Source organism: Herbiconiux sp. (assembly GCF_004297105.1).
Classification (GTDB): domain Bacteria; phylum Actinomycetota; class Actinomycetes; order Actinomycetales; family Microbacteriaceae; genus Herbiconiux.
Map to the genome: position 1 here is coordinate 226,694 of NZ_SCVE01000007.1, position 57,671 is coordinate 284,364.

Sequence of the window (57,671 nt, forward strand, 5' to 3'; positions counted from 1 at the left end):
TGCCGAGGCTGCCGGGGGCGATGACGGGCGACAGGGCGAAGAGCAGCACGGTGGCGACCGTGATGCCCACCCAGCTTCCGGAGAGCATCCGGCGCCACGCCGATTCGGCGGCGCCGATCGGCTTGGGGGCCGGCGCGCCCGAGGGGGCGGGTGCGGGTCGGTCGAGGGTGGCGGTCATGCTGCGCTCCCGTTCTGTGCGGACGACGTGCGTGCGGGCGAGGTCGGTGCGGGCGGAACCTGAGCGATGGGGGCGGCCGCTCGGCGTCGCCGCCGGGAGCGCCGCAGCTGTGCGTAGAGCACGGCCGCGGCCAGCGTGATGAGTCCGGGCAGCCAGTACGACCACGCCTGCGACAGCCCGAGGAAGGGCGACACATTGAGCACCTGCTGCACCAGGAACGCGGCGGCGAGGATGCCGATGAACGAGCCGCGGCCGCCGAAGATGGAGGCTCCCGCCAGCACGACGACGGTGACCGACGACAGTGTGTAGGAGAGCGAGGGCCGTCCGTCGCCGATACCGATCTGCGCCATCATGATCACGGCCGCCGGCAGCACCAGGAAGGAGCAGAGCACGTAGGAGAAGAACCGGGTGCGCTTCACCTTGATGCCCAGTCGGGCCGCCGCATCCACGCGCGAACCCACCCCGCGCAGCTCGACGCCCCAGCGGGTGCGCCGCAGCGCGAACTCGAGGAAGAGCAGCACGGCCACCGCGAGGATGGTGACGACCGGCACGATCCCGACGCGCGCCTGGATCTGGTCGGCGACATCGCCGAAGATGATGCCGCCCGGTGTCGACCGGAGGGTCAGATAGATGCCCTGCAGCGCCATGTACATCGCCAGGGTCACCACCACGGGATTGATGGCGAACCTCGTCACCAGGAAGCCGTTGATCACCCCGGTGCCGATGGCTCCCGCCACCATGAGGGCGACGCCCACGTAGAGGTTGCCCCCGTCGACGATCCAATAGGAGGCGAGCACCACGAGGAGCCCCATCAAGGGGCCCACCGAGAGGTCGAAGCCCGAGCCGAGCACCACCACCTGCTGAGCCGCGCCGACGAACAGCAGCGGGGCGGCCATGAAGAGCAGATTGTTGATGTTGAAGGCGCCGAGGTACGCGGGGTTCGTGGCCGCCACCACGATGCCGAGCACGAGGAAGATGGCCCCGAGCACGGCGGCGGGCGACTGGTCGCCGCGCAGGAACCGCCGCAGCTTCACGCCGCGGGCCGAGGTGTCGGCATCCGTTCTCGCACGCACCGTGGTCGAGGTGAGGGCGGCGCGGGCGATCGCGGCTTCGGAGACCTCGTCACCCGTCAGTTCCTGCACCACCGAGCCGCGCGACATGATGAGCACGCGATCGCAGAGACCCTCGAGTTCGACCCCGTCGGACGAGAGGATGACGACGGCGGCCCCGGCGTCCGCCGCATCGCGCAGGATGCGGTAGATGTCGACGCGGGCGCCGGCATCCACCCCCTGCGTCGGCTCCTCGGCGAGCAGCACCGTCGGCTCCGAGAGCAGGGTGCGGGCGAGAACCGCCTTCTGCTGGTTGCCTCCGGAGAGCGACTGGATGGGGGTGCGGGCCGAGGGCGTCTTGATGGCGAGCCGCTTGATCTGCTCGGCAGCCACGGCCAGCACGCGCCGCTCGCTCACCAGGCCGGCCGTCGAGACCTGCGAGAGCGTCTTCGACGAGATGTTGTCGCCGACGGAGAGCGGCAGGAACACGCCCTCGCCGTGCCGGTCGGCCGGCACGTACACGACGCCCGCCCCGGCCGCCGCGGCGTTCGAGCCGTTCGAGAGGGCGCGACCAGCCACCTCGATCGTTCCGGTGGTGGGCTCAAGGCCCGCGAGGGAACGGATGAGCGCTGCCTGCCCGTTGCCCTGCACTCCGGCGAGCCCGACGATCTCACCCGCCTTCACCGCGAAGGAGATGTCGTGGAACTCGTCGCCGGAGAGGGAGCGCACGGCGAGCTGGTCGGCCGCGCCGATGGCGCCCGAGACGCCGCCCTTCTCCGGGAACACCGTCTCGAGCTTGCGGCCGATGACGCGCTCCACGATCTGCTGCTCGTCGACCTCCGAGGCCTCGAAGGTGCCTCGCACCTGGCCGTCGCGCAGCACCGTGATGCGGTCGGCGATCTGCTTCACCTCGGGGATGCGGTGGGAGATGTACACGATCGCCGTGCCGCCCGCCGCAAGGGAGCGCACCGTGCGGAAGAGCTTCTGAACCTCTTCGAGCGAGAGGTGCTCGGTGGGCTCGTCGAGGATGAGCACCCGTGGTTCGAGCGCCAGGGCCTTCGCGATCTCCACGATGAAGCGCTGCTCCACCGAGAGATCCGCCACGCGGGTCTTGGCATCGATGCCCATCTGCCACGGATCGAGCTGCTTCTGCGACCAGGCGACGGCCCGGCCGAGGCCGCCGACGCGCTTGTAGCCCACACCCACGGCCATGTTCTCGGCCACGGTGAGGTCGGGCAGCAACGCCGGGTCCTGCCGCACGATGCCGAGCCCGAGCTCGCGCGCCGCCTCGGGGGAGGCGCTCGCGAGCACCGTGCCCCCGATCTCGACCGTGCCCTCGTTCGGAGCGAGAGCTCCGGATGCCACGGCCATCAGGGTCGACTTGCCGGCGCCGTTCTCGCCCACGAGCGCGTGCACCTCTCCCGACAGCACCTCGAGGGTGACGTCGGTGAGGGCGCGCACGCCCGGGAAGGTCTTGACGATGCCATCGAGCCTCAGTACCGCCGGCCCGAACCGGGCGGGGCCGGATGGCCCCGCCGGCTCGGGCTGGGTGGCGAGCGCGACATCGTAGATGTCGGAATTCGTCATCGATTTCGCTTCTTTCGTGTCAGCCGGAGATGTCTCGGCGGGCGGGGTGTCTCATTGGGCGAGGTAGCCGCCGTCGATCACGAGCTCGGATCCGGTCACGAAGCTCGCCTCGTCGGAGGCGAGGAACACGAGTCCGTTCGCGATCTCGCGCGGCGTGCCGGCCCGGCCCATCGGCGTCATCGACACCACGTACTCGTTGATCTCGGGTGCTTGCGCATCCGTCAACGGCGTCTCGATGAAGCCGGGGTGCACCGAGTTCACCCGCACGTTCTCTTTCGCGTAGGTGATGGCGGCGCTCTTCGACATGTTGCGCACCGCACCCTTGGTGGCGTGGTAGGCGTGGGCGCCGGCCACGGCGACCGAGCCCCAGATCGACGAGATGTTGATGATCGAGCCGCCGCCCTGAGCGATCATGTGCGGGATGACCTCGCGCATGCCGAGCCAGGTGCCGGTCTGATTCACGGCGACCACGCGGTTCCAGTCGTCGAGTGTCAGGTCGTGCAGCGTCTCGTAGGCGATGATGCCCGCGTTGTTGGCGAGCACGTCGACGTGACCGTGCCGCGCGATGACGTCGGCGACGACCTCCGCCCAGCCCTTCTCATCGGAGACGTCGAGCTGGTGGTACTCGACGCCCTCCGGGAAGGGGGCGGGGGAGGCGCCACGGCCGGTGGCGATCACCGTGGCGCCTTCCTCGGCGAAGACCTCGGCGATCGAGCGGCCGATTCCCCGCCCTGCCCCGGTCACGATCGCGACCTTGCCGTCGAGTCGGTTCACTGGAACAGCTGCTTCAGTGAGTCGACGCTGAGCCCCGAGGAGAGGATGGCGTCCGGCGGGAGGTCGGCCTCGCACTTGGGCTGCAGGTTCGGGTCGGTCGAGTCCTCGATGATCTCGAGGTTGTAGGTCGAGGGCTCGTCGTTCGGCAGGCCGTTCGCGGCGGCGAGACCCTTGTGCAGGGCGGCGGCCACGACCCAGTTGCGCGACGACTCCGTGGCGATCTGGTAGGTCGGCTGCGCGTCCTTGTACTGGTACCAGAGGCAGGCGAACTCGTTCGAGTCGTTCGCCGACCAGACGGGGAGCGGCTTGCCGGCGGCCTCGAAGGCGCGGATACCGCCCACCGAGCCTCCGCCGTAGTCGGCCACGATGCCGTTGATGTCGCCGTACTTGGTGATGAGGCCCGCGACGACCTGCTGTGTCTTGCCGGGCTCCCAGTCGGTGGCGACGGGACCGTCCTCGTTCAGCAGCGTGATGCCGGGGTTCGCCTTCACGGCCTCGAGCACGCCGTCGTAGACCGCCTGCGAGTACGAGTTGCCGGCGATGCCGCCGAGCATCACGAGGTTGCCGGTGCCGCCCATCTTCTCGATGGTCCACTCGGCGAGGTTCTTGCCGTAGGTGTTGATGTCCTCCGACACGAAGTCGACGTAGTCGACGCCGGGCGTGCCGCCGGGCGATCCGACGTAGGGAACGACCTTGACGCCGGCCTCGGTGGCCTTCTGGATGGTGGGCAGCAGCGCCTCACCGCCATCCACGAAGGTGACGATCACGTCGACCCCCTGGGCGACGAGCGAGTTGATGTCGCTGATGGCCTTCTGGGTGTCGCCCTGGGCGTCCGTGTAGAGCACCTTCGTGATGTTGGGGCACTTCGCGGCCTCCTCCTCGAAGATCGCGCGGGTGATCTTGCGCCAGGAGTTGCCGCCGAACCCGTCGGCGAGGGCGACCGTGATGTCCTTGTCGCCGCAGAAGTTGGAGATGTCCTGGATGTCGCCCTGCACGCCGACGGTGCCGACGGTGACGGCGGAGTCGGTGGCGGCGGCCGTCGAGTCGGCGTCACCTCCGCCGGAGGAGAGCGAACCCGTGGAACAACCGGCCAGGGCGAGTACCGCCACCGTGCCGATCGCCAGGAGCGATGCCTTCTTGGTGAACATGGGGAGTTCCTCGTTTCTCTTCGTTGAGCTGCGTGTCTAGAAGTCTGTGTTCCCCCGGATGCGCCCTGTCGCATCACCCTGAGACACGGGTGCGTCATTTTGCGACAAGCGTTCAAGCGGCCATTCCCCGCGGTCATCCTTGGTGTCATCCCCGACGATGAGGAGAGAGTTCAATGTCGACGAACAAGCCGACCGACCTTCTCGGCGAGATCTACGCACAGTGGACCGTCGAGTTCCTGGCCGCCCCCGAGATGTCGCTTCCCGTTCTGCGCTGGGTCTTCGAGGACTGGCAGCGCGCCACGACGGAGCCGGAGGACGTGACCTACGCCAGCACCGCGATCGGCGGTGTGCCCGGCATCGCGGTGCATCCGATCGGCGCCGACGAGTCGAGGATCCTGCTGTTCCTCCATGGCGGCGGCTTCGCCCTCGGGTCGGCTGCGAGCCACCGCAAGATGGCAGGGCACATCGCCAAAGCCTGTGGGGTGTCGGCTTTCGTGGTCGATTTCCGGCTGGCGCCGGAGCATCCGTACCCCGCCCAGCTCGACGATGCCACGGCGGTGTTCGAGGCCCTTCTCGCCGACGGCCGCTCCGCCGCCGACATCGGGTTCGTGGGTGACAGCGCAGGCGCCAGCATCGCGATCGCGACCACCCTGCGGCTGCGGGACACCGGGCGGCCGATGCCCGGCCAGGTGATCACCCTCTCGCCGTGGCTCGACATGGAGAACACCGGCGAGACGATCGAGACCAATGACGACACCGACTTCCTGATCGCCCGGGAGGGGCTGCAGGGCAACATCGACCGGTATCTCTCCGGTGGCGCCTCGCCCACCGACCCTCTCGTGAACCCGCTCTACGCCGACTTCACCGGCTTCCCGCCTCTCTTCATCGTGGCGTCGGCGCACGAGTCGCTCTTCCACGACGCCCAGCGGCTGGATGCTCTCGCCCGCTCCGCCGGTGTCGACGTCACCTTCCAGGCCGCTCAGGGCATGCAGCACGTCTTCCCGCTGCAGGCGGGCAACCTCCCCGAGGCCGACCAGGCCATCGCCGATATCGCGGCGTGGTACTCGGCGCACACGAACTGACACCTCTCATCACCGCGAAAGGACCATCACAATGACCGAAACCACTCCCCGTGACCACGACGCCGTGGTCATCGGCGCCGGCTTCTCCGGGCTCGCGCTTCTGCATCACCTCCGCGAGATCGGCCTCGACACCATCGTGGTCGACGGCGAGGACGGCATCGGCGGCACCTGGTGGGTGAACCGCTACCCCGGCGTGCGCACCGACAGCGAGTTCAGCTACTACTCCTTCTCCTTCTCGAAGGAGGTGCGCGAGGAGTGGACCTGGACCCAGCGCTACCCGGCGGGCGCCGAGGTTCTCGACTACCTCAACTTCGTGGCCGACCGCCTCGACCTGCGCAAGGACATCCGGCTCAACACCCGGGTCGACTCGGCCGTCTACGACGAGGACGCCAACCTCTGGACGGTGAACTTCGCCGACGGCACCTCCGTCACCACGAAGTACCTCATCAGCGGCATGGGAGTGCTGTCGCAGGCGATCTACCCCGACATCCCCGGTATCGACACGTTCACGGGGGAGAAGTACCACACCGCCCACTGGCCGCGCACGGGGGTCGACCTCACCGGCAAGAAGGTCGGCCTCATCGGGCTCGGTGCATCCGGCATCCAGATCGTTCCCGTGATCGCGCCCGAGGTCGACGAGTTCTTCGTGTTCCAGCGCACCCCGAACTTCATCGTGGAGACCAACAACGACGCGGTCTCCCCCGAGGAGATGCAGTACGTGCGCGAGAACTACGACGAGATCTACGCGAAGGCGGCCGCGCATCCGTTCGGTGTCGCGATGGAGCCCGCGGAGTTCTCGGCGCTCGAGGTGAGCCCGGAGAAGCGGCGCGCGATCTTCGAGTCGAAGTGGAACGAGGGCGGTTTCCACTTCGCCAACGAGTGCTTCAACGACCTGGCCACGAACCACGAGGCCTCCGAGCTCGGCTCGGAGTTCATCCGCTCGAAGATCCGCGAGATCGTGAAGGACCCCGCGACGGCCGAGCTGCTCTCGCCGACCACCTATTCGTTCAACGGCAAGCGCGTTCCCACGGGCCACGGCTACTACAACACCTTCAACCTGCCCCACGTGCACCTCGTCGACACCGAGGCCGAACCCATCACCGAGATCACCGAGAAGGGCCTGAAGGTGGGCGACACCGAGTACGAACTCGACGTGATCATCTTCGCCACCGGGTTCGACGCGATGACCGGCACCCTCACGAACATCGACATCCGGGGCCGTGGCGGGCGCACCCTGCGCGACAAGTGGCTCGAGGACGGCCTGAAGTCGAACCTCGGCATCAACGCCAACGGTTTCCCGAACTTCTTCATGTCGCTCGGTCCGCAGACGCCGTACTCCAACCTCGTGGTGCCGATCCAGCTCGGCGCGCAGTGGTTGCAGCGGGCGCTCAAGTGGGCGGAGGAGAACGGTGTCGAACGCTTCGAGGCCACCCCCGAGTCGGAGGACTGGTGGGCCGCCGAGACGGAGCGCACCGGGAAGTCGACGGTGATGTACAGCGAAGGCAAGAAGGCGAAGGCCTGGTTCCTCGGTGAGAACGTGCCCGGGAAGCCGGAGGAGTTCCAGGTGTACATGGGCGGCGGCCAGGTGTATCAGCAGCACTGCCGTGAGGTGGAGGAGAGCGGCTACCGCAGCCTCCTCGCCACCGACTCGGCCTCCGCACCCGAGCCGGCGCGCGCATGACGGGCCGGCTCGAGGGCAAGGTCGCGCTGATCACGGGTGGCGCCTCCGGCATGGGCCGCGCCACTGCGGAACTGTTCGCGGCGGAGGGCGCGTCCGTGGCCGTCACCGACTTCAACGCGTCGCTCGGTGCCACCGTGGTGGAGCAGATCACGGCGGATGGCGGCACCGCCCGGTTCTGGGAGATGGACGTGTCGAAGGAGGCCAGCGTCGCATCCGTCGTGACGGCGGCCGCCGCCGAGTTCGGCGGACTCGACATCCTCATCAACTGCGCCGGGATCATCGGCGTCGACAAGCCCACCCACGAGGTGACCGAGGCGGAGTGGGACGCGCTCTTCGCGGTCGACGTGAAGGGCGTGTTCTTCGCCACCAAGCATGCGGTGCCGCACCTCATCGAGCGCGGTGGAGGATCGATCGTGAACTTCTCGTCGATCTACGGACTCATCGGCAACGACGAGTTCACGCCCTACCACGTGGCCAAGGGCGCCGTGACGATGCAGACGAAGCAGGATGCGGCGAGCTACGGGCGGTACAACATCCGGGTGAACTCGGTGAACCCGTCGACCGTGCTCACCCCGCTCGTGGAGGGCATCGCCGCCGAGTACCCGGGCGGATTGCCGGCCTACGAGGAGATGATGACGGCGAACCAGTCGATCCGCCGACTCGGCCGGCCGCTGGATGTCGCGTACGGCGTGCTCTACCTCGCGTCGGATGAGGCGAGCTGGGTCACCGGGGTGAACCTCGCCCTCGACGGCGGGTACACGGCGCGCTGATGATCGACCGGGTGAGAGCGGACACGGCGGAGGCGGTGGCCGGCATCGAAGATGGTTCGACGGTGATGATCGGCGGCTTCGGCCGGGCCGGGCAGCCCGTGGAGCTGATCGATGCCCTTCTCGAGCAGGGCGCCACCGACCTGACCGTGGTGAGCAACAACGCCGGCAACGGGGACGTGGGCCTCGCCGCCCTGATCGGCTCGGGGCGGGTGCAGCGGATCGTGTGCTCCTTCCCGCGGCAGAGCGACTCGTACGTCTTCGATGCCCGCTACCGGGCCGGCGGGATCGAGCTCGAACTCGTGCCGCAGGGGAACCTCGCCGAGCGCATCCGGGCGGCCGGCGCGGGGATCGGTGGCTTCTACACGCCGACCGGGGTGGGAACCCTGGTGGCGGAGGGCAAGGAGGTGCGCACGATCGACGGGCGGGACCACCTGCTCGAGTTGCCGCTGCGCGCCGACTACGCACTGATCTCCGCCTTCAAGGCGGATCGCTGGGGCAACCTCGTGTACCGCAAGACCGCGCGCAACTTCGGACCCATCATGGCGGCGGCGGCCCGCACCACGATCGTGCAGGTCGACGAGGTCGTGGAGCTGGGGGCTCTCGACCCCGAGACGGTCGTGACCCCGGGGATCTTCGTCGACCGGGTCGTGGCGGTGGGGGAGCGCGCGTGGCTGGAGGCCGGCGAGTTCGTCGGGGCGGAGTCGGCGCTGTGAGCCCCGGGATCGACCGCCGCACGCTCGCCGCCCGCATCGCCCGCGACATCCCCGAGGGATCGGTCGTGAACCTCGGCATCGGTGCGCCCACCCTCATCGCCGACTATCTGCCGGAGGGGCTCGAGATCATCCTGCACACCGAGAACGGGATGCTCGGCATGGGGCCCGCGCCCCAGGCCGGCCGCGTCGACCCCGATCTGCTCAATGCCGGCAAGCAGCCGGTGACGGAGCTGCCGGGTGCCGCGTACTTCCACCACGCGGATTCGTTCGCGATGATGCGCGGGGGGCATCTCGACATCTGCGTGCTGGGTGCGTTCCAGGTCTCCGAGACCGGCGATCTCGCCAACTGGCACACCGGCGGCCCGGGGGCGATCCCGGCGGTCGGTGGCGCGATGGACCTCGCGATCGGAGCGAAGAACGTGTACGTGATGACCGACCTGCTCACGCGCGACGGGGTCTCGAAGCTCGTCGCCGAGTGCACCTATCCGCTCACCGGGGTGCGATGCGTGAGCCGCATCTACACCGATCGCGCCGTCTTCGACGTGGTCGATGGCGGGCTCGAGGTGAGCGAGGTCTTCGCGGGCTCCTCGCTGGAGGAGCTCCGTGACCTCACGGGGCTCGCGCTGCGCGACGCGACCGGAACCCCATCCGTCACCTCCGGGAGGACATCATGACCGCCAGTTTCATCTACGACGCCGTGCGCAGCCCTTTCGGGCGGTTCGGCAAGGCCTATGCCGACGTGCGACCTGACGACCTCGCCGCCGCCGCGCTGTCGGCCCTGCTCGAGCGTTCGCCCGTGCTCGACCCGGCGCGCATCGACGACGTGCTGCTGGGCGCGGCGAACCAGGCGGGCGAGGACAACCGCGACGTCGCCCGGATGGCGCTGCTGCTCGCGGGGCTGCCGACATCCGTTCCCGGTGCCACGGTCAACCGGCTCTGCGGCTCGAGCCTCGAGGCGGTCATCCAGGCGTCCCGGGCGATCGAGACCGGCGACGCCGCCGTGATGGTGGCGGGCGGCGTGGAATCCATGACGCGAGCGCCCTATGTGGTGCCGAAGGCCGCGCGGGCCTTCGCCGCGGGCGACGTGACCATGTCGTCGACCACGCTCGGCTGGCGTCTGGTGAACCCCGCGATGCGTGCCGAGTGGACGATCTCCAACGGTGCCTCGGCCGAACTGCTGGCGGAGCGGTTCTCGATCGGGCGCGAGGAGCAGGATGCATTCGCCGCCCGCTCGCACCGGCAGGCGGCAGCGGCCTGGGATGCCGGCGTCTACGACGCCGAGACCTTCGTGGTGCCGGGCACCGCACTGGCGCGCGACGAGGGCATCCGCGCCGACTCCACGGTGGAGTCGCTGGCGTCGCTGAAGCCCGCATTCCTGGCCGGGGGAAGCGTGACGGCGGGCAACTCCTCTCCGCTCTCGGACGGCACCTCGATGGTGCTGATGGGCGCGGAGGGGGCGCTCGACGGGGAGCCCCTGGCGCGGATCGCGGGCCGAGGGGTGGCGGGCATCGATCCCGAGATCTTCGGCATCGCCCCGGTCGAGGCCGCGAACCGGGCGCTCGCCCGTGCCGGCAGAACCTGGGGCGACGTCGACTTCGTGGAGCTCAATGAGGCCTTCGCCTCGCAGTCGCTCGCCTGTCTCGCACTGTGGCCCGAGCTCGATCCCGACCGCGTGAACATCCACGGCGGGGCGATCGCCCTCGGGCATCCGCTGGGAGCCTCAGGGGGCCGGATCATCGGGCACGCGGCCCACGAACTCGCCCGGCGCGGAGGAGGCGTGGCCGTGGCCGCGATCTGCATCGGAGTGGGTCAGGGTCTCGCCGTCGTTCTGGAGCGCTGAGGCGGCGGGCTCACGCAGCGGCGAGCCCGCCGCACGCGTCAGCTGACCGCCTTCGACTCCCGCAGGATCGAGGCCAGCTGCTCCATGTGGGCGGCCTGCGAGCGGTAGTCGAGCGCCGCCCCGTTCCAGGAGTGCACCTGGCCCGCGACGAGTGCAGGATGCGAGGCGAACGTGGGCTGGGCGGCCAGCTCGGCCGCTCCGTAGCCCTCCACGTTCACGAGCAGCACATCGCCCGTCATCATCTGGGCGGCGTTCTCCCAGCTGTAGATGTCCCAGTAGTAGTCGCCATCCGGATGCGCGTCGGTGAACGTCACCCCGAGGTCGGAGTAGAGCTGGGTCTCCGGCTCGTCGGCCGGCTTCACGACGTAGATGCCGTCGGCCGACGCGTACATCTGCGTCACCTCGAGGTCGCTCTCCGCGGCGGCGGCGGTGAGGTCGGCTGCCGCCGTGTCGTACTCGGCCTTGGCGGTGGCGATCGTGTCGTCGCTCACCCCGAGTGCGGAGGAGAGCCGGTTCAGGCTGTCGATCACGTCGCTGCCCGCCCCACCGACCTCGATGGCCACGACGGGCGCGATCTTCTCGAGCTGCGCCTGCTGCTCCATGTCGGCGAAGCCGTAGTAGGGCGCGGTGAGATCGAGGGTCCCCTCGCGATCGGTGGGGTAGATGCCGGTCACGATGAGGTCGGGCGCGGCCTCGGCGAGGGCCTCGAGGTCGATCTCCCCGTAGGTGTTGCCGACGACCGCGGTGTCGCCGAGGTCGTAGTCGGCGAAGCGATCGTCGCTCGCCACATCCACCCGGCCGAAGACGGCGACGGGATCGAGACCGTAGCTCAGCAGGCCGATGGCGTAGTCGGCGTAGCTCGCGACGCGCTCGGGTCGATGGTCGAGGGTGACGGTGGTGCCGGTGTCGTCGGTGAAGCTCCACGCGGCATCGGCGGATGCGGCGGGGTCTGCCTGAGGTGTGGATGAGCAGCCGGCGAGGAGTGCGATCGTGAGGACAGGGGCGATGAGGGCGGCGGCGAGCCGCGAACGAGATGTGGTCACGAAGTTAGGTTAGCCGATCCTAAGTTACAAGACGATATCGACCGCGGGAACGATCAGCGGCGTGCCGCTTGCGGGGTCGGGGATGACCGTGGCCTCGAGGTCGAACGCGTCGCGCAGGATCTCGGGAGTCAGGACCTCCCAGGGCGTCCCGTCCGCGATCACACGTCCGCCGCCCACGACCACGAGGCGGTCGGAGTACCGCCCTGCCAGCGACAGATCGTGCAGAACCATCACCACGGTGGCGCCCCGCTCGCGATTGATCGACCGCACGAGACGCAGCACGTCGAGCTGATGGCTGAGGTCGAGGAACGTGGTGGGCTCGTCGAGGAGGATGATCGGGGCCTCCTGCGCGAGCACGAGCGCGATCCAGGCGCGCTGCAGCTGCCCGCCCGAGAGGGCGCCCGCATCGCGCTCGGCGAGGTCGGTGATGCCCGTGGCCGCAAGGGCGGCGTCGACGATCGCCGAGTCACCGGGCGTCCAGGGCCGGAAGAGACTCTGATGCGGATGCCGGCCCCTCGAGACCAGCTCGCGCACCGTGGTGGCGGATGGGGTGATCGGCTTCTGCGGGAGGATCGCCAGCCGCTTCGCCACGCTGCGGGCCGACAGACCGCGCAGCGGGCTCCCCTCGAGCAGAACCGTGCCGGAGGTCGGCACCAGCAGCCGGCCGAACGCCTTGAGCAGTGTCGACTTGCCGCTGCCGTTCGCGCCGATGAGGGTGGTGATCCCGCCCTCGTCGATGCGCAGGTCGAGCTTGTCGAAGATGGGGGTGCGGTCGTAGGCGAGAGTGAGGTCGCGCACCTCGAGTGCAGGGGTCATGAGACGGTATCCCGTTCTGTGCGTCGGGTCAGGAGCCAGATGAGGTAGGGGGCGCCGATCACGGCGGTGACGATCCCGACCGGCACGCCGGGAGGCAGTACGCCCCGGGCGAACGCGTCACCCCCGGCCACGATCACCGCACCCATCAGGGCCGACGCCACGAGCGGCGGCCGGCCGGTGCGGGCGAGTCGTCGCACGATCTGGGGAGCCACGAAGGCGACGAACTCGATCGGTCCGCTCGCCGAGACCGCAGCGGCGGTGAGCAGCACGGCGCAGGCGATCACGATCACCTTGTGGCGCTGCACCGCCACTCCGAGCCCGGTCGACAGGTCGTCGCCGAGCTGCCCGATCGCCAGTGCCGACGACTGCAGGAGCGCGATCGGCAGGACCACGGCCAGGGTCAGCAGCACGGGCCACACGCTCGCCCACGACATCCCCGACAGGCTCCCGACGAGCCACTGCGATGCGGCCTGGGCGTCGGTGATCTGGGCGCGGGCGATGAGGTAGCTGGTGATCCCGGTGAGCGTCGCGGTGGCGCCGATGCCGATCAGGATGAGCCGGTAGCTGTCGACGCCGCCCCGCCAGGAGAGTCCGTAGACCACCGCTGCGGTGGCGAGGGCACCCAGGGCGGCCATCGCGGGGAGTCCGAGGCTGAGGAGCCCCGCCCCGACCGCGTAGCTGCCGCCTCCCACCACGATCGCGAGCACGGCGCCCAGCGCGGCACCGGAGGTGACACCGAGGATGTCGGGGGTGGCGAGCGGATTGCGGGCGAACGTCTGCGTGAGGGCGCCCGCGAGGCCGAGCGCCGCGCCGACGAGGAGGCCGCCGAGCACCCTCGGCATCCGGAGCTCGAACACCACCAGCTCCTGGCCCGGGGTTCCTCCTCCCAGCAGTGTGCGCACGAGGTCGGGAGCGGTGAGCGACGACGAGCCCACCAGGATGCCGATGAGACCCGCCAGCACGGCGGCCACGAGGCATCCGGTGGTCACGAGGGCCACGCGGGTGCGTCTGCGACTGCGGGCCGGGGTGTGGGCCGGGGTGCGGGTGAGGATGCTCACAGGGCAGCGATCCTGCCCCGGCGCACGATGCCGATGAACACGACGCCCCCCAGCACGGTGAGCACGACGCCGACCGGAACCTCCGCGGTTCCGCCGATGACCCGGCCGATCACGTCGCAGGCGAGCAGGACGCAGGCGCCGATCAGACCGGAGGCCGGCACCAGCCAGGAGTGGTCGCCGCGCACCAGCCGGCGCGCGATGTGGGGAGCGGTGAGCCCGATGAAGCCGATCGGGCCGGTGATGGCCACAGCGCTCGCGGTGAGCAGGGTGATGGCGGCGAGCCCCAGGATGCGGGCGCGCAGGAGGTTCTCGCCGAGTCCTCGGGCGAGCTCGGTGCCGAGTGCGAGGCTGTTGAGCGAGCGCACATTGGCCACCGCGAACACGAGGCCGGCCAGGGCGAACAGCGCCGCGATCCCGACCCCGTCGAGGGTGCGGCCGGAGAGCGAGCCCACCACCCAGATGCGATAAGCGGCCAGTGTGGTCTCGTCGGACAGCACCAGGTACGAGGTGAGCGCAACGAGGAGGGCCGAGACCGCCGTGCCGGCGATGGCGAGCGGCACGGGGCTCGAGAGCCCCCGGCCCAGTGCCGCGACGCCGAACACCACGATGCTGGCGACGATCGCGCCCGCCAGTGCCAGCCACAGCGTGGCGAGCACCGAGCTGGTGCCGACCACATAGACGCCGATCACCACGGCGAGACTCGCGCCGGCCGAGACGCCGAAGATACCCGGATCGGCCAGCGGATTGCGGGTCTGACCCTGCATCACGGCGCCGGCCACCCCCAGGCAGAGCCCCACCAGCAGTCCCAGCACGGTGCGTGGAACCCGCGATCCCCACACCACGGCACCCGGGTCGTTCGCCGGGTCGACCAGCGCGCCGACCACGGCGTACGGGCTGATCAGGTTGCTGCCGAGCAGAAGACTGAGAGCCGTCATCACCGCCACCAGCCCGACGAGCGCGATCATGACGGCGATGCGCCGCCGGATCGGGTTCGGAAGTCGATGCACCAGGTAAGCGTAGCCTCACCTAATAGGCTTGCGCACATGACCCGACATCCCCGCCTCATGCCCGAGCACCCGAGAATGTTCTCGGCCACGGTCGTGCGGTCGGTGCGCCTCGCGCCATCGTTCCAGCGCGTGACGGTGGCCGGCGCCGACCTGGCCGACTTCGAGTGGCGCGGATTCGACCACTGGTTCCGGCTGTTCCTCCCGCCCGCGCCCGGCGCGCCCCTCGTGCTGCCGCGCGTCAGCGGGCGGTCGTGGTGGAAGCCGTATCTCGCCATCGCCGAGCACGAACGGCCGCACTGCAGCAACTACACCGTGGCCGCGCTGCGCCGCACCGCAGAGGGCGGTGCCGAGATGGACATCGACGTCGTGCTGCATCACGACAGCGAGGGGGCGATCGCCGGTGGCGTCGCCATCTGGGCCTCCACCGCCACGGCGGGTTCGCCGCTGGCGATGCTCGATCAGGGACCCCTGTTCGACCCGCCCGCCGATACCCGCGCGGTGCACCTGGTCACCGACGAGAGCGGCCTGCCCGCGGTGCGCGGCATCCTGCGCGACCTGTCCGCGGATGCGGCGGGAACCGCGATCATCGAGGTGCCGAGCCCGGGCGACGTCGAGGAGCTGACCCGTCCCGCCGACGTCGACGTCACCTGGATCGTGCGCCACGACCAGACCGCCGTGCCCGGTGCGGCGGCGCTCGCCGCCGTGCAGACCTCGGTGGCCGCGGTCGGCCGGGTGGATCCGCTCGACTACGCCTTCGTCGTCGGCGAGTCGACCCTCGCGACGGAGGGCCGCCGCGCCGTGCACCGGGCGGGGCTGCCCAAGTCGCGCATCCTGTTCTCCGGCTTCTGGAAGCACGAGGGGCACTGATCGGCCGATCCTCTCGGGCCTCGAGGGGCTGGCCGACTCCAGGTCGGGCGGAGCATGATCGGAGCATGGCTCATCCACAACTCCCCGCCCCCATGCTCGCGAAGGCGCTCGACGTCGTACCCGAGCCGGATCGAGTTGACGGTGGGCTCTCCTACGAGCCGAAGTGGGACGGCTTCCGCGGCATCGTCTCGTTCGACGGCACCTCGGTCGAGATCGGCAGCCGCGGCGCCAAGCCGCTCACCCGGTACTTCCCCGAGCTCACGGAGGCGCTCGGCCGCCTGCTGCCCGGCCCCTGCGTGCTCGACGGCGAGATCGTGGTGCCGCAGGGCGCTCCCGGGAGCCAGCGGCTCGACTGGGAGGCGCTGTCGCAGCGCATCCACCCCGCGGAGTCGCGCATCCGCACCCTGGCGGCGGAGACACCCGCCCTGTTCGTGGCGTTCGACCTGCTGCGCCAGGGCGACGACGACCTGACGGGGGAGCCGTTCGGCGCGCGCCGGGCTGCTCTCGAGGGGTTCGCGGGCAGCCTCGGCACGCCGCTGCACGTCACGCGCACGACGACGGATGTCGCCCTCGCCCGCCGCTGGCTCGCCGAGTTCGAGGGCGCGGGGCTCGACGGCGTGGTGGCGAAGCCGCTCGCCGCGCCGTATGCGCCCGGCAAGCGCACGCTGTTCAAGATCAAGCACCATCGCACCGCCGACGTCGTGGTGCTGGGGTACCGGGTGCACAAGAGCGGAACGGGGGTCGGTTCGCTGCTGGTGGGGTTGTTCGGCGACGACGGCGAGCTGCGCGGAGTCGGCGGCATCTCGGCCTTCAGCGATGTGCGCCGGCGGGAGCTGGTCGACGAGCTCGCACCGCTGGTCGAGCACGATGCCGACGGCGGGATCGTGCGCGGAGAGGGGGAGCGCAATCGCTTCTCGGCGTCGAAGGACGTGTCGTTCGTGCGGCTGCGCCCCGAGCGAGTTGTGGAGGTGCGGTACGACCAGATGGAGGGATCGCGCTTCCGGCACACCGTGCAGTTCGAACGGTGGCGGCCCGATCGGGATGCACGGTCGTGCACGTTCGAGCAGCTCGACCTCCCGGCGGCCTACGACCTGGGAGACGTTCTGCTCTAGCGGCGCGGCCGCATCCGCTCGTCACCCCCGCGAGGATCAGAAGTCGTCGACGTGGAGGTGGTTGCAGGTGTCGGCGAACCCGACGAAGTTGATGTAGCTCGGCTCGTTACCGGCCGAGAGGCGGCAGTTCTGCTGGCCCACCCGTGACCCGTTCGGCATGATCGGGTCGAGCACCTTGATGAGGTTGAGCGAGGCGCTGTTCGCGCCCGTGGTCGGCACCCCGCCGACCGAGGTGAAGTCGACCGCGTGGCCGCCGCCCTGCTTGTAGTGGGCGGATGCCGTGCCCGCGCCCTCGATCTGGCCCGTGCAGCGCCGGCTGATGTCGCTCACGCCGGCGCTGCCGAAGGCGCGCACGGCGGCCACCATCGCCTGCAGGATCGTGACGTCGATGCCGCAGTTCTCCACGCTCTTGCCCTGAGCGATCCAGGCGATCTCGAAGATGTGGTCGGGGCTCGATCCGTGGAACTGACCGGATGCGACGTACCCCATGAGTTCCTCGGCGAGAGCCTGGGCATCCCCCGACACGGCACCCACGACGTTCCCGCCGCCGCGCGCGGCTGCGGCCGCGGCGGCTGCCGCGGCTGCAGCCGCAGCCGCAGCTGCTGCCGCCGCGGCCACGCCGGCCTGGTACTGCTGTTCGGTCGTGGCCACGTTCTGCTGAAGGCTCACGAGCTGTGCGTCGAGCTCGGCCTGGTGCGCCGACTGCTCCTGCAGAGCGGCCACCATGGCCTGCTGCGCGGCGGCGGCGTCCTCGAGGGCTTTCTGGGCGGCATCCGCCAACGTCGTGAGCTGGTCTTTCGCCACGGCGGCCTGTTCGGCCAGGGAGGTGGAGGTGTTGGCGTCCTGTTCGGCGCTGGCGTAGATCGCGTTCACCGCCTGGGCGAGCTGGCCGGCTGAGCTGAGCTGGTTGAGCAGGTCGTCGGCCTGGCTCGAGCTGCTCGTGAGCAGGAGCGAGGTGAGGTCGTTGCCTCCGGTGCGGGCGAACTGCGAGGCCACGACCGCGGCACGCTTCTTCGAGGCATCGGCGGCGGTGGCGGCCGCCGCTGCGCTCGCGGCAAGGGCGTCGGACTTCGCCTGGCCGGCTGCCAGGGCGGCCTCCGCGGCATCGTTCTCGGTGGTGCGCTGGTCGACGAGCTGACGGGCGGCGTCGGCTTTGGCCTGCAGGTCGGCGATGATGTTCGTGATCGTGGTGATCTCGGCCTGTTTGGCGCTCTCGCTGGCGCGGGCCGCCTGCACGTCGTCCCAGCTCGGGTACGAGTCGGCATGGGCGGCGGTCGGGGTGCCGAGGATGGTCGAGGCCACGGCGACGGCCACGATCAGCACCGTGGGCAGCGCGGGGAAGCGGAGCCTGCGCCGGCGTCGGCCGGATCGGGTGGCGGGTGAAGCGGAGAGCGCGGTCATGAATCCTCGTGCGTGCGTGCGTGCGTGCGTGCGTGGCCGCAGGGGCGACCTGGAGTTCCAGACCTCATCTAAACCCGAGGGTGCTCCGCGGGTGGCATCCCGAGGCGGCAATTCGCAAAATCGTTGACCGCCCTGAAGCACCTGCCACGGCTGCTGTATGGTCGGCGCATGAAGAACTCTCCCGCCCGCGGCGACGACAGCCCCGGGCGCTTCGGCGCGTCGGCGACCGCCGAGGTGGCGCCGCGATCGGTGGGCCGCGTCGACATCGCGTACAACCCCGCGGTCGATGGTGACGCGGATCCGGGCGAGATCGTATGGACCTGGGTGCCCTACGAGGAGAACGACGGGCGCGGCAAAGACCGGCCCGTGCTCGTGGTGGCCCGCGAGGCCGGCGGAACACTGCTCGGCCTGCAGCTCACCTCGAAGCCGCACGACGGAACCTGGGACGTGGGCATCGGCAGTGGCGCGTGGGACTCGGCCGGGCGGCCGAGCTGGGTGCGCCTCGAACGGGTGTTCCGCCTGCACCAGGGCGGCGTGCGACGCGAGGCGGTGGCGCTCGACCGCGCGGCGTTCGGGCGCGTGAGCGCGGAGCTCGTGAAGCGCTACGGCTGGGCCACGGGCGCGCCGGCAGGCGGCGCAGCGAGGTCGGGCGCGGCGGCGGCGACGGGCGGCGCAGCGAGGTCGGGCGCGGCGGCGGCGACGGGCGCGGCGGTGGGCGCATCCGTGCTGCGGCTCGTGCGCACCCTCTTCGGCCGCCGCCGCTGAACCCTCCACATCCGTCACTGCGACCCCTGCGCGATGCAAAGAGCTGAACAGAAGTGCAACCTCAGATCCGTCACATTTTGCTCGTATTCGCGTCGTTCTGCACCAAAAGTGACGGACGTGGGGAAGCGCGACCCCGAGATCCGTCAGTTTCTGCGCGTAGTGGAACAAATTCGCGCAAAAAGTGACGGATGTGGGGAGGAGGGACGGTCAGGGGTGGTGCGGCTCGAGGGGGTTGCGCGACATCCGCTCGTCGATGCCGCTCGCCAGGGCGTCGGCTGCCGCACCCGAGGGCTTGCGCGAGGCCTGCTCGCGCAGGCAGCCCACGAACTCGTCGCGGAGTGAGGAGCGCGGGTACCGCTCCAGCACCGCGGTTCGCAGCGAGGCCGGCCAGAGCTCGCTGTCGCGGCCCGAGATGTCGAGGCCGGTGGCCACGCAGAGCAGGTGGCCCTCGGCGTCGACCGCGGGATCGACCTCGTTCCACATGTGCCGCACGATGACGTCGCCGACCCGCTCTCGGCGGGCGGGCCCCCATCCGGCGCCGGCGGCGAACACCCGGGCCACGTGGCCCCCGGCGTGCTCGAACTCGAGCCGGTGGTTGTCGAACTCGGGCACGAGACCGATGTCGTGCAGCAGAGCGGCGACGGCGAGCAACTCCTCGTCGACCTCGAGACCGAGCTGCTCGCCCCGGGCGGTGGCCCACAGATACGAGCGGATGCAGTGGTTCAGCATCGCAGGCGAGTGGTAGGCGGAAGCCACCTCGAGGGCCGCATCCACGGCGGCGGTCGAGGGCAGGCTGACGGTGCGCGACATGCCCCCAGTCTCGCGCGTCACACCCCCACCCACCCCGCCCTCCTCGCGACTCGGCACTTTTGGCCCTAAGACTGGCGGTTTAGGGCGAATTTCGACGGGTCGCCAGGAGGGGGAGGGGGAGGGGTCAATGGGTCGGGTAGGGCGGGGTGGGGTTGTTGGCGCGGAGCACCTCGAGGCGGGCGCGGTATTCCACCTCGTCGATGTCGCCCTGGGCGAAGCGTTCGGCGAGGGTGGCCTCGGCACGGCGCCCGCCCGAGGCGAACTCGCCCGCGCGGTGGGCCCAGGCGGCCCGGCGCCAGCGGCGGCCGACCGTGGCGAAGAGGATGATCACCACGGCGATCCCGAACAGCGGGATGAGCAGGAACAGGAAGGCGAAACCGCCTCCACCCCCGCCGAACGGGTGGGCGAGAGCGGCCGGAGCGGCGGTCGAGGCGAGAGCGAGTGAGGAGAGCACTGTGATCCTTCTTCCAGAAGACGGTGCAGCGGATGCTGCGGCGGCGGGATCCGGTGGAACCCGCACATCCAGACTCGCCGTCACGGTGCATTCGCGAATCCGCCCGCGGGCGGCACTTGCTCTACTCCCACGGGATCAGAAGAGCCCTCAGCTCACGAGACCGGTGCCGTACGCGATGATCACGAGCTGAACGCGGTCGCGCGCCGCCAGCTTCGACATGATGCGCGACACGTGGGTCTTCGCCGTGAGCGGGCTGAGGAAGAGCCGCGCACCGATCTCGTCGTTCGTGAGGCCGGCACCCACGAGCGCCAGCACCTCGCGCTCGCGGGCGGTGAGCACCTCGAGCCGGCTGCGGTCGGGAGCATCCGTGAGCCCACCCGCGAAGCGCTCGAGCAGGCGCCGGGTGACTCCCGGGCTGAGCAGCGCGTCGCCGCCCGCCACGACCCGCACGGCCCGGATGAGTTCCACGGGTTCGGTGTCTTTCACGAGGAAACCGCTCGCGCCGGCACGGATGGCGCGGGCGACGTACTCGTCGAGCTCGAAGGTGGTGACGATCACGATCCGGGTGGCGGCCAGGGCGGCGTCGGCCGTGATCTGCTCGGTGGCCCAGAGGCCGTCGCCGTCGGGCATCCGGATGTCCATCAGCACCACATCAGGACGCTGCGCCTTCACGAGCGCCACGGCCTCGACGCCCGAGGCGGCTTCGCCCACGACCTCGACGTCGGGCTCGTGCTGCAGCAGCGCGCGGAAGCCGGCCCGGATGAGCCCCTGGTCGTCGGCGATGGCCACGCGGATCATCGGGGGAACGTCGCTTCCACGGTGAAGCCGGAGGAGCCGGAGGAGCCGAGGGTCCCGGTGGTCCCGGTGGTGCCGGGGATGCTGGAGCCCACGGAGCCGCCGGAGTTCGGGCCGGCCGTGAGCCGCCCGCCGAGCAGCTCGGCCCGCTCGCGCATGCCGAGGAGTCCGCGGCCCTCGTGGGCGGGCTCGGAGCCGAAGCCGGTGCCGGATGCGAGGCCCGCCCCGTCATCGCTGATGGTCGCCGTGTAGGCGGTGGCCGACTGGGTCAGCCGAACCGTGGCGGAGCGCGCATCCGCGTGCCGCACCACGTTCGTCAGTGCCTCCTGCACGATGCGGTAGAGCGCCAGCTGAACGGCCTGCGGTGCGTCGACGATCTCGTTCGAGAACCGCACGTCGAGACCTTGGGATGCGACCGACTCCACGAGACCGGGCAGCCGCGAGAGGTCGGGCTCGGGCACGAGCGGCGCCTCGGACGGATCGGCGACCGCATCCGGCGCCGATGGATCCCCCCGAAGCACACCCAGCACCGACCGCACCTCGTCGAGTGCCGACTTGCTCGTGCCCTTGATGTTCGCGAGCGCCTTCGCCGCCTCGGCGGGGTCGGTGTCGATGAGGTGCAGCCCCACCCCCGCCTGCACGTTGATCTGGCTGAGCGAATGGGCGAGCACGTCGTGCAGCTCGCGGGCGATGCGCACCCGCTCGGCCTGGGCTGCCGTCTGCCGGCGTTCGGCCAACCGCCGGCGGTACTCGTCGAAGCGCCGGCGACGCGTGCGGAGGCTCTCGCCGATGGCGAAGAGCAGCACCAGCCCGAGCGACACGGCCACCAGGAGGGCAGGCTGCCACGGCACGCGCAGCACGATTCCGAGAGCGACCGTGACCACCCAGGCGATGCCCACCGACCACCAGGCCCAGCGCCGGGCCCCACGCACCACGGCCCCGACGATGGCGAAGGCCACGGCGACGTAGGGCGGAGCGGCGCTGCCCGACACGAGCAGCACGTACGCGCCCGCCGCGGCCGAGACCACCGCCACGACGGGGCCGGGGTGGCGTCGCGCGAACAGCAGCGCGAGAGGGCCCACGAGCGCGAGGCCGAGCCGGGCGGCGAAGCGCCACGGCTCGTCGTCGATCGTGGTCTCGAGGCGGCGGGCGTGCCAGGTGAGGAGGGCGGCCGGGATCTGCACGAGGAACGAGATGATCACGGGCACCCAGAGCGCGGGCCAGCCCGAGACACGGAAGCGCGGCTCCCAGAGGCTGGCGCCGGCCTCGGCCTCGGTGGCGGCATCCGTTCCGGCGAGCCAGGCCTCGCGGGCGCGCATCCGGTCGTCGAGACGGCGACCCGGGTGTGGCATGTGTCGATGCTAGCCCCGGGGAGGGGGTGGGGCATCCGCCCTGGGGCGCCCGGGCGTACTCCCGTCGGAGTACGCGCGACGGGTGGGCACGACGGGAGCACACGACGGGAGGCTCGCGCGCGGTACCGCATCCGCGCTCCGACACTCCAGAGGAGAACCCCGTTATCTGTATGAACAGCGGATGTCGGCCACGTCCGCTCTCGGACGGCTCTCCGAGGGGGCCGTAAACGCGATGTGAATTCTCACAGGAAGCGACAAGGCAGACCGGCGCCCGTCGATAGCGTGATCGGCGTCGCCTGCTGACCAAGCGCAGACGACGCCATCCCCGGCTCCTGCCGTCACTCCCGAAGGACCCACCTCGTATGAAGAGCGATCAGCTCCTCGGCGCTTTCACGCGCCTGAAACCACGCACCGCACTGGTGGCGGGCGGCCTCGCGGCCGTCGTCGCCCTCGGCACACTCGGAGGTGGGATCGCGTACGCCGCCGGCGGTCTCAACCCGCCCCCCGTGAACCCCGCACTGGTGCACGTCGCCTCCGCGGTGCCCGACCGGGTCATCCTCACGCCCACCGAGACGCCTGCACTGACGCAGAACGTCTCGTGGCGCACCTCGACCGACGTCACATCGCCGCAGGTGCAGCTCGCGGCGATGACGGCGGGGCCCGTGACCGCCTCGACCACGATCGCCGCGACCTCCACCACCGAGTTCGCCACCGACCTCGGGTACCGCATCAAATACCACACCGCCACGCTCACGGGCCTGACCGAGAAGACCGCGTACCTCTATCGCGTCGGCGACGGCGAGACCTGGAGCGAGTGGACCGAGTTCGAGACGGCGGCCGCAACCGCCGAGCCGTTCTCGTTCATCGTGCAGGGCGACGCACAGAACGACGTCAAGTCGTACGCCTCGCGCGCCTTCCGCGCCGCCACCGAGGCCCGCCCGTACGCGAAGGCCGTGGTGCACCTCGGCGACCTCATCGACACGGATGTCGCCGACGCCGAGTGGGGCGAGTGGTTCGGCGCGGCCGGCTTCTCCAATGCCTCCATGAACATCATCGCGGCGCCCGGCAACCACGAGTACTACCCGGGTCCCGAGCTCACCCGCTACTGGGGTGCGCAGTTCGAGTACCCGCGCAACGGCCCGGCGCAGACCGAGGCCGTGAAGCAGGTGTTCGACGAGAACGTCTACTACACCGACATCCAGGGCGTGCGCTTCATCACGCTGAACGCCAACTACGCGTACGGCGACATGCTCGTTCAGCAGACCGAGTGGCTCGACCAGGTGCTCGCCGCCAACCCGAACAAGTGGACCGTGGTGGCCTTCCACCAGCCGATCTTCTCGGTGACCTCGGGCCGCGACAACGCCTCCATCCGCGAGGCCTGGCTGCCGCTGTTCGAGAAGTACGACGTCGACCTCGTGCTGCAGGGCCACGACCACGCCTACGGCCGCGGCAACCTGTTCGCCAACGAGCAGAACCTGCCGGCCGGCGCCGATGCCTCGACGAGCCAGACCGGCCCGGTGTACCTCGTCACCGTGGCGGGACCCAAGATGTACGTGCCCGACCCGCTCGAGTCGAACAACTGGATCACCAACGGTGCCGACCTCAGGAGCATGAACCGCGACACGCAGATGTACCAGACGGTCGACGTGGTGGGCGACCAGCTGCACCTCGAGAGCCACACGGTCACCGGTGAGCTGTTCGACGGCTTCACGATCACCAAGGGCGCCGACGGCCAGAAGCTCGTGGTCGACGACACCGAGGCGTGGGCATCGGGACCCGGATCGGCGCGTGCCGACATCGGCGCCCCCGAGCGGCCCGCCGCCGTGGTGCCGGGGGAGGACCCGACCACACCGGAGCCGACGCCCACCCCGACGCCCACGCCGGAGCCGACCGTGACGCCGACGCCCACCCCGGAGCCCACGGTCACGCCCACCCCGACGCCGGAGCCGACGGCGACCCCGACTCCGGAACCGACGGCGACGCCGACTCCCGAGCCGACCGCGACGCCGGAGCCCACGACGAGCCCGGAGCCCACGACCAGCCCCGAGCCCACCTCGAGCCCCGAGCCCACCTCGAGCCCGCAGCCCACCTCCACCGCGACGCCCGAGCCGCAGCCCACCTCCACCGCGACGCCCGAGCCGCAGCCCACGGAGAACCCGACCCAGCCGAAGCCGCAGGCGAATCCGTCGCCCATCGAGCTCTCGGCCACCGGCATCGCCGCGGGCGGATCGCTCGACCTCAAGGGCAGCGGCTTCTGGCCGAACGAAGACCTCGAGATCACGCTGCACTCCGACCCGATCGAGCTCGGCTTCCCGACTGCCGACGCGAACGGTGCGTACTTCTTCACCGCGCACATCCCCGCCGGCGTCGAGCCCGGCCAGCACACGATCATCGTGCGCGGTCTCGAATCGGGAGCCACCCAGTCGGTGGCGATCACGATCCTCACCCCGGGATCGGCCTCCACCGGCGTCAAAGATCTGGCGAGCACCGGCTTCAACGCCGGCGGTCTCCTGATCGCGCTCGCCGGGGCCGCCATGCTGGCCGGCCTCGTGGCGCTGTTCTTCGTGTACCGCCGCCGCCAGGGAGACGTCGCATGACCCGGCCGCCCGGCGCATCCGCTCTCTCCCGACTCGATCTCCGCGAACGACCCGAACCGAAAGGCCGTCATTCCATGACGAAACTGTCCCTGCGGCGCCGCGGACGACGGATGCTGGCAGGCCTCGCCACAGCCGCCGTCGCCGCCGCGCTCCTCACCCCGGTGCTCGGGGCGGGAACGGCCGCCGAAGCGGCCACCGTGACGCCGCTCGTGCAGCACGGCCCCTCGGTCGTGCCCGACCGTATCGTGCTCACGCCGAACGGCGACCTCTCGACCTCGCAGGCCGTCACCTGGCGCACCTCGAAGGGGGTCACGACCGCGAAGGCCGAGTACCGGGTGGCCACGGCGACGCCGTATCCCACCGGCATCCTGACCGTGAACGCCTCCGCGAACAACGACCTCAGCACGGCGAACTACGACGAGACCTTCCACACCGTGAAGTTCACGGGCCTCACCCCCGACACGCAGTACCAGTACCGCGTGGGCGACGGCACCAACTTCAGCGAGTGGCAGCACTTCACCACCGCGTCGGCCACCGCCGATCCGTTCTCCTTCATCTACCTCGGTGATGTGCAGAACGGCATCAAGAGCGACGCGAGCCGGGTCATCCGCAACGCGTTCCGTGACCGCCCGGATGCCTCCATCGTGCTTCAGGCCGGCGACCTGATCGACGATGCCAACGACGACAGCCAGTGGGGCGAGGTGTTCGACGCCGCCGGCTACCAGTTCGGCACGCAGAACTTCCTGGCTGCTGCGGGCAACCACGAGTACGAGGGCGAGCAGCTCTCCACCCAGTGGCAGGCCCAGTTCGCCTACCCGCAGAACGGCCCGACCGACCCCACGGTTCAGGCTCTCTTGAAGGGCACGGTCTACTACAACGACTACCAGGGCGTGCGCTTCATCTCGCTGAACAGCAACATCACGGATGCGTCGGCGCTCGCCGTGCAGACGGAGTGGCTGAAGCAGACGCTCGAGACGAACCCGAACAAGTGGACCGTGGTGTTCTTCCACCACCCCGTGTTCTCGCTCGACGAGGGCCGCAACAACCGCGCCATCCGCGAGGCCTGGCTGCCGCTGTTCGAGGCGAACAACGTCGACCTCGTGCTGCAGGGCCACGACCACAACTACGGCCGCGGCAACACGAACGCGGCCGAGGAGGGCAACCCCACCACCTGGAACTCCGACCTCAACTACGACGGCCCGGTGTACGCCGTCTCCGTCGTGGGGTCGAAGATGTACAGCGGAGCGGGCCCCCGCCTGTGGACCGAGAACGGCGCGCACCTCAAGAAGCTCGAGGGCGGCGTGGAGCTCTACCAGCTCATCGACGTCTCGGGCGACACGATGCGCTACGAGTCGCGCACGGCCGACGGCCAGTACTTCGACGGTCTCACGATCGTGAAGAACGACGCCGGCAAGGCCGTGACCGACGACGAGAAGCCGCAGGTGATCGACCCGTCCGACCCGGGTACGCCGTGCCTCGGCTGCAACCCGAACCCCGATCCGACCGACCCCACCGACCCCACCGACCCGGAGACCCCGACCGACTCGGTCGAATACGAGGTCGTCTCCTCGCTCGACTCGGTGAACAAGTCGAATGCCTCCCTCCCCGCCGGTTCGGCGTACTCGGAGTCGAAGGACAAGCTCTACCTGGGCGACCAGAACGGCCGGAACATCTTCGAGATGAACCCCGACACGGATGAGGTGCTGCGCACCATCACGCTGCCCGAGAACATCCGGGACCTGGGGATCGACGACGAGAAGCAGCTGCTCTATGTGGGTCAGCAGAACCGCAACTGGGTGGTTGTCTCGATCGCGGATGCCACGTTCGGTCAGGTCGTGCGCGGCCCGTACTCGTTCATCGAGTCGAACCGCTCGATCGACGTCGACCCCGTGCACGGCTACGTCTACGGCGCCGTTCCCTCGCGCGGCATCGAGGTGCTCGACATGAACACGGGCACATCGCTCGGCGTGATCGCCGGAACGGAGGGCGCCTACTACGTGGCCGCCGACACCTCGAAGGGCTACGTCACCGCGGCGTACTTCGAAGAGGTTCCGGATGCGGTGCAGGTCGCGGCCTTCGACGCCACCGACGGCTTCAGCCAGGTGTGGGAGAAGGCCACCCGCGTCAACGCGCGCCAGGTCGACGTCGACTCCACCAACGGACTCGTGTACCTCGGGTACACCGGAACCGCGATGGGGTCAGGCGGATTCACCGTCCTCGACCTCGCCACCGGCGCCCAGCTCGGCGACTTCGCCGACCCGGCCTACGGTAAGGACGGGTACGGCATCTCGGTCGACGAGGAGCACCAGCGGGTGTTCGTGTCGAACCGCGACTTCCGGCTGAACCCGCCCGGTTCTGAGCTCGACGCCGTGTCGGTGACCGTGTCGAAGCGCATCCTGGAGGCCGGCTTCGACTACGACGTGACCGGCTCGATCGATGCCGTGAACAAGTCGAACGCTCAGTTGCCCGCGGGCTCCGCGTACTCCCAGTCGAAGAAGAAGCTGTACCTGGGCGACCAGAACGGCCGGAACATCTTCGAGCTGAACCCCGACACGAATGAGATCAGCCGCACGATCACGCTGCCGGAGAACATCCGGGACCTCGGTATCGATGACGCGAACCAGCTGCTCTACGTGGGTCAGCAGAACCGCAACTGGGTGGTGGTGTCGATCGCGGATGCCACGTTCGGTCAGGTCGTGCGCGGCCCGTACTCGTTCATCGAGTCGAACCGCTCGATCGACGTCGATCCGGTGAAGGGGTATGTCTACGGGGCTGTGCCGTCACGCGGCATCGAGGTGCTCGACATGAACACCGGTGCCTCGCTCGGTGTCATCGGGGGGACGGCCGGCGCGTACTACGTGGCCGCCGATCCTCTGAACGGGAAGGTGGCGGCGGCGTACTTCGCCGAGGTCCCGGATGCCGTGCAGGTCGCGACGTTCGATGCGAACGACGGATTCGGTCTCGACTGGGAGAAGGTCACTCGCGTCAAGGCGCGGCAGATCGACTACGACTCGACGAACGGACTGCTCTACGTGGGCTACACCGGCACGGCGGCGGGATCGGGCGGCTTCTCGGTGCTGGACTCGGCCACCGGCGAGCAGCGCGCCGACTACGCCGACCCGGCGTACGGCAAGGACGGCTACGGCATCTCGGTGGACGAGGACCGGCAGCGCGTGTTCGTCTCGAACCGCGACTTCCGGCTCAACCCGCCCGGGTCGGAGACGGCGGCCGTCTCGGTCACGATCAGCCAGCGGCGCGGTGTCGAGGCTCCCGTCGATCCCACGGACCCGACCGATCCCACGGATCCGACGGATCCGACAGACCCGACGGACCCGACGGACCCGACCGACCCCGAGCCGCCCATGGGCTCGGAGTACACAGCCACCGCCCTGACGGCGATCCCGTCGGCCGACAGCGACGCCGATCTCGACACCAAGCCCGTGGGCTCGGTCGTCGACTCGCGCACCGGTCACCTCTTCGTGGGCAACGAGCAGCGTCCCGCCCGCGTGGTGGAGATCGATCCCGCCACCGACACGGTCATCGCCACCCATGCGATCGCCGGCGCCGAAGGGGAGGGGGTTCGCGACGTCGCCATCGACACCGAGAAGAACGAGCTCTATGTCGCCTACGGCGCCTCCTGGGCGGTTCTCGACCTCGCCACCGACACGGTGAAGCGCGGACCGTTCGCCTTCACGGCGAACGTCCGCGGCCTCGACGTCGATCTGGCGACGGGGCGCGTGTTCGGTGCGACTCGCGGCTCCGGCTTCGAGGTCATGGATGCGAACACCGGTGCGGCGATCACCGTGGTGAACGGCGACGCCGCCAATTGGCAGTCGCACGGCATCGCGGTCGACGTCACGGCCAACCGGCTGTACGTCACGAACGACAGCCAGACATCCGGGACCGAGGGTGTGCGGGTCTACGACGCCACGAGCTATGCGCTCGTGCAGACGCTCGCGGTGTCGAAACCCGACTACCGCTCCGTGGCGGTCGACCCGGTCGCCGGGCGCCTCTACCTCGGGCACTCGTCGACCACGTTCGACGGCAGCGGGGTGCGGGTGCTGAAGTCGGCCGACCTCACCGAGGTGGCGAACTACTCGGCCCACGCCTACGGCAACAAGGTGTACGGCGTCTCGGTCGATCCGAAGCTCGGCAAGGTCTACGTCTCGGCCCGCGACCGCTACCCGGCAGGCATCATCGCCCTCCAACGAGCCCAGTAACCCGCCCCCCTCCTCGCGACTCGCCGAATTCCGGTCTATCACCTCGGTTTTAGGCCGGAATTCGGCGAGTCGCGAGGAGTTCGGTCAGCGCGCGGAGTTCGGTCAGGGGGTACGGGTGCCCAGGCGGGTGGCGAGGGCGGAGGCGGTCGCGTGGGCGGCCGCGAGCTCGTCGCGGCTGCGGGGGATCTGGTCGGCGAGTGCCGGCACCGTCTCGGCGAGGGTGAGGCTCGTCTCGATCACCGTCACGTCCATTCCGAGGGCGGTGCCCAGGATGAGGCGGATGGCGGGGATCTCGTGGTCCCAGCCGTCGGTGGGCGATCCCGGGTCGTACGAGGCGCCGCGGCTCGTGACGATCACCGCGGGTCGTCCCGCGAGAGGCTGTGAGTCGACGTCGAACGGGGCGGTGACGCCGGGGACGTGGATGTTGTCGATCCAGGCCTTGAGGCTCGAGGGCAGGGAGTAGTTGTAGAGCGGCGCGCCCACCAGCAGCACATCGGCCGCCAGCAGTTCGGCGATCAAGCTCGCTTGAAGCGCCTCGGCGTCGGCCGGCACCGTGGCTCCCTCGCGGCGCAGACGCGGCGGCCAGTGCAGCTCGGAATCGGCGAGGTGCGGCAGCGGATCCCGGTGCAGGTCACGGTGAACCACCGTGTTGCCGGGCGCCGCGGCCAGCCAGGCTTCGCTGAAGCTGTGACCGATCGCCCTCGATCGCGAGGTGTGGACATCGGCCGATGAATCGAGGTGGAGCAGGGAGACCATGGGCCCACGGTACTCCCGGCGCCTGGCGGCTCCTTAGCCCAGGTCACCGCCGAACCGCATAAGAAAACGTACCCATGTCGACATAGTGTCGATGAAGGTGCCTTTTCTTATGCGGTTCGGCGGGCACCTGCCACGGGAGCGAGCACACGGGCCGCGTCGAGGCCCTGGCGGGTGGCGCGCACCGCGTCGACCCGGGTGGCGTCGAGTGCGCCGCCCACCAGTTCGTGGCGGATGCCGCGCTCCCGTAGCTCCGCGCTCAGCGGGTCGTGGGAGACCTGGCCGGCGCACACCAGCACGACGTCGGCGGGCACCAGTTCGCGGGTGCCGTCGGCGTGCACGATGTGCACACCCTCCTCCGTGATGCGCTCGTAGGAGAGGTCGGACTCCATCCGCACTCCGGCATCGCGCAGCTCCCCGAGCGCCACCCAGCGCGAGGTGATGCCCAGGCCCTCGCCGAACCTGCCACTGCGCCGGAGCAATGTCACCTGGCTGCCCGGCCTGGTCGCGGCCGGTGCCGGTGCCGGTGCCGGTGCGACGGTCATCGCACCGCCCTGCCGCCCATCGTCCGAACCATCCGCGTCGGCGCTGGGGGTGGATGCGCGAGGAGGATCCTGGTCATCCGCCGAGCCGACGGGGAGCCGGCCCGCCAGCTCGAGCCTGCGGGCGCGCTGAGGAAGCGCCGCCGACTCGAAGAACGTGCTCGGGCCCGGCAGGTCGAAGCGGCGCTCGAAGTCGCGGGCGCGCTCGACCGGGTCGTGGGAGAGCACGAGGTACTTGGCGACATCGACGCCGATTCCTCCACCGCCGATGATCACCACGCGGCCCGCAGGCACGCCCTCGCGCAGAGCGGTCTCGTAGTCGCGCACGTGCGGCAGCGAGGCCCCCGGCACGTCGATCGTGCGCGGCCGCACACCCGACGCCAGCACCACCCCGTCGAATCCACCGGATGCGAGCACCTCGGCTGTGGCGGCGGCTCCGAGCTCCACCCGTACCCCGAGTGCGCCCAGCCGCCGCTCGTAGTGCGCCACCGTGAGCGCGTAGTCCTCCTTGGTCGGAATCTGCGCCGCGAGCCGGAACTGCCCGCCGAGGGCGGACGCCGCCTCGAACAGGGTGACGTGATGGCCGCGCTCGGCCAGATCTGCCGCTGCCACGAGCCCCGCCGGGCCGCCGCCGACGACGGCGAATCGCCGCGGTGCCGTCGTCATCGTGAGCGGGTACCGCGTCTCGGTCGCCGCCCGCGGGTTCACCAGGCACGACACCGGCTGCTTCACGAACGAGCGGTCGAGGCACGCCTGGTTGCAGCCGATGCAGCTGTTCACGGAATCGAATCGCCCCTGGCGCGAGTGATCCACGATGGCCGGATCGGCGAGGAACGGCCGGGCCAGCGCCACCGCCGTGATCGCACCCCCGGCGAGCACCTGCTCCACGTCGCGCAGGTCGGTGAGACGGTTGCTCGCGATCACCGGCACCGCCGTGGGTGCCGTCGGATCGCCGGGCAGGGCGATCGCCACGGCCACCGCCTCCGAGAACCGCAGCCACACGGCGTGCGGCACCGCGGCCTGCACGGTGGGAACCACCGACTCGTGCCAGCCGATGCCGACGTTGAGCGCATCCGCTCCCGCCCGCACCAGGTCGCGCGCGAGGGCCGCCGTCTCGTCGGGCGTGGTGGAGCCGGGCACCAGGTCGGCGCCCGACATCCGCACGATCACGGGCACGTCGAAGCCCACGGCCCGGCGCACCGCTCGCAGCACCTCCACCGCGAACCGCCGCCGCCGCACCGCATCGCCGCCCCAGTCGTCGCTGCGCCGGTTGGTGACGGGTGAGCAGAACTGGTTGATCAGGTAGCCCTCAGAGGCCATGATCTCCACGGCGTCGAAGCCGAGCTCGACGGCCCGTTCCGCCGCGCGCCGGAACTCGTCGATGACGCGCAGGACGCCGATCTCGTCGAGTTCCTCGGGCAGCTCCGACCCGCGACTGCGCCACTGCAACGCCGACGGCGCGACCGGATGCACGGCCCGCCCGTGCGCATCCGTCACCCCGTCGAGCAAGGCGTACCGGCCGGCATGGAAGAGCTGGGCGGCGATCAGCCCTCCGGCCTCGTGCACCGCGGCGGCGGCGGCCCGCAGCCGCTCATCGCTCACCGGGTCACCGAGCACGCTGAAGTCGTCGGCCCCGCAGCCCTCGGGGCTCACGGCGAGACCACCCGTGATCACGAGCGCTGCACCGCCCCGGATGCGCTCGGTGTAGTACGCCCCGAGTGCCGCCCCGCCGTCGTCGAGCGTCTCGAGGCCGGTGTGCATGCTGCCCGTCACCACCCGGTGCGGCAGGGTCAGCGCGCCGAGGCGCCAGGGCGAGAAGGTGAGGGGGAGCGCGGCGGAAGTGGGGTCGCCCGGGGCGAGAGCACTCATGCGGTGTGCCGCCTATTCCGAGATGACGAGCGGATCCGGCGCATCCGGCAGCCCCAGCACAGCGGCCCGCAGAGCCCCCGTGGTGTCGGCCCAATAGGGAGGTGCGACCACCGTGAGACCACCGTCCACCGTCAGCACCTGGCCCGTGATGTAGCCGGCCTTCGCCGAGAGCAGGAAGTCGGCCGCATCCGCCATGTCGTCGGCGGTTCCCGGCCGCTGCAGCGGGATCTTCTCGAGCACCGACTCCATCGGCGCCATGCCCGGCACCTTGGTGTAGAAGAAGTCGAGCGAGTCGGTGTCGATCAGGCCGCCGTTCACCGCGTTCACCGTGATGCCGCGCGGGCCGAACTCGTTGGCCATGTACTTCACGTAGCTCTCGTTCGCGGCCTTGGCGGCGCCGAGAGCGGCGTACGTGGCGAACGCGCGCTGGGATCCGTAGCTCGTGATGGCGAGGATGCGGCCCCCGCTGTGCATGAGCTCGGCCGCCCGGATGGCCCCGAGCACGAACGAGCGCGTGTTCATGGCGTAGCTGCGGTCGAGATGGTGCGTCTTCAGCTGCGACACTGGCTTGAAGGCCGAGGCCGCGGCGTTCGACACGAACGCGTCGACGCGGCCGTAACGGTCGCGCACCTCGTCGAAGAGGCGGTCGATGTCGTCGGGGTTCTCGACGTCGGCCTGCGCGATGAAGCCGCTGCCTCCGGCTGCCTCGACGTCGGCGAGCGACTCGGCGGCGAGGTCGGCGTTCACCTTGTAGTTGACCACCACGGCGGCGCCCTGGGCGCCGAGCTTCCGGGCCAGGAGGCGGCCGATGCCGCGGGAGGCCCCCGTGATCACCACCACGCGAGGCGTGTCGGTGCTCTCGGATGTGCCGGGGTTCCGGATGTCGCTCATGCTCGTGCCTCCGCCAGGATCGCGCGCGCGACCACCGTCTTCTGGATCTCGTTGGTGCCTTCTTCGAAGCGCTGTGCCCGGGCGTCCCGGTACACCCGCTCGATGGCGTTGCGGTGCCAGTATCCCTGACCGCCGTGGATCTGCAGCGCCTTGTCGGTGACCCGGCCGAGCATGTCGACGGCGATCATCTTCGAGGCGCTGGAGAGCTGTGCCGCATCCGGGGCTCCGGTCTCGTAGGCGCGGGCGGCGTGCAGGATGAGGGCACGCGCGGCCTGGATGTCGGCATAGTTCTCGGCCAGATAGGCCTGGATGACGGGCCGCTCGGCGAGCTTCTTGCCGAACGTCTCGCGCTTCAGCGCGTACTCGAGCGCCAGCTCCTGCGCGCGCTCGGCCAGGCCGACGCAGCTCATGGCCACCGAGATGCGGCTCGGCAGCAGGAAGCCGCCGAGGGCGACCGTGAGGCCCTCGCCCTCGGCGCCGAGACGCGCGTCGGCCGGCACCGGGGTGTCGGTGAAGCGCAGGATGGCGTGGTCGGTTCCGCGCACGCCCATGGTGTCGGAATCGTCGATCACCTCGGCACCCGGGAGGCCCGTGTTGGGTACGAGGAACGCGACGGTGCCGTCGGATCCGCTGCTGCCCTCGAGCCGCGCGATCAGCAGCCAGTAGTCGCACTTCACGCCGAAGGTGATGAGGTGCTTCTCACCGTTCAGGAGGTAGACATCACCGTCGCGGCGTACCGTGCTGCGCAGGTCGTTGCCCGTGCCCGCCGTGGCCTCCGTGAGGGTGAACGCCACGAGCGCCTCGCCCGAGACCGCCTTCTTCACCAGGTCGAGCTGGTGATCGTCGGCGAAGGGGGCCAGGGCGCGCCAGATGCCGTTGTTGACGTGCACGAGCATCCGGATCGAGCCGTGCGAGCGGGAGACGATCTCGAGCAGTTCGAGGTAGCGGCTGAACGGGATGCCCCGTCCCCCCAGTTCGACGGGCGCCGCGAGCGAGAGCCAGCCCTTGTCGCGGAGCTCGTCGTAGAGCTCGCGGGGCACGTCGCCCTCGGCCTCGATGCGCTCGGCCCAGATCTCGCCGGGGCCGCGCACCCAGGACTCGATCTCATCTCTGAGGTGCAGGAAATCGGCTTCGTTCACCGTGTGGTCTCCCTTGTTCGTGAGGGGGGCGTGAGCGCGGCCGCGCGCTCGCGGAGGAGGTTCTTCTGGATCTTGCCGACCGGGTTGCGTGGCAGCTCGTCGATGATCTCGAGTCGCTCGGGCCAGTAGTACTTCGACACGCGTGCCTCGGCGAGGTAGTGCTGCATGGCCTCGAACTCGAGGGGGACCCGATCGTCGGCCGGCACCACGAAGGCGCAGGCGCGCTCGCCGAGGCGCGGGTCGGGCATCGCCACGATCGCGACGTCTTTCACGAGCGGATGCCGGAACAGCAGGTTCTCGATCTCCACCACCGGAACCTTCTCGCCGCCGCGGTTGATCACGTCTTTCACGCGGCCCGTGATGTGCAGGAATCCCGCCTCGTCGACCACCGCGAGGTCGCCCGTGCGGTACCAGCCGTCGGCGGTGAACGCCTCGGCCGTGAGGTCGGGGCGGTCGAGGTAGCCGAGGAACGTGGTGGGGGAGTTCAGCTCGTAGTGCCCCTCTCGGCCGCGGGGGAGTTCGCGGCCCTCGTCGTCGACGATGCGGATGCGGATGCCGGCCAGCGGCCGGCCATCCGTTCCCCAGGCGGACCCGGGGGCGTCGACGGCGTCGGCCGGCGAGGAGAGCGTGCCGAGGCAGGTCTCCGTGGTGCCGAAGGCGCCGCAGACCGCCGTGTCGAGCACGCGCGTGGCGCGCTCGGCGAGTTCGCGGGGCACCGCGGCACCGGTGGCCACGAAGATGCGGAGACTGGCGGGGGCGGGTGCGCCTGCCTCGACGGCTTCGACCAGGTCCATGAGGAAGGGGGTGGCGGCCTGCACGAAGTGGGCGCCGTGCGCGGCGAAAGCCTGGTCGAGGGCGGTGCGGGCGTTCCAGATCGGCTGCACGATCGCGGCCGTGCCGAGACGCCAGCTGAGGAGGAGGCCGTAGAGGAAGCCGGTCTGGTGGGCGAGGGGGGAGGGGATGTAGACGCGGTCGTCTCGTGTCAGCTCGAGGTGCGCGGCCTCCATCGCGGTGGCGAGGCCGAGGGTGCGGTGGGTGTGCTGCACGCCCTTGGGCTCGCCGGTGGTGCCGGAGGTGAAGAGCAGCTGGGCGACGTCGTCGGGCGCGGGTCGACGCGCGGCGATGGGCGCGCGGGCGTCGCGGGCGCCCGCCAGCGCCGCGTCGAAGTCGAGCATGCGCCATCCGGTGGGCATGACGTCGCGACTTGCCACATCTTGTGGCAACTCCCCTCCACTTGCCACATCTTGTGGCAAGTCGGTGTTGGGGGTGGGGTGGCCTCCGGTTTGAGTTGCCGCGAAGTGTTGCCCGGCGGGGGTGCTTGCCACATGTTGTGGCAAGTCGGTGTTGGGGGTGGGGTGGCCTCCGGTTTGAGTTGCCGCGAAGTGTTGCCCGGCGGGGGTGCTTGCCACATGTTGTGGCAAGTCGGCGTTGGGGGTGGGGTTGGCTTCGGTTTGAGTTGCCGCGAAGTGTTGCCCGGCGGGGGTGCTTGCCACATGGTGTGGCAAGTCGGTGGGAGTGGAGCCCGCGCGGAGGGTGCCCGATGGATCGTGGGCCGCCACCACGAGCACGTGCTCGACGCGCAGCGTCAGCCCGCGGGCGGCCGCCTCGCGCGCCACCGCCGGCAGTTCCTCGGCATGGCGCCGACCCCGGAACGACTCGGGCGCGATCAGCACGCGCGCCCGCGACCGCGCGAGCACCATCGCGGTCTCGCGCGCGCCGAAGACCGGCATGATGGGCGCGACCACCGCGCCGATCTGCAGCACGCCGAGCGTGACCGTGACGCACTCGGCCCAGTTGGGCAGCTGGAACGCCACCGACTCGCCGGGCTCGACCCCGAGCTCGAGCAGCACCGCGGAGACGCGGTCGGCCTCCCCGCGCAGCTCCGACCACGTCAGCGAGCGCGGTCGGTCACCGACCTCGACCAGGGCGATCGCATTCGGCTCCCGCGCCACCAGCTCGTCCACGAGCGCAGCCAGCGATCGCCTCGTCGTGACGGCCGCCCCGCTCCCTAGCGCCGCCCTTCTCCCTAGCGCCGCACTGCTCTGTGATGTTGCACCGCTTCGTGATGTTGCGTTGCTTTGTGGTGTTGCGCTGCTCTGTGATGCTGCGCCGCTCCCTGGCGCCGCGCCGTTCTCATAGGCCGCGCCGCCTCCGGGCGCGCCGCTCCCTGGCGCCGCGCCGTTCTCATAGGCCGCGCCGCCTCCGGGCGCGCCGCTCCCTGGTGCCGCGCCGCTCCGTGATGCCGCGCCGCTCTCATGAGCCGCGCCGCCTCCGGCCGCGCCGCTCCCTGAAGCCGCGCCGACTGCGGCCGCGCCGCCGGAGGCGCGCAAGCCGCCCACCCGCGACGAGGAGGGCGAGGAGGACGAGGAGGGCGAACCTGTCATGAGGCGAGGGCCTGCCCGGCGCGGGTGCGGCTCGAATCGGCGGCGGAGCCCGCATCCGGGATCTCCAGGTCGAGCCCCACGCCCGTCATCGCCTGCAGGAACCGGGGATACGAGATGCGGTAAGCGCGCGGATAGGTGAGCCTCGACTCGCCCTCGGCACGAGTGGCGGCCACGGCCAGCGACATCAGCACCCGGTGGTCGTTGAAGCTCGACATGGGGGCGCCGGCCAGGGAATCGACGCCGGTGATCGAGAACGAGGTGCCCTCGTCGACGAGCGATCCGCCCAGCTTGTTGAGCTGCAGCATGGCGTTCACGCGGTCGGATTCCTTGAGCCGGATGTGCCCGATGTTGTGCAGCCGCGAGGTGCCGTCGGCGAAGCTCGCGAGTGCGGAGACCACGGGCAGCAGATCGGGGATGGGTTGGCAGTCGAGCTCGATCGGCTGCAACCGGATGCCGTCGTGCCGCACCCGCACGAACCCCGTCTCAGGATCGTGGTCGAGCGGCACCCCCATCGCAGCCACGATGTCGAGGAAATCCGCCTCGGGGTGGTCTGTGTCGGCCGAGGAGGTGGTGGTGAGACCGCGGAAGACCACGTCGGAGGGGTGGATCGCGGCGGCTGCGAGCCCGAACGCCGCCGATCCGATGTCGGGCGGGAGTGTGTAGTCGGTCGCGGTGGCGGTCTGCCCCGGACGCACGGTGTAGCTCCGCCAGTCGTCGGAGTGCTCGACCTCGAGACCGAAGTGCCGCATCATCCGCACCGTCAGTTCGACATAGGGCTGCTCGTTGAGCTCGCCCTGCACCTCGATGGTGGTCTCCCGCTCGGCGAAGGGCGCCACGAGGAGGAGCCCGGAGAGCCACTGCGACAAGGTGCCCGGGATCGTGACGTGACCGCCGGTGGGCCGCCCCGGCTGCACGGTGATGGGCGGGCAGTCGTTCGTGGACTCGTAGCGCACGCCGAGCTGGCCGAGCGAGTCGAGCAACGCCTTGATGGGGCGACGGCGGAAGTACTTCATGCCCGTGAGCGTGATCGGCCGGTCGGCGAGGGCAGCGAGGCCCGTCATGAAATACAGAGTGGTGCCCGAGGAGCCGACGTTCAGCAGGCCCTCGGCCGCGATCGAGCCGTGGTCGTTCACGCCGTCGCGGGTGTCGTAGTGGCCGCCGTGCACGACGTAGCTGTCGCCCTCGATCTCGATGCGGGTGCCGAGCGCGCGCAGGACGCCGATGGTCCACACCACCTGCCGCGTCTCCGACAGGCCGTGGATCACGCTCCGCCCAGGCGCGAGCGAGGCCAGCACCAGGGCGCGATGAGCGTGATACTTCGAGACCGGGATGGCCAGTTCCCCTGAGACCGAACCGCCGGATCCACGAACGAACAACTGCACTTCTGACCTCCAATACATGTCCGGGGCTGCGAGCACGCGAAGTTCTCGAAGTCGCACAGGCGTCGAAAGGGTTTGCATCACCATATTGCCATCCCGGGGAGGGGCCTCGAACACACCGAGGGGTCGCCGCACCTGTGGTGGAGTGGATGCGCCGGGGCCCCGGCAGAGCGGATGCGCGTCAGAGCGTGGTGCGCACCAGGGGACGATCGCTGCCCGCGACCCGGATGTCGACCGCCGCGATCTGATCCGTCGGAATGCTCGTCGACGCCGACAGGTTGCCGGCGGCCCCGCCCGCGGCGCTCCAGGTGGCCACCGTGGTCTCGGTGCCCGTCGCATCCGTCACCACGAGGTCGTAGGTGACGGGAGTGCTGCTCGCACCCCACTCGTCGCGGTAGCTGCAGTTCCAGTCGAACCGGGTGCCCCAGCCCTTGGGGGTGACGGTGAGGTCGGCCGCGAGGAAGCCGGGCTCCACCTGCGACATCGAGCGGGCGACCGTGTCGGTGCCGGCTGCGCCCGGGGAGACGGGGGCGGGCGTTCCGGATGTCGCGGGCGCGGTGGCGGCAGGCCCGTCGGCCTCGGAACCCTGGTTCACCGAGCCGCCCGAGATGCCGACGCCGACCGCGAGACCGAGCACCGCGACGACGACACCGACCCCGGTGACGAGCGCGGCGAGACGACGTCGCACCCGACGCCGATTGCGGGTGACCGATGCGGCGAGGCGACTCACCTGGCTGGGTTCGTGCTCGAGCTCGCGCAGGTGCGCGTCGGCGACGGCGCGGGCGTCGTCGGCCAGGAGTGCTGTGGCATCCGAGGTGCTGAGACCCGCGAGGATGCCGGGCATCCCGGCGAGCTCGGCCACGGCCTGCGAGCAGGCGGGGCAGCCGGTGAGGTGCCGTTCGAATCGCCGGCGCTCGTCGGGCGAGAGCATGCCGAGAACGTAGGCGGCATCCCAGTCGGTGAACTCGTGTGGATCGGTCATTCGGCCACACCCCTCTCCTGCAGAGCGAGACGCAGCGCGCGGAGGGCGTAGTGGATGCGTGAGCGCACGGTGCCGACGGGCACGTCCTCGGCCTCGGCGATCTCGCCCGCGGATTCGCCGAGGTAGTACGACCGCACGATCGCCGTGCGGTGCTCGAGGGAGAGCGAGAGCAGCGCATCCGACAGCAGCCACTTGTCGAGGATGGCGTCGGTGGCGTCGTGATCTGTGCCGCGTGAGGCCGCTTCGGGCACAACATCGGTGGCGAACTCGTGATTGTGCCGGGCGCTGCGCCGGTCGTCGATCACGAGGTTGCGCACCACGGTGAAGAGCCACGCGCGCGCCTCGTCATCGCTCTGCTCGAGGATGGCCGGCCGCTTCCACGCCCGCAGCATCGACTCCTGCACCACGTCCTGAGCGAGTACCGGATCGCGCGTCAACCGCACCGCGTACCGGTACAGCGCGGGCCCGTGGGCGTCGTGGATCGCCCGAAGCAGCTCGGCTTGCTCGTCGGACATGACACCTCCACTCCCCACAACGTAGCGCGGGCGCCAATCGTTCAGATGAGGCGAACAACCGACCCCGGAACCTGTTACGGCGTGATGAAGAGGCCTGCGGCTGCGTCGGCGGCGGCGCGCTGCTTCATCACGAAGTGCTGCTTCTTGCCGGTGGCCGTGTAGGGCAGCTCGTCGACGAAGGCGTAGCGGCGCGGGCGCTTGAAGCGGGCGAGCGAGACGCTCTCCTGGCAGAAGGCATCGAGTGACGCGGCGGCGGCCACCGGGTCGGCGAGCTGGCCCGGGCGACGCACGACGTAGGCCACCACGACCTCGCCCCAATCCGAATCGGCGAGGGCGGTGACGATGCTGTCGGCCACGCCCTGGTGGCCGGCCAGCACCTCCTCGATCTGCACCGGATGCACGTTCTCGCCGCCCGAGATGATCATGTCGTCCTTGCGGCCGACGATGGTCACCATCTCGGTCTCGTCCCAGGTGGCGAGGTCGCCGGGGTACATCCAGCCGTCCCTGAACTTGCGGTCCTGCTCCTCCGGGTTGCCGATGTACGTGTAGCCGCTCTTGACGGTGCGCATGATCACCTCGCCCACCTCGCTGCCGTCCTTCGCCACGAGGTCGGTCGGATCGGCGAACCGGTCGTCGTACACCTTCACCACTGCCACGTCGTCGTCGAGACAGGCCCGCCCGGCCGCACCGGCCGCTTCCGGCAGGTCTTCGGGCCGCAGGTAGGTGTTCCAGAACGCCTCCGTGGTGCCGTACCCGTTCGCGATGCGCGGCGTGAGAGTGCTCTGATAGCGCAACGCCGCCGCCCGGTCGAGCGGAGCGCCCATCGTCACGATGCCGGAGAGCGACGAGAGATCCCGCGGCGACGCCTCCTGCGCATCCGCGAGCCGCTCGAGGTTCGTGGGAGCGCCGATCACGTAGGTGAGCTCGTGCTCCTCGATCAGGTCGAGCACGAGCCCGGGCTCGAACTGGGGGAGGGTCACCACCTCGGCGCCCACGTAGAACGCCGTGTTCGGCCCCGCGCAGTAGTTGCCGCCGCGGTGGAACCAGGGCGACATGTTCAGGGTGCGGTCGGTGGGCCCCAGCGGGAAGTGCATGATCGCGTCGTGCGCGCTGAGGGTCTCGTTGAGACTCGTGAGCGGAACGGCCTTCGGCATGCCGGTGGTGCCCGACGTGTAGAGGCGGGATGTCTCGTCCCACACCGAGCCCTCCCGGGGCGCCGTGAACGTCGGCGCCCCCTCGACCAGCAGCTGCTCGAAGCGCAGGGCATCCGCGATCTGAACCGGAACGCCGTCGGCCCCGCCCACCTCCACGAGGGTGGGTGGCGTGTACTCGGCGAGGGCGAGGGCGGTGCGCACATCTGCCGCGAGAGACGCCTCGTAGAAGAAGATCACGGGCCTCGACTGGTTCAGGATGTGCGCCGTCTCCGCCGGCGCCAGCCGGAAGTTCATCGGCGACGACACGGCCCGCAGCCCCTGCGACGCCACGTAGAGAAAAGCGAACTCGGGCCGGTTGATGAGCTGGTAGCCCACCAGGTCGCCCACCCCCACGCCGTGCTCGGCGAGCCCGGCCACGAGGGCGCCGGTGACCTCGCCGAGCTCGCGGTAGGTCCACGATCGGCCGGTGGTCGAGTCGGTGAGGCCGGTGCGGCCGGCGTAGCGATGGGTATTGCGCGCGAAGCCGGATGCCCAGGTGAAGTTCTGCTCGAACACCTGGCGGAACGGCGCGGTGTCGTAGTCGGTGTTCGCGGCGGGCTGTTCGCGGGTGGTGCTCATGAAGACCTCGTTCCGGGATCGGTTTCGCGCTATCACAGGTATACATCCACGGCCGCTCCCGCTGCATTCCCACCCGGGACTCCGCCCGGCGCACCGCCGGGCGCACGGCCCCGTGCGCAGCCGCCGTGGGTAGTCTGGCGGCATGAGCTCCGGGTCGGTCGACGTCGTCGTGGTGGGCAGCGGGCCGAACGGGCTCGCCGCCGCGGTCACCATGGCACGGGCGGGCCTCAGCGTGCGCGTGTACGAGGCGGCGGGATCGCCGGGCGGGGGAGCCCGCACCGCCGAGCTCACCCTGCCGGGGCACTGGCACGACGTCTGCTCGGCGGTGCACCCGATGGCGCTCGCGTCGCCCTTCTTCCGCGCCTTCGAGCTGGCCGATCGGGTCGAATTCGTCACACCCGAGATCTCCTATGCCCAAGCCCTCGACGACGGCCGGGCAGGAATCGCCTACCGTGACCTCGATCGCACCGTGGAGGGCCTCGGTGCCGACGGCGCGGCCTGGCACCGCCTCTTCGCGCCGCTGCTCGCCCGGCAGGACGATGTGGTCGACTTCGCGATGTCGCCCCTGGCCCGGGTTCCGCGACATCCGTTGGCCGCCGCCGCGTTCGGCGCACGCGTGCTCGCCACCGCCCGGGGCGCAGCCGCCGGTCTGCGCACCGACGAGGCGAGCGGCATGCTCGCGGGGCTGAGCGCCCACGCCATCGCTCCGGTGGCGGCCCTCGGTGCCCGTGGTGCGGGCCTGCTGCTCGGCGCTCTCGCGCACTCCGACGGCGGATGGCCCATCCCGCTCGGTGGCTCGCAGGCCATCGTCGACGCCCTGCACGCCGACCTGCGCGCCCACGGCGGCGAGATCGTCACCGAGACGCGCATCGACTCCCTGCGCGAGCTCCCCTCCGCGCACGCCGTGCTGCTCGATGTCACCCCGCGCGCTCTCGACCGCATCGGCGACGACCTGCTGCCGCCCGGCTATCGAGCCCTTCTCCGCCGCTTCCGCTACGGCGACGCCGCCTCGAAGGTCGACTACGTGCTCGACGGGCCGGTGCCGTGGGCGAACGCGGAGCTGGCGCGCGCGGGCACCGTGCACCTGGCCGGATCCGCCGCCGAGGTGGATGCCGGCGAACGCGAGGTGGCGCGCGGGCGGTACCCCGAGCATCCGTTCGTGCTGGTCTCGCAGCCGAGCATCGTCGACCCGGGGCGCGCGCCCGAGGGCCACACGGTGCTGTGGGCCTACACGCACGTGCCGCGGGGGTCGGGCCGCGACATGACGGATGTCGTCACCGCCCGCATCGAGCAGTTCGCGCCCGGGTTCCGCGACCGGGTCGTGGCGAGCGCCGCGATCCCGGCATCCGCTCTGCAGCTCTACAACGCCAACTACGTCGACGGCGACATCGCGAGCGGGGCGGCGAGTGTGGCGCAGCTGCTGTCGCGGCCGGTGCTCTCGCCCACGCCCTGGCGCACCCCGCTGGACGGGGTCTACCTCTGCTCGGCGAGCACCACGCCCGGCCCCGGCGTGCACGGCATGGCGGGCTGGCAGGCGGCCCGCACGGCGCTCGCCGACGTCTTCGGCATCACCGAGCCACCCTCCCTGGCCCGCTGACCCCGCCCGCTGCCCCTTCCCAGCAGAGCCCTGCGCTGGCCCTCCCTCCAGGCCCGCCCAGATCCGTCACTTTTTGTTCATTTTCGGGCGAATTCGCGCGAAAAGTGACGGATCTGGAGGGGTGGGGGGCGCTAAGCGGCCTGGGCTGAGGGCGCGCGGGTCAGAGGTCGAGGGTGTCGCCGGGCTCGAGGGGGAGGAACGTGCCGCCGCCCTGCTCGGTGGCCCAGGTGAGACGGTCGTTCGCCATCTTCTTCGCCGCCACCGAGAGCACCATCTCGTGCGTCGGGAACGCGCGCTTCGGCGCGACCTCGAGCACGAAGTCCATGGTCTCCGCGATCTTCATCCACGGAGCCCCGGCGGGCGCGGCGAGGAGGTCGACGGCCACGCCCTCCGGCACGGCGAACGAGTCACCGGGGTAGTAGAGGATGTCGTCGACGAGCACCCCCACGTTGTCGATCACGGGGATCGAGGAGTGGATGATGGCATGCCGCCCGCCGAAGAACCGCAGCGAGAACCCACCCGCCTCGATGCTGTCGCCGGGGGAGACCTGCACGATGTCGAATCCGGATGCCGCGTTCACGACGCCTTCCGGCCCGTAGATCACGGCGTCGGGTGAGGCGTCGAGGATGCGGTTCAGCTGCTCCGGCGTCCAGTGGTCGGCGTGCTCGTGCGTGATCACCACGGCGACCGTGCCGGCGGCCTCGGTGATGGCGGTGGTGAACGATCCGGGGTCGATGAAGAGCTTCTTGCCGGACTTCTCCAGCAGCAGTGCGGCGTGCTCGAATTTCGTGAGTCTCATGATCTCCGACTCAACACCAGCACGGCCCGGCGTGCAACGTGGGGAATAATCGGTCGCTATGGGCACCTCAGCGAAGCGGATCGTCGTGGCGATCAACCCGAACGCCTCCTTCGGGGCCACCCGTCAGGTGGGCCCCGATGTCGTGAGCGCCCTCAAGGCGCGCGGGCACGAGGTCATCCCCCTCAGCGCGCCCGACTTCGAAGGCCTCGTGCGGGTGGCCCGGCACGCGCTCACCGAACCGCACGACGCCCTGGTGGTGGTGGGCGGCGACGGCATGGTGAATCTCGGCGTGAACCTCGTGGCCGGCACCGGAACGCCGCTCGGCATCGTGCCCACCGGCACGGGCAACGACTTCGCGGCCGGCATCGGCATCCCCGCCGATGACATCCCCGCGGCCATCGTCGCGCTCTGCGACTCCCTCGAGCGCGAGCCGCGGGTCATCGACGCCGCTCGGGTCACCGGCCCCGGCATCGATGTGCCGGCCGGTGAGAACGGGCCGGATGCGGCGCACCGCTGGTTCGCCGGCGTGCTCTCCGCCGGTTTCGACGCCGCGGTGAACGAGCGCGCGAACGGCATGCGCTATCCGAAGGGCGCCTCGCGTTACGTGCTGGCGCTGATCGCCGAGCTCGTCACGTTGAAGAACCGGCACTACGTGCTCGACATCGACGGCGAACGGGTCGAGGTCGACTCGTGCCTGCTCTCGGTGGCCAACAACACCACGATCGGCGGCGGCATGAAGATCGCGCCCGACGCCCTGCTCGATGACGGTCTGCTCGATGTGTTCATCGTGAAGCCGGTGTCGCGCATCCGCTTCATCCGCCTCTTCCCGAAGGTGTTCTCGGGCACGCACGCCGGGCTCGAGGTCGTGGAGTTCCGTCGGGCACGCACGGTGACGGTGTCGGCTCCGGATGTCGTCGGCTTCGCCGACGGCGAGCGGTTCGGCCCCCTCCCGCTCACCGTCGAACTCGTGCCGGGGGCGCTCGCGGTGTTCGCCCCCGCCTGATTTGAGAAGCCCTCCGGGGTGTGGCATACTCGATGAGTTGTCACGACGGCCCCATCGTTTAGCGGCCTAGGACGTCGCCCTCTCACGGCGGTAACGCGGGTTCGAATCCCGCTGGGGTCACAACACGCCCGGTTCCCTCGCTCATGCAAGGGGGCCGGGCTTTTTTCATCGCGCGCCACCGATACGCTGTGCAGATGACTCCCGATGCGCAGTCCGCCCTTGCGGTCCAGATCATCGTCGGTGTGCTGGTGCTCACCTACGGTCTCGTGATCCTCGTGATCGCGGCCAGCTGGGTGGTGATGGGATTCGCGCTCATGTCGCTCTACCGCAAGGTGGGGGTGAAGCCCTGGATCGCGTGGGTGCCCTACTACCGCACCTGGGTGTGGCTGAAGCTCGGCGGCCAGCCCGGCTGGCTCGCGCTGCTGTCGCTCCTGGGCCTCGGGTTCGTCGCCAGCATCTTCTTGATCATCGGAATGTCACGCATCGGGCAGTCGTTCCGCAAAGACGCGGGCTTCCTCGTGCTCGGCATCTTCCTGCCCTATGTCTGGGCGTTCATTCTGGGCGGCCGGACCAGCGTCTACGAGCCGGGCCTGCTGGCCTGGTACGGGCAGCCGGCGCCCCTCGTGGGCTACGGATCCGTGGTGGCCGACTTCGCCACCGACCTCACCGCTCCGGGGTGGCAGAGCCCGGCCCAGGCGGGCTGAACCGGCGGGAGCACCCGTCGCGGGGCGCGACTCAGGACGGCGGTGGTGCCGTCGAGCCGCGGATGACGAGCTCGACCGGGAGCCCGATCGACTGGATCCCCTCGGTCGACCCTGCCTCCACCGCGTCGATCAGCAGCTCGGCCGACTGTCTCCCGATGCCCAGCATGTCCTGGCGCACCGTCGTGAGTCCGGGGGAGACCACCGACGCCATGTCGACATCGTCGAAACCCACGATCGACACGTCTTCGGGCACACGCACCCCCGCCTCCTGCAGGCGGCGCATCGCTCCGATGGCCATGAGGTCGTTGCTGGCGAAGAGCGCGGTGAACCCCACCTGATTGGCCAGCAGGTCGGACGCGAGTGCGTATCCGGAGGCGAGTTCGAAGTCGCCGTGCAGCACGAGCGCGTTCGGGAACGACTCCCGGATGCCGCGCACCCGCTGCACGGTGGAGTGCAGCCCGGCGTAGCCCGCGATGATGACGGCGCGGGTGTGACCGAGGTCGCGCAGGTGGCGCCCGAGCTCCTGGGCACCCCCGTAGTTCGTGGAGGTCACGGAGGGCACGTCGTCGAGGCCGGGGACGTCCTCGTCGGCCAGAACGATGGGGGACGACGACTCCGCGATCTTCATGAGTTCGTCCGTGGCGGCGATCTCGCGGCTCGCGGTGTAGACGAGGCCGTCGATCGACCGTGTGCGCAGCAGGTTGAAGTAGCGCTTCTCCCGTCGCGGATCGGAGTTCGAGGTGCTGCAGATGATGAGGCCGTAGTCGCGCTCGTTCGCCATCTCCTCCACGCCGCGGGCGATGCGACCGAAGTACCAGTGCGAGATGTCGGGCACGGCCAGCCCGATCATCCGGCTCCGGCCCGATTTGAGTTGGCGGGCACCCGCATCCGGAACGTAGCCGAACTCGTCGATCAGGCGACGGATGCGCAGGGCCGTCTCGGGATTGACCGGCCGCTTCCCCGAGAGGGTGTGCGAGACCGTGGTCACGCTGACGCCCGCGGCAGCGGCGATCTGCTGCATCGTCCAGGGCTTGGCGGTGGCGTCGGTCACCGACTCAGAGTAGCTGACGCCGGCAGTCGATGACGTGAATCGTGCCGCGATGTGCAAATCGAGTTGCAAGGCGAGATGGTGCCGGAGACCGGTCCGAATTGCGGCGACGAGTCGGCGTTTACACGTCAGTAACAGACGGTAATCGTCTCGAAACAGTCGGCACGTAGTGTCAGGCGGAAACCAAGATGCAAAACGGTTTGCAGACGCGGCCAGTCCGCGCGTCCCGCACACGACCATTCACACCCCCCCCGGCACCATCCCGCACGCACCGAGGAGAACCCATGACGTCCCACCCCACCCGCCGCCTTCGGGCGCTCGCCACGGCCACCGCTCTCACCGCATCCATCGCGCTTCTCGCCGGTTGCGCGTCGTCGAGCGGTTCCGCCGACACCGGCTCGACCGACAGCGCGGCGCTCACCCCCATCACCCTGCAGACCTCGTGGATCCCGCTCGTGCAGTTCGGCGGCAGCTACGTCGCCGACAGCGAGGGGTACTACGCCGAGAACGGCGTCGACGTCGACATCCTGCCCGGAGGCCCGGATGTGGACTCGATGGCCGCGGTCGCCTCCGGCCAGGCCGACATCGGCATGGCCAACGCCGACACCGTCGCCCGCGCGAACGAGCAGGGCGCCGACCTCGTGATCGTGGCGGCCGGCTTCCAGAAGAACCCGCTCGCCATCCTCTCCAGCCCCGACAACCCGATCACCACCCCCGCCGACATGGAGGGCAAGAAGATCGGTGTGCCGGCGGGCGACGAGGCCGCCCAGGATGCCCTGATGGAGGTCAACGGCGTCGACGCCTCGAAGGTCAGCACCGTCCCCGTCGGCTTCGACGTGGCGCCGCTCGTCTCCGGCGAGGTCGACGGACTCTGGGTGTTCTATTCCGAGCAGCCCATCTCCTACGAGGAGTCGACCGGCAAGGAGGGCACCGTGTTCCTCACCGCCGACTACGGACTCGACGTCTACGCCCAGGTGTACGCCGTGACGCGGGCGTCGCTCGAAGACCCCGAGAAGAAGGCCGCGATCGAGGGCTTCCTGAAGGGCGAGATCGAGGGCTGGCAGAACTACGTGGCCGACCCCACCGAGGCCGTCGAGCTCACCGTCAACGACTACGCGAAAGACGGCGGTCTCACCATCGAGGAGCAGACCAAGCAGGCCGCGCTCCAGATGGACCTGCTGGTGACCCCGGAGACCGAGGCCAACGGCCTTCTGACGATCTCGGACGAGGGCATCAAGAACAACATCGCCACCCTCACGACGCTCGGCATCACCGGAGTCGACGAGTCGCTCTTCGACACCTCGCTCCTGACCGACATCTACGCCGGCGGCAACACGATCGGCTAGCCCCACCCTCCTCCTCGCGACCCGTCGAAAATCGGTCCTCAAGCGCCCCTTGTGCGACCGATTTCGACGGGTCGCGAGGAGTCCACGCAGAAAGTATGGAGGCCCGTGAACGGCTCAGGATTCACCCTCACCAACCTGACGAAGGTCTACTCCTCGAAGAAGCGCGACGTGCTCGCTCTCGACGATGTGTCGCTCGCGGTTCCGGAGGGATCGTTCACGGCCCTTCTCGGGCCCTCGGGATGCGGCAAGTCGACGATCCTCCGCATCCTCGCCGACCTCGAGTCGTTCTCAGCCGGCGAGGTCACGATCCACGGGGAGAGCCCGGCCGCCATCCGCAAGGCGCACCGGCTCGGTCTCGCCCTGCAGGACCCGAGCCTGCTGCCCTGGCGCAGCGTTCGCGACAACATCCGGCTGCCCGGCCAGGTGATGCGCACGACGATCAGCCCGAAGCGCATCGACGACCTGATCTCGCTCGTCGGTCTCGACGGATTCGCGGATGCGCGGCCGGCCCAGTTGTCGGGCGGCATGCGCCAGCGGGTCGCGATCGCGCGCGCCATCGTGGCCGAGCCCGAGATCCTGCTGCTCGACGAGCCGTTCGGAGCACTGGACGAGATCACCCGGCAGCGCATGAACGAGGAACTGCAGAAGCTCTGGTCGGCGACCTCGGCCACCGCGCTGCTCGTGACCCACTCGATCTCCGAGGCCGCGTTCCTCGCCGACCGGGTGATCGTGATGTCGCCCCGGCCCGGTCGCATCGTGGGTGACATCACCCTCGACTTCCCACGGCCGAGGCGCCGGGAGCTGCTCTCCAGCCCTGAGTTCCACGCGATCTGCGACGAACTGAGCGCGATGCTGCACGCGGGGAGCGACGACCAGGACGACAGCGACGCTCTGCAGGCCGACGGCGAGCACGAGCCGCCGGCCCGGGCGGGGCAGGGGGCATCGTGACCGGGGTGACCGGGCTGAGCGGCACGGTCGGCGTGCCCGCATCCGCCGACCGCGAGAACCTGCGGGCCGCCGCCATCGCCACCGAGCGCGAGCGTGCGGGCCGCGAGGCGCGTCGTCGCTCACTCAACGGTTGGGTCACCACGCTCATCGTGACGCTCCTGCTCCTCGTGCTCTGGGAGGTGGCGGCCGACCTGTGGCTCACCCGACTGGGCGTGCTCGCCTCGCCGACCGCGATCATCCAGAGTCTGGTCGAGACCCCCGACCTCTATTGGGGGGCGCTGACGAGCACCGCCTGGATCGCCGTCCGCGGCTGGTTCTGGGGCAACCTGGCCGCCGTGCTCGTCGCCATCCTCTTCGTGCAGGTGCCGGTCTTCGAGTCGCTGTTCCTGCGCTTGGCACTCGCCCTGTTCTGCTTGCCGCTCGTGGCCGTCAATCCGTTGCTTCAGCTCACCTTCGACCCCGACACGGCGAAGGTCGTGCTCGCGGCGCTCTCGGTGTTCTTCACCACGCTGGTGGGCACGATGCTGGGTCTCCGCTCGGCCGACGGCGGCCCGCTCACGATGGTGGCGGCCTGGGGAGGCCGGGGACTCAGCGCGCTGCGCTTCGTGCGCCTGCCCTCCGGTCTCCCGTCGATGCTCACCGGCCTTCAGATCGGCGCCGCCGCCGCGGTGCTCGGAGCCATCTTCGGCGAGTTCATCGGCGCCAAGGCCGGTCTCGGTGTGCTGCTGATCAATGGGCTGATGTCGCTCGACCTGGCCCGGGTGTGGTCGGTGGCCCTGCTCGCGACCGTGATGGCTGCCGTCCCGTACGGCCTCTTCGGGCTGCTGCGCCGGTGGCTCACGCCCTGGTCGGCCTCGATCTCGAACGCCCAGCAGCCGTCGCGCGCGGCGAGCGGTTCGGCGGCGGGCCGGTTCGCCGGCGCCGTCGCCTGGACGATCGGGTCGATCGCCGTGATCCTGCTCGCGTGGTGGGCCTACCTGATCGTGTTCGACATGTCTCCGTTCGTGGGCAAGTCGCCGGTCGACGTGCTGACCTATCTCTTCTTCTCCGAGGAAGCGGGGGAGAACCGCGCCGTGATGCTCGACGCCCTGAACGTGACGCTGGTTCACGCCGGGGTGGGCTACGTCGCGGGGCTCGTCATCGGCGTCGGCACGGCGGTGGCGTTCGTGACCTTCCCGATCGCGGAACGCGTGCTCACCCCGCTCGCCGTCGCCCTGCGGTCGGTGCCGATCATCGTGCTCATCCCCGTGCTCATCCTGGCGCTCGGGCGCGGGCTCGGCGGAGTGGTGGCGATCACCGCCATCGTCACGTTCTTCCCCACCCTCGCGAACACCCAGAACGGTCTGAAACGGGTGCCGGCCGACGCCTTCATCCTCCTGCGCAGCTACGACTCGTCCACCTGGTCGACGCTCTGGCGGCTGCAGCTGCCGTACACGCTGCCCGCGATCTTCGCCTCCGCGCGGATCGCCGCGCCGACGGCGGTGCTCGCGGCCACCTTGGCCGAGTGGCTCGCCACGGGCGACGGACTCGGGCACGCGATCGTGAGCGCGCGAGCGCACTCCGACTACACCGGGCTGTGGGCCGCCGCCGCCATCCTCACGGCCGTCTCGCTGATCTTCTACAGTCTTGTCAGCTGGGCCGAGCGGGTGGTGCTGTCGCGGTACGCACCGGCACAGGTCAGCTGACCGCTCCCGCCCGACTCGACCACGCTCATCCCGTTCGAAAGGAACCACCATGGCCACCCCGCACATCGGCGCCGAACCCGGAGACTTCGCCGAAGACGTCTTGATGCCCGGCGACCCCCGGCGCGCCAAGCTCATCGCCGAGACGTTCTTCGATTCGCCGACCCTCGTCACCGAGGTGCGCGGCATCCTCGGCTACACGGGTACCTTCGAGGGGCGCCCGGTCTCGGTGCTCGCCTCGGGCATGGGCATGCCCTCGATGGCCATCTACGCCACCGAGCTCGCCCGCCACTACGGCGTGAAGCGGATCGTGCGCGTGGGCACCATCGGCGGCATCGCGCCTCATCTCGAACTCGGTGACGTGATCGCCGCCTCGGCCGCACACACCAACTCGGCCATGACCCGCGAGTGGGTGCCCGGGGTCTCCCTCAGCCACGCGCCCTCGTTCGGCCTCCTCCGCAGAGCCGTCGAGTACGGCGAGCAGACGGGCAAACGCATGCACGTGGGCCCGCTCTTCACCACCGATTCGTTCTACAACCCGGATGAGCAGCTCGTTCCGCGCCTGCTCGACTACGGCACCATCGGCATCGACATGGAGGCCGCGGGCCTCTACGCCGTGGCGCTGAAGGAGACGTTCGAGGCGCTCATGGTGGGCACGGTGAGCGATCTCCCGGGCGCCGAGATGACCGCCGCCGAGCGCGAGGCCACCTTCGAGAACATGGTGTCGTTCGGTCTGGCGGCGTTCCGATGAGCGCGCCCGACGCCGGTCTCGGCGCTCCCACCGGCTCACCCGCCGACCTCGTCATCATGGGCGCGACCGTGCTCGTTCACGACGCATCCGGGGCCGTCTCCTTCGCCGACGACCAGATCATCGTCATCCGCGACGGCGCCTTCGCGTCGGTGACGGATGCCCGCGACTCCTCGGGTGCACTCGTCACGCCGCCTTCGGCGCGGGAGACGATCGACGCCGCCGGGATGGTGGCGATGCCGGGCTTCATCAACTGCCACACGCACACGCCGATGGTGATGTTCCGCGGCGCCGCCGAGGACATCGAACCGGAGCGCTGGTTCAACGAGTTCATCTGGCCGATGGAGGTCAACCTCACCGACGACGACGTCGAGCTGGCCACCCGGCTCGCCGCCGCGGAGATGATCCGGAGCGGGGTCACGACGTTCGCCGACCACTACTTCACCATGGACCGGATCGCGAAGGTCACCGACGAGACCGGCCTCCGAGCGGTGCTCGGCTCGACCTACTTCTCGTCCGACGGCGAAGCGGGACTGGAGCGCTCGCTCGAGTTCGCGACGCGCTGGAACGGCGCCGCGGGCGGGCGGATCACCACGGCGCTGGCGCCGCACGCGCCGTACACCGTGAGCGACCACGACCTGTCCCGCACGGCCGCGGCCGCCCAGGAGCACGATCTGCTCGTGCACATCCACGCCTCGGAGGGCCGGTCGCAGACCATCCACAGCCGGGAGCGGCACGGGGCGACACCGATCGGTGTGCTCCAGCGCACGGGGCTGCTGGACGGCCGGCTGCTGATCGCGCACGGCATCGGCATCGTGCCCGAGGACATCCCGCTGCTCGCCCCCATGGCGGCCGAGGGCCGCGTGGGGGTCGGCAGCGGCCCCAAGGGATACCTCAAGAACGGCTTGGAGACCACACCGGTCAGGCTGCTGCGGTCGGGTGGGATCCCCGTGGGTCTCGCGACCGATGGCGCCGCCTCCAACAACACCCTCGACGTGTGGGAGTCGATGACCTTCATGGCGCTCGTGCAGAAGGCCGTGGAGAACGACAACAGCTGGCTCACCTCGGGCGAACTGCTCGAGCACGCCACCACGCAGAGCGCCGCGGCCGTGCAACTCGGGTCGTCGGTCGGCCGGATCGCGGCGGGCTACCGGGCCGACCTCGTGCTCGTCGACCTCTCCGAGCCGCGTGTGCAGCCCGTGCTCGACCTCGCGAACACGCTCGTCTACAGTGCGCGGTCGAACGACATCGACACCACGATCGTCGACGGGCGGGTGCTCATGCGCGGCAAGCGCGTGCTGACGGTCGACGTGCCGCAGGTGGTCGCCGAACTGCAGCCACGGCTGGCGCGGCTCACCGACCGCTCGCACGGCCGCAGCATCCAGAACTACGACGCCTAGGGCGCGGGCGGCCTGGCGGCCGGCGGCGCACCCAGGGTGGCCGTGAAGCCCTCGAGCACCTCGAGCGACGCCGTGACGGTGTCGGCCAGGATCGTCGCGCCTTTCGCCGCGGTGGCGGTGGCGGGATCGCCGAAGACACCGGACTCCGAGAACGGATGCAGCTGCATCGGCCGGGTTCCGAAGTCGCTCGGGAAGACGGGGTAGGCGCTCACGTAGCGGTCGGTGTGCACGAGGTGCGGATCGAGCGCGAGCATGATCGAGGTCTCCACCTCCTCGGCGTGGTTGAGTCCGGGAGCCGCTGGTTCGCTCTCCCGCACCCGCTCGATGGCGGCATCCATTCCGGGGTGGTCGAGCACGATCGTGGGCAGGAGGCGCTCGTCGTTCAGGATGCGCGCGGCGGTGGCGAGCGGTTGCCGGTTGCCCCAGTCGCCGTTCACGATCACAAGGCCCCGAGCGCCCGAGTGCACGAGCGCCCGCCCGATGTCGACGGCGATGGCCGTGACGGTGGCGGTCGAGAGGCCCACGGTTCCGGGGTAGCCGGCGTTGTTCCAGGTGTCGCCGTAGTGCACGGGCGGCAGCAGCACGGCGTCGAGCCGTTCGGCCAGGCGACGGGCGACCTCGGCGGCGGTGGCCGTGTCGGTGCCGAGCGGCAGGTGCGGTCCGTGCTGCTCGAGGGCACCGAACGGCAGGAACGCCAGCCCGGATGCCGCATCCGCACCTGTGCGTGCCGCTGCGGCCTCGAGGTGAGCGGCGACGTCGGTCCAAGAAGAATTCACGGCCTCGATCACGGCGCGTACTCCTGGATCGAGCCGCGCGAGCGGTCGGTGAGTTCGGGGATGCGCCGGGTCAGTTCCTCGGCGGCCGACGCGGTGTCGATGGTGGTCAGCCGGCCGTTCTCCACCAGCACCCGGCCGTCGACCAGCACCGTGGTGACGTCGCCCGACTTGACGCTGAGCACGAGGGCGGCGGCCAGGTCGTGCATCGGCTGCAGGTGCGGCTTCTGCAGGTCGATCAGCACGATGTCGGCGCGGTATCCGGGTTGCAGCGTGCCGAGCGAGTCCTGAAGGCCGAAGGCCGCCGCGCTCTGCCGGGTGGCGAGGTCGAGGGCGTGGGCCGAGGTCAGCCAGGTGGCATCCCGCAGCAACTCCTTCTGGGTGAGCGAGAGCATCCGCATGCTCTCGAGCACGTCGAGCGTGTTGTGCGAGGCGGGGCCGTCGGTGCCCACGCCGACGGTGATCCCGGCATCGTGCAGCATCCGAACGGGCGTCGTGGAGTGCGCGTGCTTGAGGTACACCTTGGGGCAGGAGGCGACCGCCACGCGGTCGGCGTAGGGCACGAGCCACTCGAGGTCGCTCTCCACGATCCCGGTGCCGTGCGCGATGATCGCGCCGGTCTCGAGGATGCCGGTGTCGTGCAGCACCTGAACGGGCGTGCGTCCGTGCCGGGCCAGGCTCGACTCGGTCTGCGACAGGCTCTCGGCGGCGTGGATGTGGGTGCGCACGCCGACCCGTCGAGCGTGCTCGGCCGTCTTCTCGAGGTCGGCGTCGTTCACCGTGTAGGTCGCGTGCGGTCCCATCGCCGTGGTGATGCGGCCGTTCGCCGCGCCGTTCCAGCGCTCAGCGAACTCCGCAGACTTCGCGATGCCCGCGGCTCCCTCGCTGGAGAAGAACGTGGAGGCGAGCAGCCCACGGGCGCCGCTGGCCTCCACCACCTCGGCGATGCGGTCGGTCGAGAAGTAGTGGTCGGCGAAGTTCGTGACCCCGGCCAGCAGCATCTCGCCCACGGCCAGCTGGGCACCCAGGGTCACGTCGCGCTCGGTGAGGTTCACCTCCATCGGCCAGATGTGCTGGTTGAACCACTCGTTCTGCGGCACGTCCTCGGCCGACCCGCGGAACATCGTCATCGGCGAGTGCGTGTGGGAGTTCATCAAGCCCGGGATGGCCACCTGCCCGCGGCCGTCGATCAGCTGCGCCCGCGTACGAACGGCATCGGGCACCTCTGCGCTCGGCCGGATCCAGGCGATCGCACCGTCGCGGATGCCGATGGCGTGGTCGGCGAGGAACTCCGCGGTTCCGCGCGCGGCCGTGTCGTCGCGCGGCAGTTGGGGGTAGCCGGGCGCGGGCCGTGTGGTGCGGGTGAGTACGGTGACGCCCGTGATCACGGTGTCGACCGGATCCGTGCCGTCGACGGGGTCAGCGCCGCCGACGTGCTCCGCTCCCGCGTTCTCCGCCCGCTCTTCGCCGGTCACGCGACCGCCTCCCCGGACAGCCAGCGCACCGTGCGGTCGAACAGCGGAGCGTAGCCGTCCCACTCCAGGAACCCCCGAGGCGCCCAGTGCGGTGCGAGGTCGGAGGTGAATGCGCCGGTGCGGCCCTCTCCGTAGCCGCCCACGACGAGCAGCGGATGCCCGGCACAGCTCGCGAGCAGCGTGCCGCCCTCACGCACGGTCACCTCGTTGAGGCCGAGGAGCACGGGCCAGGCCGAGCCGAGTCCCTCGGTGATCGGATGCGGGGCATCCGTCGTGGGGGCCGCTCCCGTCGTCAGCTCCACCCGGTCGTCGCGGTCGAGCACGGTGACGGGCAGCGCATCGGCGAGTACGGTGCGACCCCAGCGCGCCTTCGCATCGATGCCCGAGAAGGTCATGTAGCCGCCGATCATGAGCAGTCCGCCGCCGCTCTCGGCGAAGGAGCGCAGCGCCTCGACGCGGTCGGGCTGTGCCTCGGAGCGGTTGAACGTGGCGGGCGGCAGCTGGAAGGTGCTGGCACCGACGTCGGAGATCACGATCACATCGGCCAGCTCGTGGAGTTCGTCTGCCGTTGCCGGGAGCCGCGTGCTGATCTCGTGGCACGGGATGTGCGTCACCTCGTGACCGGCTGCCCGAAGAGCGGCCACGAACTCGACGCCGCCCACCTCGTACTCGGAGGTCGTGAAGGAGTCGAAACCCTTCTGGTGGATGGAATGGACGAACCAGGATTCGCCGAGGAGGAGGACGCGGGACACGGGGCGGGCCTTTCGGTCGGGGGAGCGGAGGGGAACGGAGCGACCGCGGTCGGACGACGACGTCGCGAGCGGGCCTAGGGCCGGGTCGAGCTGCCGGGCACCAACTGGGGCGCCAGGCTCACCCTGCGGGCGACGCGGTCGGAGCCGCGGCCGATGGCGTCGATGAGCAGGCGCACGGCCTCGCGGCCCATCTCGGGCCACGGGTGCCGCAGTGTGGTGGTCGAGTGGTCTTCACGACCCGGGGCGAGATCGAGCAGGCTCGCGACCTGCACGGTGCCCGGAACCGCGACCCCGCGCATCCGGAGCACAGCGAGCACTCCCGAGGCCACGTCGTCGTTGGCACAGACGAGGGCGTCGGGCCCCGACCAGCCGTCGTCGCCCGAGGCGTATTCGGACACGAGCCGCTCGGCCGCGCGGATGCCGCCGTCGAGCACGGCGCCCGTGAACTCCGCGGCCGACACGGAGACCCCGCGGAGCGCCCCGGTCGCCTGCAGGGCACGGATGCGTCGCACGTCTGCCGTGGCGTCGGCGTCGAGTCCCACGACCAGGATGCGGCCGGCACCCCGGTCGGCCAGGTGCGCCACCAGCATGCTGGTGGCGCGGTCTTCGTCGAGCCCCACGGAGTCGGAGCGATCGGTCTCGACGAACCGCCCCACCTGCACCACCGGGATGGCCCCGGCCGCCTCGATCGACTCGCGACTCACCTCGAGGGAGGGCGGGCAGATGATGATGCCGTCGACCCGCCGGCCGATCAGCGACTCGATGTTCTCGCGGTCGTGCACGGCATCGGGCTCGGAGTAGCGGAGCACGAGCGACATGTCGTGGTGCTCGAGCCCGTCGCTCACCGACTCGATCAGTGCGGAGAGGAAGGTGGTGGTGTAACGGGGGAGCACCAGCCCGACGGTCTCGGTGCGCTGGAGGCGGAGCGAACTCGCGACGGTGTTGCGCCGGTAGCCGAGCGACTTGCTCGCCTCGCGCACCTTGCGCTGCAGATCGTCCGACACCGGGCGCGCCCCGGTGAGAGCCCGGGATGCGGTGGCGACGCTCACTCCGGCACGCTCGGCCACATCGGCGAGCGTGGGCTGATCCGCGGTGTCCATGTCGCCACCATAAAGCACGTGAGCATCTGACGTCGGTCAATTCGTGTAATCGTTTGCCCGGTTTTGCACACCTTAAACACGCTCGAAACATGCCAGAAATGGGCAAGCAACCGCTGGAGAGAACACTGAGGCACATCATTCCGCGCACTATGCTCGCTTTTGCTTGCAATCGATTACCAAGGAGTCTCATGTCCCTCACCCGAAAGCTGGTGGCCATCGGCGGCACCGCTCTGGCCGCGTCGCTCGTTCTCACCGGATGCTCCGGTACCACGGCGAGCACCCAGTCGACCGCCTCGTCCGATGGGCCCACGATCGCGATGCTGTACGGCACCACCGGTGACTTCTCGTTCATGGACAGCGCGTACAAGGGCTTCACCGAAGCCCAGTCGGAGTTCGACTTCACGCCGCTCGACCTCTCGAGCCCCAACACCGACGACTACCAGGACCGCCTCGACCTCGCCATCTCGCAGGGCTCGGGCCTCGCGATCGGGATCGGGTTCCAGTACGCCACGCCGATGGAGCAGACCACCGACCACCCCGACACCCAGTTCGTGGCCGTCGACATCGACAAGGGCACCGTCATCCCCGACACCACCACCATCTCCTTCGCCGCCGAGCAGTCGTCGTACCTCGTCGGCGTGGCGGCCGCGCTCACCTCGAAGACCGGGCACGTGGGCTTCGTCGGCGGCGTCGACCAGCCCTCCATCCAGAACTTCTTCGTGGGCTTCGAGGCCGGTGCGAAGTCGGTGAACCCGTCGATCGTCGTCGACAAGACCTACCTCTCGCCGCTCGGCGACTTCACCGGGTTCTCCGACCCCACCAAGGGCAAGGAGGCCGCCGCCTCGATGTACGCCGGCGGAGCCGACGTCATCTACGCCGCGGCCGGCGGATCGGGCCAGGGCGTGTACGAGCAGGCGGCCGCCTCCTCGACCACGGCCACGAAGAACTGGG

48 protein-coding genes and 1 tRNA gene (2 of these 49 running past the window's edge) are annotated in these 57,671 nt (G+C 70.1%); 21 read left to right on the forward strand and 28 right to left on the reverse strand.

Translation table 11 applies throughout. The features are described 5' to 3' along the window. The 4 genes in view from EPO52_RS04295 to EPO52_RS04310 are tightly spaced (at most 51 nt apart) and all read right to left on the reverse strand, a layout consistent with a single transcriptional unit that may run on beyond the window. A protein-coding gene (locus EPO52_RS04295) for an ABC transporter permease (protein ID WP_290802458.1) crosses the window boundary here: on the reverse strand, positions 1-178 show its 5' portion. Its footprint begins 869 nt before the window's first position; the window shows 178 of its 1,047 coding nt (coding positions 1-178); it begins with the start codon at positions 176-178; its stop codon lies off the left edge, out of view. Beyond that, positions 175-2,814: an ATP-binding cassette domain-containing protein gene (locus EPO52_RS04300; protein ID WP_290802461.1), complete on the reverse strand. Its 2,640-nt coding sequence runs from the start codon at positions 2,812-2,814 to the stop codon at positions 175-177. The genes EPO52_RS04295 and EPO52_RS04300 overlap by 4 nt, the downstream gene beginning before the upstream one ends. A 51-nt stretch (positions 2,815-2,865) precedes the next feature. Further along, entirely contained in the window at positions 2,866-3,588 is a 723-nt protein-coding gene (locus EPO52_RS04305; protein ID WP_290802463.1) for a glucose 1-dehydrogenase, read from the reverse strand. Further along, on the reverse strand, positions 3,585-4,736 hold the full coding sequence (locus EPO52_RS04310; protein ID WP_290802466.1) for a substrate-binding domain-containing protein: 1,152 nt from the start codon (positions 4,734-4,736) through the stop codon (positions 3,585-3,587). The genes EPO52_RS04305 and EPO52_RS04310 overlap by 4 nt, the downstream gene beginning before the upstream one ends. 173 nt (positions 4,737-4,909) lie before the next feature. Between EPO52_RS04310 and EPO52_RS04315 the strand changes: the two genes are divergently transcribed. The 6 genes from EPO52_RS04315 to EPO52_RS04340 are packed head-to-tail and all read left to right on the forward strand — an operon-like array spanning position 4,910 to position 10,822. Continuing rightward, a complete protein-coding gene (locus EPO52_RS04315; RefSeq protein ID WP_290802469.1) occupies positions 4,910-5,818 on the forward strand; it encodes an alpha/beta hydrolase in 909 nt (302 codons plus the stop codon). 31 nt (positions 5,819-5,849) lie between these two features. Beyond that, positions 5,850-7,499: an NAD(P)/FAD-dependent oxidoreductase gene (locus EPO52_RS04320; protein WP_290802471.1), complete on the forward strand. Its 1,650-nt coding sequence runs from the start codon at positions 5,850-5,852 to the stop codon at positions 7,497-7,499. Beyond that, positions 7,496-8,269: an SDR family oxidoreductase gene (locus tag EPO52_RS04325; protein ID WP_290802474.1), complete on the forward strand. Its 774-nt coding sequence runs from the start codon at positions 7,496-7,498 to the stop codon at positions 8,267-8,269. The genes EPO52_RS04320 and EPO52_RS04325 overlap by 4 nt, the downstream gene beginning before the upstream one ends. Further along, on the forward strand, positions 8,269-8,982 hold the full coding sequence (locus tag EPO52_RS04330) for a 3-oxoacid CoA-transferase subunit A (RefSeq protein ID WP_290802476.1): 714 nt from the start codon (positions 8,269-8,271) through the stop codon (positions 8,980-8,982). Before EPO52_RS04325 ends, EPO52_RS04330 begins: the two co-directional genes overlap by 1 nt. Continuing rightward, positions 8,979-9,656, forward strand: coding sequence for a 3-oxoacid CoA-transferase subunit B (locus EPO52_RS04335; RefSeq protein ID WP_290802478.1), 678 nt, complete (start codon positions 8,979-8,981; stop codon positions 9,654-9,656). The genes EPO52_RS04330 and EPO52_RS04335 overlap by 4 nt, the downstream gene beginning before the upstream one ends. Further along, a complete protein-coding gene (locus EPO52_RS04340) occupies positions 9,653-10,822 on the forward strand; it encodes a thiolase family protein (RefSeq protein ID WP_290802481.1) in 1,170 nt (389 codons plus the stop codon). The genes EPO52_RS04335 and EPO52_RS04340 overlap by 4 nt, the downstream gene beginning before the upstream one ends. A 38-nt stretch (positions 10,823-10,860) precedes the next feature. Here the strand turns inward: EPO52_RS04340 and EPO52_RS04345 are convergent, their stop codons facing one another. Genes EPO52_RS04345 through EPO52_RS04360 form a run of 4 tightly spaced genes read right to left on the reverse strand, consistent with a single transcriptional unit; the run spans position 10,861 to position 14,746 of the window. Next, on the reverse strand, positions 10,861-11,865 hold the full coding sequence (locus EPO52_RS04345; RefSeq protein WP_290802483.1) for an ABC transporter substrate-binding protein: 1,005 nt from the start codon (positions 11,863-11,865) through the stop codon (positions 10,861-10,863). Between the two features lie 24 nt (positions 11,866-11,889). Then, the gene (locus tag EPO52_RS04350; protein WP_290802485.1) at positions 11,890-12,681 is read right to left on the reverse strand and encodes an ABC transporter ATP-binding protein; all 792 of its coding nucleotides are present in this window, start codon (positions 12,679-12,681) and stop codon (positions 11,890-11,892) included. Continuing rightward, positions 12,678-13,739 carry an iron ABC transporter permease gene (locus EPO52_RS04355; protein ID WP_290802488.1) on the reverse strand — a complete coding sequence of 354 codons (1,062 nt, stop codon included), beginning with the start codon at positions 13,737-13,739 and terminating at the stop codon, positions 12,678-12,680. Before EPO52_RS04355 ends, EPO52_RS04350 begins: the two co-directional genes overlap by 4 nt. Then, a complete protein-coding gene (locus tag EPO52_RS04360) occupies positions 13,736-14,746 on the reverse strand; it encodes an iron ABC transporter permease (RefSeq protein WP_290802491.1) in 1,011 nt (336 codons plus the stop codon). The genes EPO52_RS04355 and EPO52_RS04360 overlap by 4 nt, the downstream gene beginning before the upstream one ends. Before the next feature lie 36 nt (positions 14,747-14,782). On the opposite strand from EPO52_RS04360, the gene EPO52_RS04365 reads away from it, so the two are divergent. Next, a complete protein-coding gene (locus tag EPO52_RS04365) occupies positions 14,783-15,613 on the forward strand; it encodes a siderophore-interacting protein (RefSeq protein ID WP_290802495.1) in 831 nt (276 codons plus the stop codon). Between the two features lie 65 nt (positions 15,614-15,678). Then, positions 15,679-16,725: an ATP-dependent DNA ligase gene (locus tag EPO52_RS04370; protein WP_290802498.1), complete on the forward strand. Its 1,047-nt coding sequence runs from the start codon at positions 15,679-15,681 to the stop codon at positions 16,723-16,725. A gap of 36 nt (positions 16,726-16,761) precedes the next feature. Here the strand turns inward: EPO52_RS04370 and EPO52_RS04375 are convergent, their stop codons facing one another. Next, on the reverse strand, positions 16,762-18,126 hold the full coding sequence (locus EPO52_RS04375; RefSeq protein WP_290802500.1) for a hypothetical protein: 1,365 nt from the start codon (positions 18,124-18,126) through the stop codon (positions 16,762-16,764). Between the two features lie 168 nt (positions 18,127-18,294). On the opposite strand from EPO52_RS04375, the gene EPO52_RS04380 reads away from it, so the two are divergent. Continuing rightward, positions 18,295-18,891: a type II toxin-antitoxin system PemK/MazF family toxin gene (locus tag EPO52_RS04380; protein WP_290802503.1), complete on the forward strand. Its 597-nt coding sequence runs from the start codon at positions 18,295-18,297 to the stop codon at positions 18,889-18,891. A gap of 207 nt (positions 18,892-19,098) precedes the next feature. Here EPO52_RS04380 and EPO52_RS04385 read toward each other — a convergent pair whose 3' ends face one another. From EPO52_RS04385 to EPO52_RS04400, 4 genes are all read right to left on the reverse strand, one after another. Further along, on the reverse strand, positions 19,099-19,701 hold the full coding sequence (locus tag EPO52_RS04385) for an HD domain-containing protein (protein WP_290802505.1): 603 nt from the start codon (positions 19,699-19,701) through the stop codon (positions 19,099-19,101). Between the two features lie 124 nt (positions 19,702-19,825). After that, entirely contained in the window at positions 19,826-20,155 is a 330-nt protein-coding gene (locus EPO52_RS04390; RefSeq protein WP_290802508.1) for a hypothetical protein, read from the reverse strand. Between the two features lie 147 nt (positions 20,156-20,302). Further along, positions 20,303-20,953, reverse strand: a complete 651-nt coding sequence (locus EPO52_RS04395; protein WP_290802511.1) for a response regulator transcription factor — start codon at positions 20,951-20,953, stop codon at positions 20,303-20,305. Then, entirely contained in the window at positions 20,950-22,302 is a 1,353-nt protein-coding gene (locus EPO52_RS04400) for a sensor histidine kinase (protein ID WP_290802513.1), read from the reverse strand. The genes EPO52_RS04395 and EPO52_RS04400 overlap by 4 nt, the downstream gene beginning before the upstream one ends. 362 nt (positions 22,303-22,664) lie before the next feature. Here EPO52_RS04400 and EPO52_RS04405 point away from each other — a divergent pair, with 362 nt between their 5' ends. After that, positions 22,665-24,899: a fibronectin type III domain-containing protein gene (locus EPO52_RS04405; protein ID WP_290802515.1), complete on the forward strand. Its 2,235-nt coding sequence runs from the start codon at positions 22,665-22,667 to the stop codon at positions 24,897-24,899. 74 nt (positions 24,900-24,973) lie between these two features. Then, positions 24,974-29,119, forward strand: a complete 4,146-nt coding sequence (locus EPO52_RS04410; protein ID WP_290802518.1) for a metallophosphoesterase — start codon at positions 24,974-24,976, stop codon at positions 29,117-29,119. A gap of 102 nt (positions 29,120-29,221) precedes the next feature. On the opposite strand, the gene EPO52_RS04415 is transcribed toward EPO52_RS04410, so the two are convergent. The 9 genes from EPO52_RS04415 to EPO52_RS04455 all read right to left on the reverse strand — a co-directional run bounded on the left by EPO52_RS04415 (position 29,222) and on the right by EPO52_RS04455 (position 41,345). Then, positions 29,222-29,875: an NAD(P)H-dependent oxidoreductase gene (locus EPO52_RS04415; RefSeq protein ID WP_290802520.1), complete on the reverse strand. Its 654-nt coding sequence runs from the start codon at positions 29,873-29,875 to the stop codon at positions 29,222-29,224. A gap of 107 nt (positions 29,876-29,982) precedes the next feature. Then, the gene (locus EPO52_RS04420; protein WP_290802521.1) at positions 29,983-32,283 is read right to left on the reverse strand and encodes an FAD-dependent oxidoreductase; all 2,301 of its coding nucleotides are present in this window, start codon (positions 32,281-32,283) and stop codon (positions 29,983-29,985) included. Positions 32,284-32,295: 12 nt separating this feature from the next. Then, complete coding sequence (locus EPO52_RS04425; protein WP_290802522.1) at positions 32,296-33,174, reverse strand: SDR family oxidoreductase; 879 nt, start codon at positions 33,172-33,174, stop codon at positions 32,296-32,298. Beyond that, positions 33,171-34,313, reverse strand: a complete 1,143-nt coding sequence (locus EPO52_RS04430; RefSeq protein WP_290802523.1) for an acyl-CoA dehydrogenase family protein — start codon at positions 34,311-34,313, stop codon at positions 33,171-33,173. Before EPO52_RS04430 ends, EPO52_RS04425 begins: the two co-directional genes overlap by 4 nt. Further along, entirely contained in the window at positions 34,310-36,277 is a 1,968-nt protein-coding gene (locus EPO52_RS04435; RefSeq protein WP_290802524.1) for an AMP-binding protein, read from the reverse strand. The genes EPO52_RS04430 and EPO52_RS04435 overlap by 4 nt, the downstream gene beginning before the upstream one ends. Before the next feature lie 416 nt (positions 36,278-36,693). Further along, entirely contained in the window at positions 36,694-38,079 is a 1,386-nt protein-coding gene (gene aroA, locus EPO52_RS04440; protein ID WP_290802526.1) for a 3-phosphoshikimate 1-carboxyvinyltransferase, read from the reverse strand. A 178-nt stretch (positions 38,080-38,257) separates the two neighbouring features. After that, positions 38,258-39,058 carry a zf-HC2 domain-containing protein gene (locus EPO52_RS04445; RefSeq protein WP_290802527.1) on the reverse strand — a complete coding sequence of 267 codons (801 nt, stop codon included), beginning with the start codon at positions 39,056-39,058 and terminating at the stop codon, positions 38,258-38,260. Next, positions 39,055-39,573 carry a sigma-70 family RNA polymerase sigma factor gene (locus tag EPO52_RS04450; RefSeq protein WP_290802529.1) on the reverse strand — a complete coding sequence of 173 codons (519 nt, stop codon included), beginning with the start codon at positions 39,571-39,573 and terminating at the stop codon, positions 39,055-39,057. The genes EPO52_RS04445 and EPO52_RS04450 overlap by 4 nt, the downstream gene beginning before the upstream one ends. A gap of 74 nt (positions 39,574-39,647) precedes the next feature. Further along, on the reverse strand, positions 39,648-41,345 hold the full coding sequence (locus EPO52_RS04455) for an AMP-binding protein (RefSeq protein ID WP_290802531.1): 1,698 nt from the start codon (positions 41,343-41,345) through the stop codon (positions 39,648-39,650). 142 nt (positions 41,346-41,487) lie between these two features. Between EPO52_RS04455 and EPO52_RS04460 the strand changes: the two genes are divergently transcribed. Beyond that, positions 41,488-42,942 carry an NAD(P)/FAD-dependent oxidoreductase gene (locus EPO52_RS04460; protein ID WP_290802533.1) on the forward strand — a complete coding sequence of 485 codons (1,455 nt, stop codon included), beginning with the start codon at positions 41,488-41,490 and terminating at the stop codon, positions 42,940-42,942. 160 nt (positions 42,943-43,102) lie between these two features. On the opposite strand, the gene EPO52_RS04465 is transcribed toward EPO52_RS04460, so the two are convergent. Continuing rightward, on the reverse strand, positions 43,103-43,741 hold the full coding sequence (locus EPO52_RS04465) for an MBL fold metallo-hydrolase (RefSeq protein WP_290802535.1): 639 nt from the start codon (positions 43,739-43,741) through the stop codon (positions 43,103-43,105). Between the two features lie 58 nt (positions 43,742-43,799). Between EPO52_RS04465 and EPO52_RS04470 the strand changes: the two genes are divergently transcribed. The 3 genes from EPO52_RS04470 (at position 43,800) to EPO52_RS04480 (ending at position 45,448) form a co-directional block, all read left to right on the forward strand. After that, positions 43,800-44,744, forward strand: coding sequence for a diacylglycerol kinase family protein (locus EPO52_RS04470; protein ID WP_290802537.1), 945 nt, complete (start codon positions 43,800-43,802; stop codon positions 44,742-44,744). Between the two features lie 47 nt (positions 44,745-44,791). After that, positions 44,792-44,864 (forward strand) — tRNA-Glu (locus EPO52_RS04475). Positions 44,865-44,938: 74 nt separating this feature from the next. Then, positions 44,939-45,448, forward strand: a complete 510-nt coding sequence (locus tag EPO52_RS04480; RefSeq protein ID WP_290802538.1) for a DUF5684 domain-containing protein — start codon at positions 44,939-44,941, stop codon at positions 45,446-45,448. A gap of 31 nt (positions 45,449-45,479) precedes the next feature. Here EPO52_RS04480 and EPO52_RS04485 read toward each other — a convergent pair whose 3' ends face one another. After that, on the reverse strand, positions 45,480-46,499 hold the full coding sequence (locus EPO52_RS04485; protein WP_290802540.1) for a LacI family DNA-binding transcriptional regulator: 1,020 nt from the start codon (positions 46,497-46,499) through the stop codon (positions 45,480-45,482). Positions 46,500-46,780: 281 nt separating this feature from the next. Between EPO52_RS04485 and EPO52_RS04490 the strand changes: the two genes are divergently transcribed. From EPO52_RS04490 to EPO52_RS04510, 5 genes are all read left to right on the forward strand, one after another. Beyond that, on the forward strand, positions 46,781-47,842 hold the full coding sequence (locus tag EPO52_RS04490) for an ABC transporter substrate-binding protein (RefSeq protein ID WP_290802542.1): 1,062 nt from the start codon (positions 46,781-46,783) through the stop codon (positions 47,840-47,842). A 105-nt stretch (positions 47,843-47,947) separates the two neighbouring features. After that, the gene (locus tag EPO52_RS04495) at positions 47,948-48,790 is read left to right on the forward strand and encodes an ABC transporter ATP-binding protein (protein ID WP_290802544.1); all 843 of its coding nucleotides are present in this window, start codon (positions 47,948-47,950) and stop codon (positions 48,788-48,790) included. Then, positions 48,787-50,475, forward strand: a complete 1,689-nt coding sequence (locus tag EPO52_RS04500) for an ABC transporter permease subunit (protein WP_290802546.1) — start codon at positions 48,787-48,789, stop codon at positions 50,473-50,475. The genes EPO52_RS04495 and EPO52_RS04500 overlap by 4 nt, the downstream gene beginning before the upstream one ends. A gap of 49 nt (positions 50,476-50,524) precedes the next feature. Further along, positions 50,525-51,223, forward strand: a complete 699-nt coding sequence (gene deoD, locus EPO52_RS04505) for a purine-nucleoside phosphorylase (protein WP_290802548.1) — start codon at positions 50,525-50,527, stop codon at positions 51,221-51,223. After that, positions 51,220-52,620 (forward strand): amidohydrolase, encoded by a 1,401-nt coding sequence (locus EPO52_RS04510; protein WP_290802549.1) that lies wholly within the window; start codon positions 51,220-51,222, stop codon positions 52,618-52,620. Before deoD ends, EPO52_RS04510 begins: the two co-directional genes overlap by 4 nt. Here the strand turns inward: EPO52_RS04510 and EPO52_RS04515 are convergent. From EPO52_RS04515 to EPO52_RS04530, 4 genes are all read right to left on the reverse strand, one after another. Further along, the gene (locus EPO52_RS04515; RefSeq protein ID WP_290802551.1) at positions 52,617-53,408 is read right to left on the reverse strand and encodes a creatininase family protein; all 792 of its coding nucleotides are present in this window, start codon (positions 53,406-53,408) and stop codon (positions 52,617-52,619) included. The two genes, EPO52_RS04510 and EPO52_RS04515, sit on opposite strands and share 4 nt — an antisense overlap. Next, entirely contained in the window at positions 53,405-54,868 is a 1,464-nt protein-coding gene (locus EPO52_RS04520) for an amidohydrolase (RefSeq protein ID WP_290802553.1), read from the reverse strand. Before EPO52_RS04520 ends, EPO52_RS04515 begins: the two co-directional genes overlap by 4 nt. Continuing rightward, positions 54,865-55,620, reverse strand: a complete 756-nt coding sequence (locus EPO52_RS04525; RefSeq protein ID WP_290802555.1) for a glutamine amidotransferase — start codon at positions 55,618-55,620, stop codon at positions 54,865-54,867. The genes EPO52_RS04520 and EPO52_RS04525 overlap by 4 nt, the downstream gene beginning before the upstream one ends. A gap of 74 nt (positions 55,621-55,694) precedes the next feature. Further along, on the reverse strand, positions 55,695-56,720 hold the full coding sequence (locus EPO52_RS04530) for a LacI family DNA-binding transcriptional regulator (RefSeq protein WP_290802557.1): 1,026 nt from the start codon (positions 56,718-56,720) through the stop codon (positions 55,695-55,697). A gap of 188 nt (positions 56,721-56,908) precedes the next feature. On the opposite strand from EPO52_RS04530, the gene EPO52_RS04535 reads away from it, so the two are divergent. After that, positions 56,909-57,671: the 5' portion of a BMP family ABC transporter substrate-binding protein gene (locus EPO52_RS04535; protein WP_290802559.1), read on the forward strand. 278 nt of this gene lie beyond the right edge of the window; the window shows 763 of its 1,041 coding nt (coding positions 1-763); it begins with the start codon at positions 56,909-56,911; the stop codon falls past the right edge of the window.

Bases quoted from the DNA above. Each gene is read 5' to 3' on its own strand.
- EPO52_RS04300 (WP_290802461.1), bottom strand. From the start codon at position 2,814: ATGACGAATTCCGACATCTACGATGTCGCGCTCGCCACCCAGCCCGAG.
- EPO52_RS04415 (WP_290802520.1), bottom strand. From the start codon at position 29,875: ATGGTCTCCCTGCTCCACCTCGATTCATCGGCCGATGTCCACACCTCG.
- EPO52_RS04410 (WP_290802518.1), top strand. From the start codon at position 24,974: ATGACGAAACTGTCCCTGCGGCGCCGCGGACGACGGATGCTGGCAGGC.
- EPO52_RS04470 (WP_290802537.1), top strand. From the start codon at position 43,800: ATGGGCACCTCAGCGAAGCGGATCGTCGTGGCGATCAACCCGAACGCC.
- EPO52_RS04330 (WP_290802476.1), top strand. From the start codon at position 8,269: ATGATCGACCGGGTGAGAGCGGACACGGCGGAGGCGGTGGCCGGCATC.
- EPO52_RS04510 (WP_290802549.1), top strand. From the start codon at position 51,220: ATGAGCGCGCCCGACGCCGGTCTCGGCGCTCCCACCGGCTCACCCGCC.
- EPO52_RS04375 (WP_290802500.1), bottom strand. From the start codon at position 18,126: ATGACCGCGCTCTCCGCTTCACCCGCCACCCGATCCGGCCGACGCCGG.
- EPO52_RS04420 (WP_290802521.1), bottom strand. From the start codon at position 32,283: ATGAGTGCTCTCGCCCCGGGCGACCCCACTTCCGCCGCGCTCCCCCTC.
- EPO52_RS04370 (WP_290802498.1), top strand. From the start codon at position 15,679: ATGGCTCATCCACAACTCCCCGCCCCCATGCTCGCGAAGGCGCTCGAC.
- EPO52_RS04530 (WP_290802557.1), bottom strand. From the start codon at position 56,720: ATGGACACCGCGGATCAGCCCACGCTCGCCGATGTGGCCGAGCGTGCC.
- EPO52_RS04405 (WP_290802515.1), top strand. From the start codon at position 22,665: ATGAAGAGCGATCAGCTCCTCGGCGCTTTCACGCGCCTGAAACCACGC.
- EPO52_RS04320 (WP_290802471.1), top strand. From the start codon at position 5,850: ATGACCGAAACCACTCCCCGTGACCACGACGCCGTGGTCATCGGCGCC.
- EPO52_RS04460 (WP_290802533.1), top strand. From the start codon at position 41,488: ATGAGCTCCGGGTCGGTCGACGTCGTCGTGGTGGGCAGCGGGCCGAAC.
- EPO52_RS04310 (WP_290802466.1), bottom strand. From the start codon at position 4,736: ATGTTCACCAAGAAGGCATCGCTCCTGGCGATCGGCACGGTGGCGGTA.
- EPO52_RS04385 (WP_290802505.1), bottom strand. From the start codon at position 19,701: ATGTCGCGCACCGTCAGCCTGCCCTCGACCGCCGCCGTGGATGCGGCC.
- EPO52_RS04400 (WP_290802513.1), bottom strand. From the start codon at position 22,302: ATGCCACACCCGGGTCGCCGTCTCGACGACCGGATGCGCGCCCGCGAG.
- EPO52_RS04395 (WP_290802511.1), bottom strand. From the start codon at position 20,953: ATGATCCGCGTGGCCATCGCCGACGACCAGGGGCTCATCCGGGCCGGC.
- EPO52_RS04325 (WP_290802474.1), top strand. From the start codon at position 7,496: ATGACGGGCCGGCTCGAGGGCAAGGTCGCGCTGATCACGGGTGGCGCC.
- EPO52_RS04350 (WP_290802485.1), bottom strand. From the start codon at position 12,681: ATGACCCCTGCACTCGAGGTGCGCGACCTCACTCTCGCCTACGACCGC.
- EPO52_RS04480 (WP_290802538.1), top strand. From the start codon at position 44,939: ATGACTCCCGATGCGCAGTCCGCCCTTGCGGTCCAGATCATCGTCGGT.
- EPO52_RS04365 (WP_290802495.1), top strand. From the start codon at position 14,783: ATGACCCGACATCCCCGCCTCATGCCCGAGCACCCGAGAATGTTCTCG.
- EPO52_RS04380 (WP_290802503.1), top strand. From the start codon at position 18,295: ATGAAGAACTCTCCCGCCCGCGGCGACGACAGCCCCGGGCGCTTCGGC.
- deoD (WP_290802548.1), top strand. From the start codon at position 50,525: ATGGCCACCCCGCACATCGGCGCCGAACCCGGAGACTTCGCCGAAGAC.
- EPO52_RS04465 (WP_290802535.1), bottom strand. From the start codon at position 43,741: ATGAGACTCACGAAATTCGAGCACGCCGCACTGCTGCTGGAGAAGTCC.
- EPO52_RS04340 (WP_290802481.1), top strand. From the start codon at position 9,653: ATGACCGCCAGTTTCATCTACGACGCCGTGCGCAGCCCTTTCGGGCGG.
- EPO52_RS04445 (WP_290802527.1), bottom strand. From the start codon at position 39,058: ATGACCGATCCACACGAGTTCACCGACTGGGATGCCGCCTACGTTCTC.
- EPO52_RS04455 (WP_290802531.1), bottom strand. From the start codon at position 41,345: ATGAGCACCACCCGCGAACAGCCCGCCGCGAACACCGACTACGACACC.
- EPO52_RS04490 (WP_290802542.1), top strand. From the start codon at position 46,781: ATGACGTCCCACCCCACCCGCCGCCTTCGGGCGCTCGCCACGGCCACC.
- EPO52_RS04315 (WP_290802469.1), top strand. From the start codon at position 4,910: ATGTCGACGAACAAGCCGACCGACCTTCTCGGCGAGATCTACGCACAG.
- EPO52_RS04450 (WP_290802529.1), bottom strand. From the start codon at position 39,573: ATGTCCGACGAGCAAGCCGAGCTGCTTCGGGCGATCCACGACGCCCAC.
- EPO52_RS04425 (WP_290802522.1), bottom strand. From the start codon at position 33,174: ATGAGCGACATCCGGAACCCCGGCACATCCGAGAGCACCGACACGCCT.